Source organism: Stenotrophomonas sp. YJH_SMC_10 (assembly GCF_059371555.1).
Genome location: NZ_JCAFUS010000005.1, coordinates 55,515 through 111,486, shown reverse-complemented (window position 1 = coordinate 111,486; position 55,972 = coordinate 55,515). Strand labels below are relative to the sequence as shown.

Annotated in this window: 52 protein-coding genes (2 of these 52 only partly in view); 32 read left to right on the top strand and 20 right to left on the bottom strand. The window is 68.4% G+C overall.

The genetic code is table 11. From position 1 onward, the window contains the following. Positions 1-1,892, bottom strand: partial view of an efflux RND transporter permease subunit gene (locus AC5P9C_RS09155; protein WP_049466413.1) — the 5' portion only. 1,342 nt of this gene lie to the left of the window's left edge; 1,892 of the gene's 3,234 nt are visible here — the first part of the coding sequence; the start codon lies at positions 1,890-1,892; the stop codon falls past the left edge of the window. Positions 1,893-1,966: 74 nt separating this feature from the next. After that, positions 1,967-3,211 (bottom strand): efflux RND transporter periplasmic adaptor subunit, encoded by a 1,245-nt coding sequence (locus AC5P9C_RS09150; protein ID WP_049466411.1) that lies wholly within the window; start codon positions 3,209-3,211, stop codon positions 1,967-1,969. Positions 3,212-3,397: 186 nt separating this feature from the next. On the opposite strand from AC5P9C_RS09150, the gene AC5P9C_RS09145 reads away from it, so the two are divergent. From AC5P9C_RS09145 to AC5P9C_RS09095, 11 genes are all read left to right on the top strand, one after another. Then, positions 3,398-4,717, top strand: coding sequence for a M20 family metallopeptidase (locus AC5P9C_RS09145; protein WP_053462592.1), 1,320 nt, complete (start codon positions 3,398-3,400; stop codon positions 4,715-4,717). A 491-nt stretch (positions 4,718-5,208) separates the two neighbouring features. Next, entirely contained in the window at positions 5,209-6,027 is an 819-nt protein-coding gene (gene queF / locus AC5P9C_RS09140) for an NADPH-dependent 7-cyano-7-deazaguanine reductase QueF (RefSeq protein WP_164688974.1), read from the top strand. A gap of 285 nt (positions 6,028-6,312) precedes the next feature. Beyond that, positions 6,313-6,606, top strand: a complete 294-nt coding sequence (locus AC5P9C_RS09135) for a LysM peptidoglycan-binding domain-containing protein (RefSeq protein WP_049410686.1) — start codon at positions 6,313-6,315, stop codon at positions 6,604-6,606. A 45-nt stretch (positions 6,607-6,651) separates the two neighbouring features. Then, positions 6,652-7,164: a hypothetical protein gene (locus tag AC5P9C_RS09130; RefSeq protein WP_049467593.1), complete on the top strand. Its 513-nt coding sequence runs from the start codon at positions 6,652-6,654 to the stop codon at positions 7,162-7,164. Positions 7,165-7,517: 353 nt separating this feature from the next. Continuing rightward, on the top strand, positions 7,518-9,740 hold the full coding sequence (locus AC5P9C_RS09125) for an NADP-dependent isocitrate dehydrogenase (protein ID WP_164688973.1): 2,223 nt from the start codon (positions 7,518-7,520) through the stop codon (positions 9,738-9,740). Positions 9,741-10,047: 307 nt separating this feature from the next. Beyond that, positions 10,048-11,013: a hypothetical protein gene (locus AC5P9C_RS09120; protein ID WP_414615293.1), complete on the top strand. Its 966-nt coding sequence runs from the start codon at positions 10,048-10,050 to the stop codon at positions 11,011-11,013. Then, a complete protein-coding gene (locus AC5P9C_RS09115; RefSeq protein WP_049467598.1) occupies positions 11,006-11,554 on the top strand; it encodes a GTP-binding protein in 549 nt (182 codons plus the stop codon). The genes AC5P9C_RS09120 and AC5P9C_RS09115 overlap by 8 nt, the downstream gene beginning before the upstream one ends. Next, complete coding sequence (locus tag AC5P9C_RS09110; RefSeq protein ID WP_343541462.1) at positions 11,547-11,963, top strand: roadblock/LC7 domain-containing protein; 417 nt, start codon at positions 11,547-11,549, stop codon at positions 11,961-11,963. The genes AC5P9C_RS09115 and AC5P9C_RS09110 overlap by 8 nt, the downstream gene beginning before the upstream one ends. 53 nt (positions 11,964-12,016) lie before the next feature. Further along, positions 12,017-12,376 (top strand): hypothetical protein, encoded by a 360-nt coding sequence (locus tag AC5P9C_RS09105; protein WP_005419760.1) that lies wholly within the window; start codon positions 12,017-12,019, stop codon positions 12,374-12,376. 145 nt (positions 12,377-12,521) lie between these two features. Then, entirely contained in the window at positions 12,522-14,252 is a 1,731-nt protein-coding gene (gene aceK, locus AC5P9C_RS09100) for a bifunctional isocitrate dehydrogenase kinase/phosphatase (protein ID WP_057495077.1), read from the top strand. Positions 14,253-14,346: 94 nt separating this feature from the next. After that, a complete protein-coding gene (locus AC5P9C_RS09095) occupies positions 14,347-15,249 on the top strand; it encodes an energy transducer TonB (RefSeq protein ID WP_414615292.1) in 903 nt (300 codons plus the stop codon). A gap of 40 nt (positions 15,250-15,289) precedes the next feature. On the opposite strand, the gene AC5P9C_RS09090 is transcribed toward AC5P9C_RS09095, so the two are convergent. The 3 genes from AC5P9C_RS09090 to trxA form a co-directional block, all read right to left on the bottom strand. Further along, positions 15,290-16,864 carry a sensor domain-containing diguanylate cyclase gene (locus AC5P9C_RS09090; RefSeq protein WP_103282109.1) on the bottom strand — a complete coding sequence of 525 codons (1,575 nt, stop codon included), beginning with the start codon at positions 16,862-16,864 and terminating at the stop codon, positions 15,290-15,292. 209 nt (positions 16,865-17,073) lie between these two features. After that, positions 17,074-18,825: a transcription termination factor Rho gene (gene rho, locus AC5P9C_RS09085; RefSeq protein WP_057495071.1), complete on the bottom strand. Its 1,752-nt coding sequence runs from the start codon at positions 18,823-18,825 to the stop codon at positions 17,074-17,076. Between the two features lie 228 nt (positions 18,826-19,053). After that, positions 19,054-19,383, bottom strand: a complete 330-nt coding sequence (gene trxA / locus AC5P9C_RS09080) for a thioredoxin (protein ID WP_005411275.1) — start codon at positions 19,381-19,383, stop codon at positions 19,054-19,056. 510 nt (positions 19,384-19,893) lie between these two features. Between trxA and rhlB the strand changes: the two genes are divergently transcribed. The 6 genes from rhlB (at position 19,894) to rpoH (ending at position 26,132) form a co-directional block, all read left to right on the top strand. Next, on the top strand, positions 19,894-21,618 hold the full coding sequence (gene rhlB, locus AC5P9C_RS09075) for an ATP-dependent RNA helicase RhlB (protein WP_049467607.1): 1,725 nt from the start codon (positions 19,894-19,896) through the stop codon (positions 21,616-21,618). A gap of 163 nt (positions 21,619-21,781) precedes the next feature. Next, entirely contained in the window at positions 21,782-22,468 is a 687-nt protein-coding gene (gene ftsE / locus AC5P9C_RS09070) for a cell division ATP-binding protein FtsE (protein WP_049424090.1), read from the top strand. Between the two features lie 2 nt (positions 22,469-22,470). After that, positions 22,471-23,418 carry a permease-like cell division protein FtsX gene (ftsX, locus tag AC5P9C_RS09065; RefSeq protein WP_053461558.1) on the top strand — a complete coding sequence of 316 codons (948 nt, stop codon included), beginning with the start codon at positions 22,471-22,473 and terminating at the stop codon, positions 23,416-23,418. 7 nt (positions 23,419-23,425) lie between these two features. Further along, positions 23,426-24,268, top strand: coding sequence for a response regulator (locus AC5P9C_RS09060; protein ID WP_049424094.1), 843 nt, complete (start codon positions 23,426-23,428; stop codon positions 24,266-24,268). Continuing rightward, the gene (gene ung / locus AC5P9C_RS09055) at positions 24,265-24,978 is read left to right on the top strand and encodes a uracil-DNA glycosylase (protein WP_074726622.1); all 714 of its coding nucleotides are present in this window, start codon (positions 24,265-24,267) and stop codon (positions 24,976-24,978) included. Before AC5P9C_RS09060 ends, ung begins: the two co-directional genes overlap by 4 nt. Before the next feature lie 278 nt (positions 24,979-25,256). Further along, positions 25,257-26,132, top strand: a complete 876-nt coding sequence (rpoH, locus tag AC5P9C_RS09050; protein ID WP_005411269.1) for an RNA polymerase sigma factor RpoH — start codon at positions 25,257-25,259, stop codon at positions 26,130-26,132. 135 nt (positions 26,133-26,267) lie between these two features. On the opposite strand, the gene purD is transcribed toward rpoH, so the two are convergent. Then, complete coding sequence (gene purD, locus AC5P9C_RS09045; RefSeq protein WP_495205152.1) at positions 26,268-27,551, bottom strand: phosphoribosylamine--glycine ligase; 1,284 nt, start codon at positions 27,549-27,551, stop codon at positions 26,268-26,270. A 61-nt stretch (positions 27,552-27,612) separates the two neighbouring features. Beyond that, a complete protein-coding gene (gene purH / locus AC5P9C_RS09040; RefSeq protein WP_057495068.1) occupies positions 27,613-29,196 on the bottom strand; it encodes a bifunctional phosphoribosylaminoimidazolecarboxamide formyltransferase/IMP cyclohydrolase in 1,584 nt (527 codons plus the stop codon). A gap of 209 nt (positions 29,197-29,405) precedes the next feature. On the opposite strand from purH, the gene AC5P9C_RS09035 reads away from it, so the two are divergent. The 6 genes from AC5P9C_RS09035 to AC5P9C_RS09010 are packed head-to-tail and all read left to right on the top strand — an operon-like array spanning position 29,406 to position 35,206. Continuing rightward, complete coding sequence (locus tag AC5P9C_RS09035) at positions 29,406-30,023, top strand: CDP-alcohol phosphatidyltransferase family protein (protein WP_057495067.1); 618 nt, start codon at positions 29,406-29,408, stop codon at positions 30,021-30,023. Positions 30,024-30,057: 34 nt separating this feature from the next. Continuing rightward, the gene (locus AC5P9C_RS09030) at positions 30,058-31,809 is read left to right on the top strand and encodes a bifunctional alpha/beta hydrolase/class I SAM-dependent methyltransferase (protein ID WP_495205151.1); all 1,752 of its coding nucleotides are present in this window, start codon (positions 30,058-30,060) and stop codon (positions 31,807-31,809) included. Then, positions 31,809-33,137 carry a phosphatase PAP2/dual specificity phosphatase family protein gene (locus AC5P9C_RS09025; RefSeq protein WP_495205150.1) on the top strand — a complete coding sequence of 443 codons (1,329 nt, stop codon included), beginning with the start codon at positions 31,809-31,811 and terminating at the stop codon, positions 33,135-33,137. The genes AC5P9C_RS09030 and AC5P9C_RS09025 overlap by 1 nt, the downstream gene beginning before the upstream one ends. Further along, positions 33,134-33,571, top strand: coding sequence for a hypothetical protein (locus AC5P9C_RS09020; RefSeq protein ID WP_150827886.1), 438 nt, complete (start codon positions 33,134-33,136; stop codon positions 33,569-33,571). Before AC5P9C_RS09025 ends, AC5P9C_RS09020 begins: the two co-directional genes overlap by 4 nt. Before the next feature lie 13 nt (positions 33,572-33,584). Beyond that, entirely contained in the window at positions 33,585-34,214 is a 630-nt protein-coding gene (locus tag AC5P9C_RS09015; RefSeq protein ID WP_005411260.1) for a lysophospholipid acyltransferase family protein, read from the top strand. Continuing rightward, on the top strand, positions 34,211-35,206 hold the full coding sequence (locus AC5P9C_RS09010) for a phosphatidate cytidylyltransferase (RefSeq protein WP_053461548.1): 996 nt from the start codon (positions 34,211-34,213) through the stop codon (positions 35,204-35,206). The genes AC5P9C_RS09015 and AC5P9C_RS09010 overlap by 4 nt, the downstream gene beginning before the upstream one ends. Positions 35,207-35,805: 599 nt before the next feature. On the opposite strand, the gene fis is transcribed toward AC5P9C_RS09010, so the two are convergent. From fis to prmA, 3 genes are all read right to left on the bottom strand, one after another. Next, positions 35,806-36,081 (bottom strand): DNA-binding transcriptional regulator Fis, encoded by a 276-nt coding sequence (gene fis, locus AC5P9C_RS09005; RefSeq protein WP_005419706.1) that lies wholly within the window; start codon positions 36,079-36,081, stop codon positions 35,806-35,808. Between the two features lie 115 nt (positions 36,082-36,196). Next, complete coding sequence (locus AC5P9C_RS09000) at positions 36,197-36,961, bottom strand: DUF3426 domain-containing protein (RefSeq protein ID WP_495205149.1); 765 nt, start codon at positions 36,959-36,961, stop codon at positions 36,197-36,199. A gap of 42 nt (positions 36,962-37,003) precedes the next feature. After that, positions 37,004-37,924, bottom strand: coding sequence for a 50S ribosomal protein L11 methyltransferase (prmA, locus tag AC5P9C_RS08995; protein ID WP_495205154.1), 921 nt, complete (start codon positions 37,922-37,924; stop codon positions 37,004-37,006). A gap of 163 nt (positions 37,925-38,087) precedes the next feature. On the opposite strand from prmA, the gene AC5P9C_RS08990 reads away from it, so the two are divergent. Further along, positions 38,088-39,053 (top strand): hypothetical protein, encoded by a 966-nt coding sequence (locus tag AC5P9C_RS08990; RefSeq protein WP_064239371.1) that lies wholly within the window; start codon positions 38,088-38,090, stop codon positions 39,051-39,053. Then, positions 39,050-39,424 (top strand): hypothetical protein, encoded by a 375-nt coding sequence (locus AC5P9C_RS08985; RefSeq protein ID WP_032959077.1) that lies wholly within the window; start codon positions 39,050-39,052, stop codon positions 39,422-39,424. Before AC5P9C_RS08990 ends, AC5P9C_RS08985 begins: the two co-directional genes overlap by 4 nt. 115 nt (positions 39,425-39,539) lie before the next feature. Here AC5P9C_RS08985 and accC read toward each other — a convergent pair whose 3' ends face one another. From accC to AC5P9C_RS08960, 5 genes are all read right to left on the bottom strand, one after another. Then, a complete protein-coding gene (gene accC, locus AC5P9C_RS08980; RefSeq protein WP_014648613.1) occupies positions 39,540-40,907 on the bottom strand; it encodes an acetyl-CoA carboxylase biotin carboxylase subunit in 1,368 nt (455 codons plus the stop codon). Positions 40,908-40,917: 10 nt separating this feature from the next. Then, positions 40,918-41,397: an acetyl-CoA carboxylase biotin carboxyl carrier protein gene (gene accB, locus AC5P9C_RS08975; RefSeq protein WP_005419696.1), complete on the bottom strand. Its 480-nt coding sequence runs from the start codon at positions 41,395-41,397 to the stop codon at positions 40,918-40,920. A 59-nt stretch (positions 41,398-41,456) separates the two neighbouring features. After that, a complete protein-coding gene (aroQ, locus tag AC5P9C_RS08970; RefSeq protein ID WP_053461544.1) occupies positions 41,457-41,900 on the bottom strand; it encodes a type II 3-dehydroquinate dehydratase in 444 nt (147 codons plus the stop codon). Between the two features lie 78 nt (positions 41,901-41,978). Next, the gene (locus tag AC5P9C_RS08965) at positions 41,979-42,218 is read right to left on the bottom strand and encodes a hypothetical protein (RefSeq protein ID WP_414615274.1); all 240 of its coding nucleotides are present in this window, start codon (positions 42,216-42,218) and stop codon (positions 41,979-41,981) included. Between the two features lie 69 nt (positions 42,219-42,287). Next, positions 42,288-43,016 carry a DOPA 4,5-dioxygenase family protein gene (locus AC5P9C_RS08960; protein ID WP_049470897.1) on the bottom strand — a complete coding sequence of 243 codons (729 nt, stop codon included), beginning with the start codon at positions 43,014-43,016 and terminating at the stop codon, positions 42,288-42,290. Positions 43,017-43,179: 163 nt separating this feature from the next. Between AC5P9C_RS08960 and AC5P9C_RS08955 the strand changes: the two genes are divergently transcribed. Continuing rightward, the gene (locus AC5P9C_RS08955) at positions 43,180-44,007 is read left to right on the top strand and encodes an isocitrate lyase/PEP mutase family protein (protein WP_049470899.1); all 828 of its coding nucleotides are present in this window, start codon (positions 43,180-43,182) and stop codon (positions 44,005-44,007) included. 57 nt (positions 44,008-44,064) lie between these two features. On the opposite strand, the gene AC5P9C_RS08950 is transcribed toward AC5P9C_RS08955, so the two are convergent. After that, positions 44,065-44,598 carry a hypothetical protein gene (locus AC5P9C_RS08950; RefSeq protein ID WP_154331266.1) on the bottom strand — a complete coding sequence of 178 codons (534 nt, stop codon included), beginning with the start codon at positions 44,596-44,598 and terminating at the stop codon, positions 44,065-44,067. 124 nt (positions 44,599-44,722) lie between these two features. On the opposite strand from AC5P9C_RS08950, the gene AC5P9C_RS08945 reads away from it, so the two are divergent. Together AC5P9C_RS08945 and AC5P9C_RS08940 are read left to right on the top strand one after the other, a co-directional pair. Then, positions 44,723-45,319, top strand: a complete 597-nt coding sequence (locus tag AC5P9C_RS08945) for an NAD(P)H-dependent oxidoreductase (protein ID WP_057494889.1) — start codon at positions 44,723-44,725, stop codon at positions 45,317-45,319. A gap of 16 nt (positions 45,320-45,335) precedes the next feature. Next, entirely contained in the window at positions 45,336-45,929 is a 594-nt protein-coding gene (locus AC5P9C_RS08940; RefSeq protein ID WP_329851740.1) for a TetR/AcrR family transcriptional regulator, read from the top strand. 13 nt (positions 45,930-45,942) lie between these two features. Here the strand turns inward: AC5P9C_RS08940 and AC5P9C_RS08935 are convergent, their stop codons facing one another. Continuing rightward, positions 45,943-46,725: a D-alanyl-D-alanine carboxypeptidase family protein gene (locus AC5P9C_RS08935; protein ID WP_057495257.1), complete on the bottom strand. Its 783-nt coding sequence runs from the start codon at positions 46,723-46,725 to the stop codon at positions 45,943-45,945. A 178-nt stretch (positions 46,726-46,903) separates the two neighbouring features. On the opposite strand from AC5P9C_RS08935, the gene AC5P9C_RS08930 reads away from it, so the two are divergent. Beyond that, positions 46,904-47,470: a GIY-YIG nuclease family protein gene (locus tag AC5P9C_RS08930; protein WP_343542841.1), complete on the top strand. Its 567-nt coding sequence runs from the start codon at positions 46,904-46,906 to the stop codon at positions 47,468-47,470. Positions 47,471-47,722: 252 nt separating this feature from the next. Continuing rightward, a complete protein-coding gene (locus AC5P9C_RS08925; protein WP_049470912.1) occupies positions 47,723-48,622 on the top strand; it encodes a LysR substrate-binding domain-containing protein in 900 nt (299 codons plus the stop codon). Positions 48,623-48,647: 25 nt separating this feature from the next. Here the strand turns inward: AC5P9C_RS08925 and AC5P9C_RS08920 are convergent, their stop codons facing one another. Continuing rightward, on the bottom strand, positions 48,648-49,364 hold the full coding sequence (locus AC5P9C_RS08920; protein WP_312580700.1) for a transporter substrate-binding domain-containing protein: 717 nt from the start codon (positions 49,362-49,364) through the stop codon (positions 48,648-48,650). Positions 49,365-49,446: 82 nt separating this feature from the next. Between AC5P9C_RS08920 and AC5P9C_RS08915 the strand changes: the two genes are divergently transcribed. Continuing rightward, the gene (locus tag AC5P9C_RS08915; protein ID WP_495205148.1) at positions 49,447-49,815 is read left to right on the top strand and encodes a VOC family protein; all 369 of its coding nucleotides are present in this window, start codon (positions 49,447-49,449) and stop codon (positions 49,813-49,815) included. Positions 49,816-49,887: 72 nt separating this feature from the next. Here AC5P9C_RS08915 and AC5P9C_RS08910 read toward each other — a convergent pair whose 3' ends face one another. Further along, complete coding sequence (locus tag AC5P9C_RS08910) at positions 49,888-50,727, bottom strand: arylamine N-acetyltransferase family protein (RefSeq protein ID WP_343542846.1); 840 nt, start codon at positions 50,725-50,727, stop codon at positions 49,888-49,890. 201 nt (positions 50,728-50,928) lie between these two features. On the opposite strand from AC5P9C_RS08910, the gene AC5P9C_RS08905 reads away from it, so the two are divergent. After that, complete coding sequence (locus AC5P9C_RS08905; RefSeq protein ID WP_414615273.1) at positions 50,929-53,466, top strand: methyl-accepting chemotaxis protein; 2,538 nt, start codon at positions 50,929-50,931, stop codon at positions 53,464-53,466. A gap of 43 nt (positions 53,467-53,509) precedes the next feature. On the opposite strand, the gene AC5P9C_RS08900 is transcribed toward AC5P9C_RS08905, so the two are convergent. Beyond that, positions 53,510-55,972: the 3' portion of a PepSY domain-containing protein gene (locus tag AC5P9C_RS08900; RefSeq protein WP_343542254.1), read on the bottom strand. 60 nt of this gene lie beyond the right edge of the window; only the last 2,463 of its 2,523 coding nucleotides appear in the window; its start codon lies beyond the right edge, outside the window; it ends in the stop codon at positions 53,510-53,512.

Sequence of the window (55,972 nt, the reverse complement as noted above, 5' to 3'; positions counted from 1 at the left end):
TCCAGGCCGTCGCGCTGGCTGCGCTCCTTCAGCACGATCGACAGCTGGCCCTGGTTGAGCGTGGGGTTCATGCTGCCGGCACCGATGAACGCCGACACGCCGGTCACGTCCGGATCCTGGCGCAGCGCTTCGGCGACCTGCCGGGTGCGCTGTTCCATCTGCGGGAAGGCGATGTTCTGGTCGGCCTGCACCACGCCGGTGATCAGGCCGGTGTCCTGTTCGGGCAGCAGGCCCTTGGGAATCAGCACATACAGCAGCACGGTCAGCACCAGCGCGCCGCCGGCCACGGCCAGGGTCAGGCGCTGGTGGCCCAGCACCCAGTCCAGGCTGTGCTCGTACAGGCCGACGGTGCGCGTCCACAGGTTCTGCTTGCCGGCCGCCGCTGCACGCTCATGCGCGTCCTCGCCTTCGGGCAGGGCGTCGGGCTTGAGCAGGTAGGCGCACATCATCGGGGTGAGCGTCAGCGAGATCAGCATCGACAGCACCACCGCGATGCTCAGCACCCAGGCGAACTCATGGAACAGGCGGCCGGTGACGCCGGGCATCAGCAGCAGCGGCAGGAACACGGCGACCAGCGAGACGGTCAGCGACAGCACGGTGAAGCCGATCTGGCGCGCACCGATCTCGGCCGCTTCCTTGCCGCTCTTGCCCTGCTCGATGTAGCGCACGATGTTCTCGATCATCACGATCGCATCGTCGACCACGAAGCCGGTGGCCACCACCAGCGCCATCAGCGAGAGGTTGTCCAGCGACATGCCGGCGAACGCCATCACCGCAAAGGTGCCGGCCAGCGACAGCGGCACCGCCACCGAGGGGATGATGGTGGCCCACAGCCGGCGCAGGAACACGAAGATCACCGCCACCACCAGGCCGATGGTGAGGATCAGGGTGAACTGCACTTCATGCACCGAGGCGCGGATGGTCTCGGTACGGTCGTTGAATATCTCCAGGTGCACGTCTGCCGGCAGCACGCCCTGCAATTGCGGCAGGATCGCGCGGATGCGCTCGACGGTCTGCACGATGTTGGCACCGGGCTGGCGACGCACTTCCAGCAGCACCGCCGGCTTGCCATCGGCCCAGGCGGCGAGCTGGTCGTTCTCCACGCCATCCACCACCTCGGCCACGTCCGACAGCCGTACCGGGCGGCCGTTCTTGTAGCTGATGATGGTGTCGCGGTATTCGGCGGCGCTGGCCAGCTGGTCGTTGGTGCCGATGCTGTAGGACTGGGTCTTGCCGTTCAACGAACCCTTCGGCGCATTGACGTTGGCCTGGGTCAGCGCACTGCGCAGCTGCTCCAGGGTCAGGCCCATGTTCGACAGCTGCGCCGGGTTGACCTGGATGCGCACGGCCGGGCGCACGTTGCCGGCAATCGACACCAGGCCCACACCCTGCACCTGCGACAGGCGCTGGGCCAGGATGGAGTCGGCGTAATTGTTGACGTCGCGCAGCGGGCGCGTGTCAGAGGTCAGTTTCAGGGTGACGATGGCCGCGTCGGCCGGGTTCACCCGGTTGTAGACCGGCTGGTAGGGCAGCGACGAGGGCAGGGTGGCCTGGCGGATCGCCGCCTGCACGTCCTGCGCGGCGATGTCGATGTCGCGGTCCATCGAGAACTGCAGGATGATCGTGGACAAGCCGGCCGACGAGTCGGAGGTCATCAGCTCCAGCCCGGAGATCTGCCCGAACTGGCGCTCCAGCGGGGTGGTGACCAGCGAAGCCATGGTGGTGGCATTGGCACCGGGGTACTGGGTGGTGACCACCAGGCTGGGTGCATCGATTTCCGGCAGCGCCGACACCGGCAGCTTGCGGTAACCCAGGATGCCCAGCAGCAACAGGCCCGCCATCAACAGCGAGGTGGCGATCGGGCGGCGGATGAAGATCGTCGAAAAGCCCACGGACTGATCCTTGCTGGCACTTCAATGTCGGCGCCGGCGGGTCTGCCGGCGCGAGGGAGATCAGTGGCCTGCGCTCAGCGCGGGCCACCACCGCGACGGCCACCGCCGCCCGCGTTCTTCTGTTCGGCCGCCTTCAGTTCGGCCTCGGTCGGTGCGGCCGGGGTCTCGCCCGGCTTCAGCGCGGTGACCTTGCTGCCCGGCTTCAGGCGGAACTGGCCCTCACTGACCACGCGCTCGCCGCCCTTCAGGCCTTCGGCGATCTGCACCTGGCTGTCGCCCACTTCCACGCCGCTGCGCACGGTCTGCATCTTCACCGTGTTGTCGCCCTGCACGACATAGACGTACTCGCCGTCCGGACCCCGCAGTACCGCCTGGGTGGGAATGACCACGCCGCTGGCGATCGTGCGCAGCTGCATGCGCACGTTGACGAACTGCCCCGGCCACAGGCCGTTGTCGGCATTGTCGAACACGGCACGCGCCTTGAACGTGCCGCTGTCCGCGCTGATCAGGTTGTCGACCACATCGAGCTTGCCGTCGCCGGACAGCACGTGCGAATCGGCGCGGTCCAGTGCGGCCACTGGCACCGTGCCGGCGGCCTGTGCCTGGCGCACGTCGCCGAGTTGGCGTTCGGGCAGGTTGAACAGCACGTGGATCGGGTGGATCTGGGTCAGCGTGACCAGTGCGGTGCCGGCGTTGACCACGTTGCCGGCATCGACCGCGCGGATGCCGGCGATGCCGGAGATCGGTGCGGTGACCTTGGTGTACTGCAGCTGCACCTGCGCCGAGCGCATGCTGGCCTCGTTGGCCGCCACCGCGCTTTCGTACTGTGCCACTTGGTTTCGTTGTGTATCCAGATCGGTCTTGGCGACGTACTGGCGATATTCCGGTGCGTTCGAGCGCTGGTAGTTGGAGCGCGCGGTGGCCAGCAGCGCCTCGTTCTGGCGCTTGGCCGCAGCGGCCTGGTCGTAGCTGGCCTGGGCGGTGCGCGGGTCGATCACCGCCAGCACGTCGCCCTGCTTCACTTCCTGGCCTTCGCGGAAATTCAGGCTCATCAGCTGGCCGCCGACCTGCGGGCTGACGGTCACGGTGTTCATCGCAGTCACCGTGCCCAGCGCGCTGGCGTACACCGGCACGTCCTGGCGCGTGGCATCCACCACGGTGACCGGCACCGGGCCGGCATCCGGGTCTTCGCCGCCCTGGCGCGCGCCCGCAGCGGGTTTTCCAGCCTTGTCCTTGCCGCCGCCGATGACGCGCAGGCCGACCACGGCCAGCACCAGCACTGCCACGACCAGCAGCACGATCTTCCAAACACGTGACATTACGAGGACTCCAAGAGGGCTGGACCGGGCGGAGCCCGGCGGGCAATGCGCAAAGCATACCTGTGCCACATCACGTTTCCTGCATGACGGATGGGACGGGCGCTAAGACCGGATCCGGCCGCGGAGGTTCCCGTGGCGGCGGTGTTGCCCTACATTCAGCTGGAACCCCCTGCCGTGGAGATTGTGATGCGCCGTTCGCTGCTGCTGTCCGCCCTGCTGCTGGCCCTGCCGGCCCTTGCCCACGCCCAGGACGGGCAGCGCCCGGAAGTGACCGCTGCCGCGCAGCGGCTGCAGGCCAAGGTGGTCGAATGGCGCCGCGATTTCCACCAGCATCCGGAGTTGTCCAACCGCGAGGCGCGCACCTCGGCCGAGGTAGCCAAGCGCCTGCGTGCGATGGGCCTGAAGCCGAAGACCGGCATTGCCCACCACGGCGTGGTGGCGATCATCGAAGGCGGCAAGCCCGGCCCGAAGATCGCGTTGCGCGCGGACATGGACGCCTTGCCGGTGACCGAGCAGACCGGCCTGCCGTTCGCCTCCAAGGCGACCGACCAGTACCGCGGGCAGACCGTGGGCGTGATGCATGCCTGCGGCCATGATGCGCATACCGCCACCCTGCTCGGCGTGGCCGAAGCGCTGGTGTCGATGAAGAAGGACCTGCCGGGCCAGGTGATGCTGATCTTCCAGCCGGCCGAAGAGGGGGCCCCGCCGCCGGAAGAGGGTGGCGCCGCACTCATGCTGAAGGAAGGCCTGTTTGCCGATTTCAGGCCGGAGGCGGTGTTCGGCCTGCACGTGTTCTCCAGCGTGCAGGCGGGGCAGATCGCCGTGCGCGGCGGCCCGTTGATGGCGGCCTCGGACCGTTTCGGCATCAAGGTGATCGGCCGCCAGACGCACGGCTCGGCGCCGTGGAACGGTGTTGATCCGATCGTCGCCACCGCCGACCTGGTGGGGACCGCGCAGACCATCGTCAGCCGCCGCGCCAACCTGTCCAAGCAGCCGGCCGTGCTGACCTTCGGCGCGATCAACGGCGGCATCCGCTACAACATCATTCCCGATGAAGTGGAGATGGTCGGCACCATCCGCACCTTCGACGAAGGCATGCGCCAGCAGATCTTCGCCGACCTGCGCAACGTGGCCGAACACACGGCGGCCGCGCATGGCGCCAAGGCGGTGACCGACATCTACGAATCGGAGGGCAACCCGGCCACGGTGAACGACCCGGCGCTGACCGCGAAGATGCTGCCGAGCCTGCAGGCGGTGGTGGGCAAGGACAATGTGTACGAGCCGCCGCTGCAGATGGGCGCGGAGGATTTCTCGCTGTACGCGAAGGAAGTGCCGGGGATGTTCTTCTTCGTCGGGTCCACCAGCGTGGGTATCGATCCGGCGACGGCGCCGGCCAACCATTCGCCGAAATTCCTGCTGGATGAGAAGGCGCTGGACGTCGGGTTGAGGGCGCTGCTGCAGGTGAGCCTGGATTACCTGCACGGTGCCGGCACCCCGGCGGGGTGAGGGTTTCCGGCAGGGCTGCGCCCTGGGTACGCGACATCGCATGCGCGCTGTCGCTCCCACGGTTCGCTGCGCGAACCGTGGGCCCCCCTTACCAGCTTCCAGACCCCTGCCGCTTCGCGGCCGCCCCCTGACTCAGGGGGCTTTCCTCCAGACCCGATCCCGTGGCTTGCCGGTAGATCCACGCCATGCGTGGATGGCAGACATCGCAAATGTCCGAAGGATCGGATTTTGATTCTCTGATCTTTCCCGTGGTGGTGGCCGCGCGCAGGGAACTGTCACGGGGCGGGTGGGTAGGCGGGGCGGGGGTGTCCGCGGCATGGATGCCGCGGCCAAGCCCCCAGGGATGGGTTTACGGCGTCCCCCGGCCCGCCTGCCCACCCGGCCAAGCCGATAGACCGCCTTTCGCGACCATCCAACACAACCACCACGGAGGGGCTCCGCCGTTGGCTGGCCCGGCCGAAGGCCCACCCTCGCGCGATACAATGGCGCCCATGAACACCCCCCAGGATTCCAGCCTCGGTCGCGAGGTCAGTTACCCGTCGCAGTACGACCCCGGCCTGCTGTTTCCCATCCCGCGCAGCGGCGCCCGTGCCGAGATCGGCCTCGATGATGCCGCGCTGCCGTTCGTCGGCCACGACCGCTGGCATGCATTCGAACTGAGCTGGCTCGACCCGCGCGGCAAGCCGCAGGTGGCCGTGGCCACCGTCCAGGTGCCCTGCACCTCGCCGCGGTTGATCGAGTCGAAGTCGTTCAAGCTGTACCTGAACTCCCTCAACAGCACCCGCATCGACAGCGCCGAGGCGCTGCGCTCGCGCATCGCGGCGGATCTGTCGGCCTGTGCCGGTGCGCCGGTCCAGGTCGAGTTCGGCCTGCCGGGCCTGCGGGAGACGCCGCTCGGTGAATCCATCGACGGGCTGGACGTGGAGATCGACTGCTACGGCCCGCCGCGGGCCGACTTCCTTGCCGCCGATGTGGGCGAGGTGGTGGAGGAGACCCTGGTTTCGGCGCTGCTGAAGTCCAACTGCCCGGTCACCGGCCAGCCGGACTGGGCCACGGTCAGCCTGCGTTACCGTGGGCCGAAGATCGACCGCGCCGGCCTGCTGCGCTATCTGGTCAGCTATCGCGAGCACGCCGAGTTCCACGAGCAGTGCGTCGAGCGGATCTTCAGCGAGGTGTCCGCGCGCTGCCAGCCGCACTGGCTGGAAGTGGAGGCCCGCTACACCCGCCGCGGTGGCCTGGACATCAATCCCTGGCGTGCCAGCCCGGGCATCACCGCCCCGGCCGCGACCTACCGCGAGCTGCGGCAGTAGCCGCCGCAGGCGGCTGCTCGTTGCGCCGGGCCAGGCCCGGCGAGCACCGGCCAGCGGCCGGCACTACCATCGTTCGCAGGCGGTTACGGGTGGTGCCGGCCGCGGGCCGGCAATCGGCCAGGGCCCGATTCCCCTGGCACAGCCGGCCAGCGGCCGGCACTACCGGGCGTCCATTCCCCCGATTGTTCAGCCGCCCCCGGGGGCGGCTTCACATCTGCACCATCCCCATTTAACAACCGCCATGGCACCGTGCGAGCCACGTAGTCATGCAGACGGGAGTTGTGGATGAGTACCGAGAAGAAGGCCGATTTCTCCGGCGTCAGCAGCAGCGTCGACAGTACCGCCGAACAGGCACCGAAGGCGGACTTTTCCGGCGTCAGCGCCTCGGTGGACAGTACCGCCGACGTTGTCAGCGGCGGCACCTACACCGTGCAGAAGGGGGACTCGCTGTCGAAGATCGCCAAGCAGCATCTGGGCGACGCCAATGCCTGGAAGAAGATCTTCGAAGCCAACCGCGATGTGCTTGATGACCCGGACAAGATCTTCCCGGGCCAGACCCTGAAACTGCCGCCGAAGTAAGCCGGCGATCGACCGCCGTCCGACAATCCCTGGGAGGAACCCCGAATGATCAAGACCACCCCGCTCCAGACCGCCCTGATCGCCGCACTGCTGGGCAGCGTTGCCCTGGTCGGCTGCAAGAAGAAGGAAGAGTCGACCGACAGCACCGCCGCCCCGGCGGCCACTGCTCCGGCCGAGCCGGCAGCGCCGGCCCCGATGACCGGCGCGCCGCCGCCGATGGCCGAAGCCGCTGCGGTCAGCGTATCGGCCGTCACTGTCGGCAAGACCGCAGCCGCAGACAAGTCGGTTGCACCGGCGGCCCTGTTCTCGCCGAAGGACGACATAATCGTCTCGGTCAAGACCGACGGCGCCGCCAACAACGTCAACGTCGGTGCCAAGCTGACGTTCCAGGATGGCCAGGTGGCCGGCGAGCAGAACGCGGCGCTGAACACCAGCGGCGCTGAAACCACCAACGTCACGTTCAAGAATGCAAAGGGCTGGCCGGTCGGCAAGTACCGCGCCGAGGTCATGGTCGATGGCAAGGCGGCCGGAACGCCGCAGGAGTTCGAGGTCAAGTAAGTCCTGCCGACTCTCTCCCGGCAGGGCTCACGATGGACGCAGCCGCGAGGCTGCGTCCTTTTTTATTGCGCCGAGCCCAGGCCTCACCCGCGCATGGCGTGGATCTACCAGGAATGTCATGCGGCGGCGCAAGCCCGAGCCGATGAATCACTGCGTTGCAGTACCGCCGCGTATGGCGCGGCTTTGCCCCGCGCGGCTGAAAACGCGACAATGCAGGGGTTTCCCCGCCGCGCGCCCACCCTGACGGCGACGGGGGAAAGCGTGGGGCCCGGCCCCGCGCGCGACACGGTTGCACGTGGCCCGGCGCTGGCGCCGGCCTTCCCCTGAGCACTGCTACAGAGTCCAAGTCCCCCATGTCCAAGATTCTCTACACGCTGACCGACGAAGCCCCGTTCCTGGCCACCCAGTCGCTGCTGCCGATCGTTGACGCCTACACCGCCACTGCCGGCATCGTGGTGGAAACCCGTGACATCTCGCTGTCCGGGCGCATCCTGTCGCAGTTCCCGGAACTGCTGGCCGACGCGCAGAAGGTCAGTGACGACCTGGCCGAGCTGGGCCAGCTGGCGACCACCCCGGACGCCAACATCATCAAGCTGCCGAACATCTCCGCCTCGGTGCCGCAGCTGAAGGCGGCCATCAAGGAACTGCAGGACCAGGGCTATCCGCTGCCGGACTACCCGGAAACCCCGGCCGACGACCAGCAGCGCGACTACAAGGCGCGCTACGACAAGGTCAAGGGCAGCGCGGTGAACCCGGTGCTGCGCGAAGGCAACTCCGACCGCCGCGCACCGCTGTCGGTGAAGAACTACGCGCGCAAGCACCCGCACCGCATGGGCGCCTGGTCGGCCGATTCGAAGTCGCACGTCGCGCACATGGCCGCCGGTGATTTCTACGGCAGCGAGAAGTCGGCCACCCTGGCCAACGCCGGTTCGCTGAAGATCACCTTCCACGGCAACGACGGCAGCACCGTCGTGCTGAAGGAAAAGACGGCGGTCAAGGCCGGCGAGATCGTCGACGCCGCCGTGATGAGCCGCAAGGCACTGGCCGCGTTCATCGGCGAGCAGATTGCCGATGCCAAGGCCCAGGGCGTGCTGTTCTCGCTGCACCTGAAGGCGACCATGATGAAGGTCTCCGACCCGATCATGTTCGGCGTGGTCGTCGAAGAGTTCTACAAGGATGTGCTGGCCAAGCACGCCGACGCCATCAAGCAGGCCGGCTTCGATGCCAACAACGGCATCGGTGACCTGGTCGCACGCCTGCCTTCGCTGCCGGAGGCTACCCGCGCCGCCATCGAAGCCGATCTGAAGGCCGAGTACGCGCAGCGCCCGGCGCTGGCCATGGTCAACTCGGACAAGGGCATCACCAACCTGCACGTGCCGAGCGACGTCATCGTCGACGCCTCGATGCCGGCGATGATCCGCGACTCCGGCAAGATGTGGAATGCCGAAGGCAAGCTGCAGGACACCAAGGCCGTCATTCCGGACCGCTGCTACGCCGGCGTGTACCAGGCCGTCATCGACGACTGCAAGGCGCACGGTGCCTTCGATCCGGCCACCATGGGTTCGGTGCCGAACGTCGGCCTGATGGCGCAGAAGGCCGAAGAGTACGGCTCGCACGACAAGACCTTCCAGATCACCGCCGACGGCGTGGTCAAGGTCACCGACGATGCCGGCACCGTGGTGTTCGAGCATGTCGTCGAAGCCGGTGACATCTGGCGCATGTGCCAGACCAAGGACGCGCCGATCCAGGACTGGGTGAAGCTGGCCGTCGAGCGCGCCCGCCTGAGCAGCACCCCGGCCGTGTTCTGGCTGGATGCCGCCCGTGCCCACGACGCGCAGGTCATCGCCAAGGTCGAGCAGTACCTCAAGGACCACGACACTGCCGGTCTGGACATCCGCATCCTGCCGCCGGTGGAAGCCACCGCGTTCTCGCTGGACCGCATCCGCAAGGGCGAGGACACCATCTCGGTGACCGGCAACGTACTGCGTGACTACCTGACCGACCTGTTCCCGATCATGGAGCTGGGCACCAGCGCCAAGATGCTGTCGATCGTGCCGCTGATGGCCGGTGGCGGCCTGTTCGAGACCGGCGCCGGTGGTTCGGCCCCGAAGCACGTGCAGCAGTTCGTCGAGGAAGACTACCTGCGCTGGGATTCGCTGGGTGAATTCCTGGCCCTGGCCGCGTCGCTGGAACACCTGGGCAACCGCTACGACAACGCCGCTGCCCGTGTGCTGGCCAAGGCGCTGGACGAAGCCAACGGCCAGTTCCTGGACAACGACAAGTCGCCGTCGCGCAAGCTCGGTGGCATCGACAACCGTGGCAGCCACTTCTACATCGCGCTGTACTGGGCCCAGGCCCTGGCCGCGCAGGACGAAGACGCCGCCCTGAAGGCGCGCTTCGCCCCGCTGGCCAAGGCGCTGACCGACAACGAGCAGAAGATCGTCGAAGAGCTGATCGCGGTGCAGGGCAAGGCCGTGGACATCGGGGGCTACTACCGTCCGGACGTGGCCAAGGCCAGCAAGGCGATGCGCCCGAGCGCGACCTTCAATGCCGCGCTGGAGCAGTTGCGCGGCTGATCCATCGCCGTTCGGTGGTGACACTGGAACCCGCGCTTCGGCGCGGGTTTCTTTTTGGCTCCGGGGTCAGATCCCTTTTGCATGGCAAAAGGGATCTGACCCCAGGCGATGAAACCGTGACATCCGTCGGTCGTCGGAAGGCCGTCAAAGGGGCATGAAACTTGCCCGCGATGGCCGTCGCAGAACCGATCAGCACGCCGCTGCGACCCCGCTCAATCTGAGCAGTCGATCACGACGGCCTTCGTTGGCAATGGCCTAGCCTTGGCGACGCGAGACCACCGGGGAGGTGGTCACTCGGGGAACACGGATGGCACGCGTGCTGGTAGTGGGAACCGACATCCAGGGCGAGCAGGCGCTGCTGCAACGGCTGCGCGTGGCCTCGGCACTGCCGGATGGCCAGATCCGCCGCAGCCAGGACCTGGACGACTGCGACCTGCTGGTCATCCGCGATACCCCGGCGTTGCGCAACGCGGCGCAGCGCATGCGCCAGCAGCGGCCGCGCCTGCAGTGCTGGATCGAGGACATCGGCGGCCAGCTGCGTGACGGCGACGGACAGCAGGACGTACTCGACGATGGTGCCATCGGCCGCGCGCTGCGCCGCATGGAGTTGGCACCCGAGCCCTTGGCCATGCACGCACCTGCACCGATCCGTCTGGCCGATGGTGCGCACGCCATCACCCGCCTGCTGCGCGAGCGGCTGCCTTTGAGGCAAGGGCAGGCACTGTTGAGCGATGCGGGCGAGCCCTTGCTGCTGATGGATCTGGAGCACGACCAGGCGGTGCTGTTGCAGGAACCGGCGAGTGCGCTGGTGGAGCGCCTGGCCGATGCGTTCGAGCGCCTGCAGCTGGATGCGCTGACCCCTGCGCGCCTGCAGGCGCTGGCCGGTGACCGGCCCCGCCAGCCGCTGCGGCCGCTGTTGTGGCAATGGGCGCAGCGCAGCCGCCATTGGCAGGCACTGGATGAACGCCTGCGCGGTGCCTCGGTGAAGCTGCTGCGCTGGCCGGATTTCCGCGTGCTGGGACACGACCACGATGGTTTCCGCCTGTGCTCGCTGCTGCTCAAGCGTGCGTGCACGGTTGAAGAGTGCGCGATGCTGCTGGAACTGCCGGCGGCGGCAGTGCGCGACTTCATCCATGCCGCCTATCTGTGCGGCTACGCGCAGCTGCAGGCCGCCCCGGCGACGCCGATGATGGCGACCGACGGCAGCCGCGCCGACAGTGGATTGCTTGCCCGCCTGTGGCGGCACCTGCGCGGGAGCGAGCGCAATGCGTGAGCACAAGGTGGTCGTGCTGGGTGGCATGGGCAGCGGCAAGTCGACCCTGGTGCGCAGCATCGCTGCGGGCGCAGTGATCGATACCGACGTGGCCAACAGTGACCGCCTCGGTGCCGACAAGGCCTCCACCACCGTCGCGCTGGACTACGCAGACATCGACCTTCCCAATGGCGAGCGCCTGCGGCTGTACGGAACGCCCGGCCAGCAGCGCTTCGACTTCCTGTGGCCGATCCTGCTGCAGGGTGCGCGCGGCGCGGTGCTGCTGCTGGACGCGCGCCGCGCAGGCCTGGCCAGCGAGCTGGAGGACTACCTGCAGGTGCTGCAGCCGTTTGCATCGTCCCTGGCACTGGTGGTGGCGGTCACCCACCTGGACCAGGCGCCGCAGGCGGCACTGGATGACTGGGCCAGCCGAGCCTGCCTGGACGACCAGCCACTGCCGCTGCTGGCCATCGATGCCCGTGACCGGGAACAGGGACTGCTGCTGATGGACGTACTGATGAGCGAAATGGAAGCGCACGCACTGGTGGCTGCGCATGGCTGACGGGCAGATGGCGGTATTGCCCGACGCCGGCCAGCGTGAGCGCCTGCAACCCCTGCTGCAGGACCTGCAGCAGCGGGTCGAAGGGGTACGAACCGTGGTCCTGGCCAGCGTTGATGGCTTCGCCCTGGTCAGCGCCGGGGCCGACGGGCGCGGTGAACGGCTGGCCGCGATGACCAGCGCGATGCTGGCGCTGGCCGCGGCGGTCGGGCGCGAACTGGTGCTGGGTGATCTGCAGACGCTGATGCTGGAAGCCCTGGGCGGCAAGGTGCTGATGCTGGCGATCCAGGCTGATAGGCGCGCGCCGTTGCTGCTGATGGCGGCCTGCGACCAGCGCAGCGTGATCGGACAGGTGCTGTGGCAGAGCAGGGAATGTGGCCAGGCGATCCTGGCCGAACTCGGCGGATCGTGAGCCCGGCCGCAGGGGAACGAGGGGCTCGAACCAACTTCGACAAGGGGTGCGACGTGGCTGGATTGAATGAATCGTTGAACGCACTGATGGGTATCGACGGCGCGCAGGCCGTGGCGCTGGTCGACTACGAAAGCGGCATGCTGCTGGGCGAGGCCGGTGCCGGCATGGACATGGAAGTGGCTGCCGCCGGCAACACCGAAGTGATCCGCGCCAAGATGAAGACCGCCGCGTCGCTGAACCTCAACGACAGTATCGAAGACATCCTGATCTCGCTGGGCAAGGCGTACCACATCATGCGCCCGGTGGCGAAGAAGAAGGGCCTGTTCTTCTACATCGTCCTGGACCGTACCAAGTCCAACCTGGCATTGGCCCGGCGCAAGGTGCAGGACGTGGAGGCCGAACTGGCGATCTGAGCCGGTAGTGCCGGCCGCTGGCCGGCGTCTGCATCGATCCATCGACGTCCAGGTGCTGCCGGCCAGCGGCCGGCACTACCTCCGCACTCGACGCCATTGCACACGCCCGCGTATGGTGAAGCCGGTCCTTCCGGGTGAGCCCTGCATGTCCGAGCCTGACATCGCTGCCGAGCTGGCGCCGCGCATCGCCGGCGCCATCCGCGATGGTTTCGAGCAGTACCATGCCCGCTTCGCGGCGATCACCGCCCGTGCACGGCAGCGCTTCGAGCAGCGCGACTGGGCGGGCGCGCGCCAGGATGCGGTCGAGCGCATCGCGTTGTATGACCTGTGCATCGCCGAGCAGATGGATGCACTGCGCCGCCTCGCCGGCGACGTGATCGGCGAGCGCGCGCTGTGGCTGCAGGTGCATGCGCAGTACAGCGCACTGCTGCGGGGACTGATCGACGCCGAACTGTACAAGACCTTCTACAACACGTTGTCGCGGCGCCTGTTTTCCATCCGTGGCGTGGATCCGGCGCTGGAGTTCATCGCCTTCGATGTCGAGCCATCCGACGCGATCACCCATCCGGTCGCCCGGCATACCTATGCCGTCTCGCCGACGCGGCCGGTGGAGGCCCTGCAGCGCGTGCTGGCCGACTACCGTTTCGACATTCCGTATGCGCACCAGCTGCGCTGCGCGGCGGCCATCGCCGTGCGCCTGCAGGACGATCTGGCGCACTGGGGCGATACGCCGGTGCGCAGCATCGAGCTGCTCGACACCGTGTTCTACCGGGAGCGCCGCGCCTACCTGGTCGGCCGGGTGTTCGGCGAGCACCGCTTCTCGCCGTGCGTGATCGCACTGGTCAACGATGAGCGTGGCCTGCGTGCCGATGCAGTGCTGACCCGGCGTCGCGACGTTGCCCACCTGTTCGGCGTCTCGCGCAGCTACTTCCAGGCCAACCTAGCAACGGTCGGCGATGCGGTGGTATTCCTGCGCAGCCTGCTGCCGGGCAAGCCGATCGATGAACTCTACACGGTGCTGGGCCGTGCCAAGCAGGGCAAGACCGAGCGTTACCGCACCTTCTTCCGCCACTTCAACGAGCACCGGCAGGAGCGGCTGGTGCATGCCGAGGGCACGCCGGGCATGGTCATGGCGGTGTTCACCCTGCCCAGCTATCCGCTGGTGTTCAAGCTGATCCGCGACCGCTTCGCCTGGCCCAAGGCGATGTCGCGGCAGCAGGTGGAAGAGAAGTACGCGCTGGTGTTCAACCTCGACCGCGTCGGCCGCCTGCTCGATGCGCAGCCGTATCGCCACCTGCGCTTCCCGCGTGACCGTTTCGCACCGGCCTTGCTGGAAGAGCTGCTGCAGCAGTGCGCGCAGAGCGTGCGCGTGGATGGCGACGAGGTGGAAGTGGCCCTGTGCTACGTACAGCGCCGCTTCCGGCCATTGAACCTGTACCTGCGCGAGCAGGGCGGCGAGGCCGTGCGCGCGGCGGTACTGGACTATGCGCAGGCGATCACCGACATGGCGCGCAACAACATCTTCCCCGGCGACATGCTGCCGAAGAACTTCGGCGTATCCCGGCATGGCCGGGCCGTGTTCTACGACTATGACGAGTTGTGCCTGGTCAGCGACTGCGTGTTCCGCGCCTGGCCGCAGCCACGTACGCCGGAGGACGCCATGGCCGACGAGCCCTGGTTCCATGTCGGTCCACGCGATGTGTTCCCGGAGCGCTTCGGCCCGTTCATGGGCCTGCCTGCCAGCGAACTGGCGGCCGTGCGGGAGCACTACCGGCACCTGTTCGACCCCGCTTGGTGGCAGGGCCTGCAGGCGCGCTTCGCCGACGGTGACTATCCGGATACGCCGCCCTACGCGGCGGCCCATCGCCTGGCCTGAACGGCGTGGCGTGGACCGCCCGCGGTGGACCGCCTGCCGGTCCCGCTCGGACTGCGGTACGCTCAGGGTTCACTTCATCACCATGGATCCGGCAATGATGCGCTCCCCCTTGTTCCTTGCCCTGGCCCTGGCGTTCGCCGCCGGTGCTCCCCTGCTGCCCGCCGACGCCGTGGCCCAGAACGCGCGCGCGGTGCGCGCCACTGCCGAGATGAGCATGGTGCTGTCGGGCAGCATCGAGGTAGCGGCCGATGGTTCGGTCCGCACGCTGGTCCTGGACCAGCGGGCCATGCTTGCACCAGGCATCGTGTCGTTCGTGGAAGGTGCCATCCGCGGCTGGCAGTTCGAGCCGACGCTGCAGGACGGCAAGCCGGTGGCCGCCCACGCCCCGTTGCGGGTGCGCCTGCGGGGCAAGGAGCAGGAGGACGGCAATTACCAGATCAGCATGACCAGTGTCGACTTCAGTGAATATGATCCGAAGGCTACCGATTCGGTGACCCGGAAGAGCCTGCCGCCACCGCGCTACCCTGAGGATGTCTACCGCATTGGCGGGCAGGGCGACGTGCTGCTGCTGGTCAAGGTGGCCCGCGACGGGACCGTGGCCGACGTCATTGCCGAACAGGTGAACATGACCATGGTCGCGCCGGAGCGGATCATGGCCAAGATGCGCGACCAGCTCGCCAAGGCCAGCATCAGCAGCGCACGCAAGTGGACCTTCGTCCCGCCGACCACCGGCGAGGACAGTACGCGGGACTTCTGGACCGTGCGCGTGCCGGTGAACTTCGCCCTGAACGGCAACACCGGCAGCAACGGCAACGCCCAGCCGGAACGCTACGGCCGCTGGCGTGTCTTCATTCCCGGCCCGCGCCAGGACGCACCGTGGCGCAAGCCGGATGCCGCCGAGCAGGCGGGCAGTGATCTGTTGCCGGCCGGCGGCGTGTACATGGTCGATGGCACCCAGCGCGGCCTGCGCCTGCTGACGCCGCCGGCCCAGCGCTGAGCCCGGCGTGCGTGAAGCGGTCGGCCAGGCCGGCCGCGTCTCAGTCTGCGTACGGGTAGACCACTACCCGGTTGCGGCCCTGTTCCTTGGCCATGTAAAGCGCCTTGTCAGCCAGCCGCAGCGCTTGTTCGGCATCGACATGGAAGCTTGGGAAGTGGGCCACGCCCAGTGACACGGTGATGGTCCCGACCGGTTCGAACCGATGATCGGCGATGTGCTGGCGCAGGCGCTCGCCGGCCTGGCGCGCCGAGTCCGTACTGATGCCCGGCAACAGCAGCAGGAATTCCTCGCCACCGGCGCGGCAGAGGAAGTCGCTGTCGCGCGAGTAGCGGCGCATCTGGTCGGCAATATGGACGATGGCCGCGTCGCCGACGTCGTGGCCATGGCTGTCGTTGATCGATTTGAAGCGATCGATGTCCAGCGCCAGGATCGCGAACGGAATGCCCTGCACCTGCAACGCCTCCAGCGCCTGCTGCAGGCCGCGCCGATTGAGCAGGCCGGTCAGCGGATCGGTGCGGCTGGCGCGGTTGAGCGTGCCGATGCGGTCCTGCAGCGCATTGAAACTGTGCAGCACCGCCTGCTTGAGCTGGGCGACCTCGAAGTACCACGCACGGATGCCGCTGACATGGTTGATCGCATTGCCGGTGTCCTCGCCGCCCTGCACGTTGCGCGCCAGCTGCCACAGCGGCATCGAAATGCGGCGCGCGAACCACCAGGTCACCAGCAGCGACAGCAGGCCGAGCGGAATCGCGTTCCAGATCACCGCGGTCATCAACCGCGACAACGGCTGCAACGTGGCCTCGGTCGGGCGCTGGGCGATGATGCCCCAGCCGGTGGCCGGCACCGGCGCATAGCCGGCCAGCATCGACACGCCCAGGTTGTTGCGCACCTGCTGGGCGCCGCGTTCTCCGCGCACCACCGCCTTCACCGCCGGGTTGCCGACCACGTAGTCGCCGACCCGCTTGCCGTCGGCGTGATACAGCAGGCGGCCATGGCGATCGACCACGTACAGGTAGGAGCCATCGCGGTAATAGTGCTTGCCCAGCAGCGTATGCAGCGCGCTGCGCTGGCGCAGGTACAGGGTGCCGCTGACGTAGCCGCGGTAGCGACCCTGGCGGTCGAAGATCGGGTGCGACAGTGACACCAGCAGCTTGCCGGTGGTCGACTGGTACGGGTCGCTGATCATCGGCTGGCGTGCCGCCAGCGCGGCGTTGTTGCCGACACTGTGCAGCACCTCGCCCTGCAGCTGCAGGGTCTGCGGCGAGGTGGCGATCACCAGCCCATCCGCATCCACGACCAGCGAGGAATTGAAGCTGTTGGTCTGCAGCTGCAGTCGGCTGGCTTCATCCTGCGCCTGTGCCGGGTCCAGATCGCCCTGGCCCAGCCGGGTGGCGGCGTAGGCCAGCTCCTGCTGCGCGGCCAACAGGAAGTTCTGGGTGGTCTCGGCCAGCTTGGTGGCATAGACACGGTTGGCTTCCAGGGTATTGCCGACCAGCTGGTCGCGCTGCACCCGGTAGCTGGCCAGCAGGGTGTTGGCCAGCGCGATGATGGCGCTGAGCAGGGCCAGGGCGAGGATCAGCTTGCCCAGGTTGAGGCGGGGGGACAGCGTGCGCATGCGTCGGCGGATCCGGCAGGAGGCTGGACCCGACCGGTTCTCCGGAAGGGGCGACAGCGGGAATCGGTGGCCATGCCCGCAGGGCCGGGCAGGGTAGTGGTCGAATTATCGCCAAAAGTCGGCGCCGGCAAAGTGAAGTGGGTCGCCCTGCAGGCAAAAAAAAACCTGCCGCAGCGAGCGGCAGGTTTCTTCCGACGCAGTGCCGGGACTCAGCGCTTCATCGAACCGAAGAACTCGTCGTTGGACTTGGTGTTCTTCATCTTGTCGAGCAGGAACTCCATCGCGGCCATTTCATCCATCGGATGCAGCAGCTTGCGCAGGATCCAGATCTTCTGCAGCAGTTCCGGTTCGATCAGCAGGTCTTCGCGGCGGGTGCCGGAACGGTTGATGTCGATGGCCGGGAACACGCGCTTTTCAGCGATGCGGCGGCTCAGGTGCACTTCGCTGTTGCCGGTGCCCTTGAACTCTTCGTAGATCACCTCGTCCATCTTCGAGCCGGTATCGACCAGCGCGGTGGCGATGATGGTCAGGCTGCCGCCTTCCTCCACGTTGCGCGCGGCACCGAAGAAGCGCTTCGGGCGATGCAGGGCGTTGGCGTCCACGCCACCGGTCAGCACCTTGCCCGAGCTCGGCACCACGTTGTTGTAGGCGCGGGCCAGGCGGGTGATCGAGTCGAGCAGGATCACCACGTCCTTCTTGTGCTCGACCAGGCGCTTGGCGCGCTCGATGACCATTTCGGCCACCTGCACGTGGCGCGCGGCCGGCTCGTCGAAGGTCGAGCTGATGACCTCGCCGCGCACGGTGCGCTGCATTTCGGTCACTTCTTCCGGGCGCTCGTCGATCAGCAGCACGATCAGGTGCACGTCCGGATGGTTGGTGGTGATGGCGGTGGCGACCTGCTGCATCATCATGGTCTTGCCAGCCTTCGGCTGCGACACGATCAGCGAGCGCTGGCCCTTGCCCTGCGGTGCCATCAGGTCGAGGATGCGGCCGGTGATGTCTTCCGACGAACCATTGCCACGCTCCAGGGTGAAGCGGCGGCGCGGGAACAGCGCGGTCAGGTTCTCGAACAGCACCTTGTTCTTCGACGCTTCGATCGGCTCGCCGTTGATGGTGTCGACGATGTTCAGCGCGAAGTAGCGCTCGCCGTCCTTCGGGAAGCGGATGCGGCCGGAGATGTGGTCGCCGGTGCGCAGGTTGAAGCGGCGGATCTGGCTGGGCGAGATATAGGTGTCGTCCGGGCCGGCCAGGTAGCTGGCCTCGGCCGCGCGCAGGAAGCCGAAGCCGTCCGGCAGGATTTCCAGCACGCCGTCGGCGGCGACGCCGTCGCCGTGGCGGGTCAGCACCTTCAGCAGCGCGAAGATCACGTCCTGCTTGCGGGCACGGGCCACGCCTTCGGAGATCTGCAGCTGCTCGGCGATTTCCAGCAGCTTCTGCGCCGGCATGCGCTTGAGGTCGCTCAGCGAGTAGACCGGGAAGCCCTCGGGCACGTTGGCATGCGGGCGCGGCACGAACGGCTGCTGCTCGCCGCCATCGTTGGGCAGGCCATCGTCGCGGAAGCGGTTGTTGCGGTCACGGTCGCGGCGGTTGCGGAAGCGGTCGCGGCGGTTGCCCTGCCCCTGGCCCTGCTGACCCTGCTGGCCGTTCTGGTTGTACGGGTTCTGGCCCTGGTTCTGGCCGCCCCCCTGGTGGTTCTGCTGGCGCGGCTGGCCGGATTCGCGACCCTCGCTGCCTTCGCCACCGCCACTGCTGGCAGGGGCCTCGGCGGCGGGCGCGCTCGGCGCGGGGGCTGCAGCCGGCGCCGGCGCTTCGGGCGCGGCGGCCAGCGGCAGGGTCGGCTGCGCCGGAGCGGCGCTGGTTTCGGCGGCTGCCGGGGCGGCGGCCTTGCTCACGCGGGGCTTGCGCACGCGCTTTTCGGCGGGCGCATCGGCGCTGCCGGTTTCAGAAGTGTTATCGGACAAGAGCGTTATTCCTCGCTTGAAGGTGCGAGCGCCCGGCTGGGGCGGCGAACGTTGGGAATGGGTCTGGAAGGAACTGCGTCCAGAGGGTGCGGCACGCGAACGCGGCCGGATATGCCGACACTATCATCGGCCCGCGGCGCCATGCAAGGGTCGCCGGGAACAGCATTCATCATGGGCGCGGGGCGCCCGCCGGCAGCCGCGCTCGGCGGCTGCCGGGAACCGGCAGGATCAGGCCAGGGCCTTGTCCAGCAGGCCGGCCAGCTGAGCCTTGCCCACCGCACCGATCTGCTCGCCGACCTTCTCGCCGTCCTTGAACACGACCAGGTACGGAATAGAACGCACGTGGTACTTGGCGGCCAGCGCGCGGTTGTGGTCGACGTTGACCTTGGCGATCTTGGCGCGGCCCTGGTAGGCATCGGCCAGTTCGTCCAGCGCCGGGGCGATCATCTTGCACGGGCCACACCATTCGGCCCAGAAATCGACCAGCACCGGTTCCTTGGAATTCAGCACTGCGCTATCAAAGTCGGCATCGCCGACGTGTACAACCTTGTCGCTCATCTTGGTTTCTCGTCTTGGATTGCACCCGGCGATGCCGGAGGTGGGTGAACTGGGCCATGCCCGGTGGCGCGACCCTCGTCGTTGCCTCGCGGCGGACTGCCGCGGTGCGTTCGGCGGGATGCCTGGACGCTCACGGCCGGCAGTGTACCCCTATCGCAGGGCAGGGACAGGCGCCAGCTGGAACCCAGCGTATCGTGATCGCTTCGATGCCCGGTATGTGTCGGATTTCACTGTCCTCCTGTAGATGGGGCTGGCAGTGAACGACACCAGCGGCCCGGGCCGGGCCGTTCAAGTCCGGTGTGGCTGGGTGAAGGCCGTGCGTCTCCTGGTGTCGTGAGACCGTCCATTCCGGTTTGCCGGCCCGAGTGCGTTAAACTGGGGCATTGTGCGGCGCGCGGACCGGTGGTCCCAGCCTGCCAACCCGCCGCAGGGGCCGCAGTTTGCGACGGTGCCCCTAGACGATGAAGTGCCAGCCGCCCCACGGGCCGGCGGCCATACCAAGACGGACTCATGAGCGACAAACCGCTGACCGATTTGACCTTCTCCTCCTTCGAGCTGCATCCGGCCCTGCAGGCCGGCCTTGAAGGAGCCGGATTCACCCGCTGCACCCCGATCCAGGCGCTGACATTGCCGGTCGCGCTGCCCGGTGGTGATGTCGCCGGCCAGGCGCAGACCGGCACCGGCAAGACCCTGGCCTTCCTGGTCGCTGTCGTGAACCGCCTGCTGACCCGCCCGGCGCTGGCCGATCGCAAGCCGGAAGACCCGCGCGCGCTGATCCTCGCCCCGACCCGCGAACTGGCCATCCAGATCCACAAGGATGCGGTGAAGTTCGGTTCCGACCTGGGCCTGCGTTTCGCGCTGGTCTACGGCGGCGTGGATTACGACAAGCAGCGCGAGCTGCTGCAGCAGGGCGTGGACGTGATCATCGCCACCCCGGGCCGCCTGATCGACTACGTCAAGCAGCACAAGGTGGTGTCGCTGCACGCTTGCGAGATCTGCGTGCTGGACGAAGCCGACCGCATGTTCGATCTGGGCTTCATCAAGGACATCCGCTTCCTGCTGCGCCGCATGCCGGAACGCACCATCCGCCAGACCCTGCTGTTCAGCGCCACCCTCAGCCATCGGGTGCTGGAGCTGGCCTACGAGCACATGAACGAGCCGCAGAAGCTGGTGGTCGAAGCCGAGACCATCACCGCTGCGCGCGTCCGCCAGCGCATCTACTTCCCGGCCGACGACGAGAAGATCCCGTTGCTGCTGGGCCTGCTGTCGCGCAGCGAAGGCGCGCGCACCATGGTGTTCGTCAATACCAAGGTGTTCGTCGAACGCGTCGCCCGTTCGCTGGAAAAGGCCGGCTACCGTGTCGGCGTGCTGTCCGGCGACGTGCCGCAGAAGAAGCGTGAGAGCCTGCTCAACCGCTTCCAGAAGGGCCAGCTGGAAATCCTGGTGGCTACCGACGTGGCTGCGCGCGGCCTGCACATCGACGGCATCAAGTACGTCTACAACTACGACCTGCCGTTCGACGCCGAAGACTACGTGCACCGCATCGGCCGCACCGCGCGCCTGGGCGAAGAGGGTGATGCGATCAGCTTCGCCTGCGAACGCTACGCCATGGGCCTGCCGGACATCGAGGCCTACATCGAGCAGAAGATTCCGTCCGAACCGGTCACCAAGGAACTGATGACGCCGCTGCCGCGCCCGGAACGTCCGGCCCCGGCGGCGGGCGAGGAAGGCGACGACAACGAAAGCGTCGGCCAGATCTTCCGCGAAGCGCGCGAAGCCCGCGCCGCCGAGGAAGAGCGTCGTGGCGGTGGCCGCAACGGCGGTCGTTCCGGCAGTGGCGGGGGTCGCGGTGGTCGCGACGGTGAGCGCAGCGGCGAACGCCGTTCGCGCGGCCCGCGCAAGCCGCGTGTGGAAGGCGAGCAGGGCGCTGCCGCCCCGGTCGCCGGTGCTGAAGGCGCCGCCGCCCCGGCCCCTCGTCCGCCGCGCCCGCCGCGCGCCGAAGGCGCACCGGAAGGCGCCGTGGATGGCGAACACAAGCCGCGCAAGCGCCGTCGCCGTCGCCACGGCCGTCCGGTCGAGGGTGCCGAGGGTGTACAGGCCAACGCCGGCAACGGCGCCAGCCCGGTGACCCCGGTGCAGGTGGTGGCCAAGCCGGTGCGCACGGCCGCCGACACCGGTGACTCGTTCCTGACCCGCATCGGCCGCAAGATCCGCCGGATGCTGTCGGGCAGCTGATCGGCGCTGCCGATCAGCGGGTAGCACCCGACCGCTGGTCGGGTGGCTTTGAACGGTAGTGCCGGCCGCTGGCCGGCAGCCATGTGGGTTGCCGGCCAGCGGCCGGCACTACCGATCGCGCGGCCGTCTCCACGACGTCGCGCCGGTCCTGCATAATCGGGGCATGAGTGTCCTGCGCTTCGACAATGTCAGCAAACAGTACGCCGGTGGCCATGAGGCGCTGACCGATGTCAGCTTCGAGGTTGCGCCAGGCGAGATGCTGTTCGTCACCGGCCATTCCGGTGCGGGCAAGAGCACCCTGCTCAAGTTGATCCATCTCGACGAGCGGCCGAGCCGCGGCGCGGTGGTGTTCGACGAGCGCAACCTGCTGAAGGTGCGCGGTGGCGACGTGCCCCGCCACCGACGCGCGGTCGGGGCGGTCTACCAGGACCACCGGCTGCTGATGGACCGCTCGATCGCCGAGAATGTCGCGCTGCCGCTGATCCTGCGCGGCACCCGCCGTGGTGACATCAGCAAGCGCGTGCGCTCGGTACTCGAACGGATGGGCCTGGGCCATCGCGAGAAGGCGTTGCCGTCCCAGCTGTCGGCCGGCGAACAGCAGCGCGTCGGCATCGCCCGCGCGATCGTCGGCGAGCCCAAGCTGCTGGTGGCCGATGAGCCGACCGGCAACCTCGACCCGACCCTGGCGGCGGAGATCATGGCCCTGTTCGCCGAGCTGCCCTCGCGGGGCACCAGCGTGCTGGTGGTCAGCCACGACCTGCCGCTGCTGCGCCGCATGCGCAAGCGCGTGCTGATCCTCGACCACGGCCGGCTGGTGGATGACATCTCGCCGCAGGACCTGGCGGAGTAACCATGGCGAAGAACGAAAACAGCGAAGCCGCCGCCCCCTCGCGCGTGGGCGTCTGGTTCCAGCACCACGTGCACAGCGTGGTGTTCAGCCTGGGCCGCGCCTGCCGCAAGCCGTGGGCGACCCTGCTCACGGTGATGGTCATGGCGCTGGCGCTGGCCCTGCCGCTGGGCCTGTCGATCGCGCTGGACAACCTCAAGCAGTTCGCCGGCAGCGTGCAGCAGTCGCGCGACATCAATGTATTCCTGAAGGGCGACGTCGATGGACCCGGCGCGCTGCGCCTGGCCGGCCAGTTGCGCGACCGCGACGACGTGGCCGAAGTGAACGTGCGCACGCCCGAGCAGGGTCTGCAGGAACTGCGCGATGCCGGCCTCGGTGAGGCGATCGACGCACTCAACGACAATCCGCTGCCCTCGCTGCTGGTGATCACCCCGGGCCAGGGCAAGGACGACGCACGCCTGGCGCGCGCGCTGGAAAGCCTGCCCGAGGCCGACCTGGTGCAGCACGATGCGCTGTGGCGCCAGCGCCTGGATGCCTGGCTGGCGTTCGGCGCGCGGCTGGTGCAGGTGCTGTCGGTGCTGCTCGGCGTGGGTGCCGCGCTGGTGGTCGGCAACACGGTGCGCCTGGACATCCAGGCCCGTCGCGAGGAGATCGGCGTGCTGCAGCTGCTGGGCGCCAGCGATGGCTTCATCCGTCGTCCCTTCCTGTACCTGGGCGCGTGGTACGGGCTGGGCGCCGGCGCGGTCGCGCTGGGCCTGATCGGGGCGGCCGGTGCCGCGCTGCGCGTGCCGCTGGCCGAACTCTCGCGCAGCTATGGCAGCCCGTTCGTGCTGCACGGCCTGGACCTGCTGCACGGTGGCCTGGTCCTGCTCGGCACGCTGCTGCTGGGCTGGCTGGGCGCCTGGCTGGTCACCGGCCACTTCCTCCGCCAGACCCGCCCGACCGACACCTGAGACCGGCATGCAACCGCAAGCGCTGAAGCACCTTGAAGGGCCCGCGACGCGGGTGATGGTGGTCGATGGTTCGAAGCTGGTCCGCAAGCTGATCGCCGACGTCCTGCAGCGCGACCTGCCGGGCGTGGAGGTGATCGGCTGCGACAGCATCGAGGACGCGCAGCAGGCGCTGGCGCAGGGCCCGGTGGACCTGGTGACGACCTCGCTGACCCTGCGTGATGGCGACGGCCTGGCGCTGGCGCGGATGGTGCGCGAAGCGGCCGGCCAGGCCTACGTGCCGGTGATCGTGGTCTCCGGCGACGCCCAGCAGCACCTGGAGCAGCGCCGTTTCACCGAATACGTCACCGACTACTTCGACAAAGCGCTCGGCCATGAAGCGCTGGCGACCTTCATCCGGGGCTATGTACAGCCGCAGACCATTCCCGGCGCGACCATCCTCTACATCGAGGACAGCCGCGTGGTGGCCGAGGCGACCAAGCGCATGCTGGAACGCCAGCAGTTGAACGTGCTGCACGTGGTCAGCGCCGAGGAGGCATTCACCCTGCTCACTGCCGAGTCGCTGGGCCGCAGCCGCCACCGCATCGACCTGGTGCTGACCGACGTCACCCTGAAGGGCGAGCTGAGCGGCCGCGACGTGGTGCAGCGCGTGCGGGTGGACTTCGGCTACGGCAAGCGCCGCCTGCCCGTGCTGGTGATGACCGGCGACGGCAACCCCCACAACCAGACCGGGCTGCTGCAGTCCGGTGCCAACGACCTGGTGCTGAAGCCGATCGAAGAGCGGCTGCTGGTCACCAAGGTGCTGTTCCAGCTGCGCCTGGCCCGATTGAATGATGGACCCTTGTTGCGATGATCGATGAAGTAACCGACACCCCGACGATCCAGCTGGAACCGAGCTGGAAGCAGCACGTCGGCGAGTACCTGTTGCAGCCGCAGATGCGCGAGCTGTCGGCCTTCCTGCGCCAGCGCAAGGCCAGCGGTGCGGCGGTGTTCCCGCCCGGGCCGCAGATCTTCGCAGCGTTCGACGCCACGCCGTTCGAGCAGGTGAAGGTGGTGATCCTCGGCCAGGACCCGTACCACGGGCGCGGCCAGGCCCATGGCCTGAGTTTCTCGGTACTGCCCGGCGTGCCGGTGCCGCCGTCGCTGCTGAACATCTACAAGGAGATCGAGACCGATCTCGGTATCCCGCGCCCGGACCACGGCTGCCTGATCCCGTGGGCGCAGCGCGGCGTGCTGCTGCTCAATGCCGTGCTGACGGTGGAAGAGGGCAAGGCCGGCGCGCACCAGGGCCGCGGCTGGGAAGGCTTCACCGATCACGTGGTGGATGTGCTCAACCGCGAGCGCGAAGGACTGGTGTTCATGCTCTGGGGTGCCTATGCGCAGCAGAAGGGCAAGGTGATCGACACCCGCCGCCATCGCGTGCTGAAGTCGCCGCATCCGTCGCCGCTGTCGGCCCATCGGGGCTTCCTCGGCTGCCATCATTTCTCGATGGCCAACGAGTACCTGCAGCGCCACGGCCAGGCCCCGATCGACTGGTCGCTGCCGCCGCGCTCGGCACTCTGAGCGTTGGCGGGCCGCTGGGCCTGAACACCGGGCAACGTCCCCGGGACTGAATGGGCCTTCAGAACGGCCCGTTCAGCTCCGCTTGACTGGAATCGGCCGCTTCATGGCAGGTAATTGCTTGAATTCCAAGGGATTGTGAATCCCGAAAAGCGTGCTCGCCACTGTCATCAAATCGCGCTACGGTAGGGCTCTGTTTGGGACCAGTGTTGCATCAATAGGATGCTGGAACTTTTTCCTCCTTTAGCAGTCCAAATCCCGGACTGCTAAGATGGGTGCCTATGAGCCAGAACACCTCTACTGCCCTTGTGGCAAACAATCTCCCGATTCCCAGTGCGCTCGGTTCGCTGGACGCCTACATCGGTGCCGTGCACCAGATCCCGGTGCTGTCGGTCGATGACGAACAGGACCTGGCCCGTCGCTTCCGCGATGGCAACGATCTGGACGCCGCCCGCGAGCTGGTGCATTCGCACCTGCGCTTCGTGGTGCACGTGGCCCGCGGCTACAACGGCTACGGCCTCGCCCTGGGCGACCTGATCCAGGAAGGCAACATCGGCCTGATGAAGGCGGTCAAGCGCTTCGACCCGGACATGGGCGTGCGCCTGGTTTCCTTCGCGGTGCACTGGATCCGTGCCGAGATGCACGAGTTCATCCTGAAGAACTGGCGCATCGTGAAGGTCGCCACCACCAAGGCGCAGCGCAAGCTGTTCTTCAACCTGCGCAAGTCGAAGACGCGCCTGGGCTGGATGAACGCGGCGGAAGTGAGCGCGGTGGCCAAGGACCTGAACGTGTCCGAGCGCGAGGTCATGGAAATGGAGTCGCGCCTGTCCGGCCGCGATATCGGTTTCGATGCGCCGACCGACGAGGACAACGAACACGCACCGCCGTCGCCGGCTGCGTTCCTGGTCGCCGATGACGAAGACCCGTCGATGGCCTACGAGCGCGAGGACAGCGAAGACAACCAGATGCAGCTGCTGCGCGAAGGCCTGGCGGAACTGGATGCGCGTTCGCGTGACATCATCCGCCGACGCTGGCTGGATGCCGACAGCAAGGTGACGCTGCAGGAGCTGGCCGACGAGTACGGCGTGTCGGCCGAGCGCATCCGCCAGGTTGAAGCGAACGCGCTGAAGAAGATGAAGGCGCTGTTCACCGCGTAAGGCGGGATGGCGTTGAAGCAATGAAAAGGCCCGGCATTGCCGGGCCTTTTCTTTTCGGTGGCGTTCTCATCCACGCATGGCGTGGATCTACCCAATGTCAGTAGAGGCACGCCCTACGTGGCTGCGGCGCGGTCGTCACTCTTCGCGTGCGATCGCGCGCCAGCCAATGTCGTTGCGGTGGAACTCGTTGGCCCAGGTCACCTTGGCCACGCCGGCATAGGCATTGGCCTGCGCGTCGCGCACGCTGTCGCCCAGTGCGGCCACGCACAGCACGCGGCCGCCGGCACTGACCACCTGGCCCTGCGCATCCAAAGCCGTACCGGCATGGAACACCTTGGCACTGGCCGGCACGTCGTCCAGGCCGGAAATCACCTCACCGGTGATCGGCGCTTCGGGGTACGGCCTGGCCGCCAGCACCACGCCCAGCGACGGGCGCGCATCCCACTGCGCTTCGACCTGGTCCAGCTGGCCATCGATGGCGGCTTCCACCAGTTCGACCAGGTCCGACTGCAGGCGCAGCATCACCGGCTGGGTTTCCGGGTCGCCGAAGCGCACGTTGAATTCGATCACCTTCGGTGCGCCGCTGGCGTCGATCATCAGGCCGGCATAGAGGAAGCCGGTGAAGGGAATCCCGTCGGCGATCATGCCCTGCACGGTGGGATTCACCACCTCGCGCATCACGCGTGCATGCACCTCCGGCGTCACCACCGGGGCTGGCGAGTAGGCGCCCATGCCGCCGGTATTCGGGCCGGTGTCGCCGTCGCCGACCCGCTTGTGGTCCTGCGAGGTGGCCATCGGCAGCGCATGCACGCCGTCCACCATCGAAATGAAGCTGGCTTCCTCGCCGTCGAGGAATTCCTCGATGACCACGCGTGCGCCGGCATCGCCGAACGCGTTGCCGGAGAGCATGTCACGCACTGCATCTTCGGCTTCGGTCAGGCTCATCGCGACGATCACGCCCTTGCCAGCGGCCAGGCCATCGGCCTTGACCACGATCGGCGCACCCTTCTCGCGGATGTAGGCCAAGGCGTCGTCCACGTCGGTGTGCACGGCGTAGAACGCGGTGGGGATGTTGTGGCGCGCCAGGAAGTCCTTGGCGTAGGCCTTGCTGCCTTCCAGCTGCGCGGCAGCGGCGGTCGGCCCGAAGATGCGCAGGCCGGCGGCGCGGAAACGGTCGACCACGCCGGCCACCAGCGGTACTTCCGGGCCGACCACGGTCAGTGCCACGCCTTCAGCCTGGGCCAGCGCCAGCAGGCCGTCGATATCGGTGACCTTGACCGCCACGTTGCGGCACTTGCCTTCGCTGGCGGTGCCGGCATTGCCGGGCGCCACGATCACTTCAGTGACACGGGAGGACTGGGCCAGCTTCCATGCCAGGGCGTGTTCGCGGCCGCCAGAGCCGATGACGAGGATCTTCATGGGACAGGGTTCTCGGGTACGGAAGAGAAAAGCCGGGCAGAGCCCGGCTTCGTGATGCGGATCAGTGGCGGAAGTGGCGCACGCCGGTGAACACCATGGCCAGGCCATGTTCGTCGGCGGCGGCGATCACTTCGGCATCGCGCATCGAACCGCCCGGCTGGATGACCGCCTTGATGCCGGCGGCAGCGGCGGCATCGATGCCGTCGCGGAACGGGAAGAACGCATCGGAAGCCATCACCGAGCCCTCGACCACCAGGTTCGCATCGGCGGCCTTGATGCCGGCGATGCGGGCCGAATACACGCGGCTCATCTGGCCGGCGCCGACACCGATGGTGCGGTTGTCCTTGGCATAGACGATCGCGTTGGACTTCACGAACTTGGCCACCTTCCAGGCGAACAGCAGGTCGGTGAACTGCCTGTCGGTCGGCGCCAGCTTGCTGACCACCTTCAGTTCGTCGCGGGTCATGCCGCGGTTGTCCGACGACTGCAGCAGCAGGCCCGAGCCGACGCGCTTGCTGTCGAAGTTGTTCAGGCCGTCGCCGTGCGGGATGCGCAGCACGCGCACGTTGGCCTTCTTCTGCGCGTATTCCAGCGCGGCCGGCTCGTAGTCCGGGGCGATCAGCACTTCGACGAACTGGCGGTCGAGGATCACCTTGGCGGTGGCCGCGTCCAGCGGCTTGTTGAAGGCGATGATGCCGCCGAAGGCGCTGGTCGGGTCGGTCGCGTAGGCCAGCTCATAGGCATCGCCGTTGCCGGCACCGACGGCCACGCCGCACGGGTTGGCGTGCTTGACGATGACGCAGGCCGGCGCATCGAACTGGCGCACGCATTCCCACGCCGCATCGGCGTCGGCCAGGTTGTTGTAGCTCAGCTCCTTGCCCTGCAGCTGCTGGAAGGTGGCCAGCGTGCCCGGCACCGGGTACAGGTCGCGGTAGAACGCGCCGCTCTGGTGCGGGTTCTCGCCGTAGCGCAGGTCCATCACCTTCACGAAGGTGGAATTCATCTGCGCCGGGTACTCGGCACGGGCCGGCACGGCCGCGTCGGTGGCGGTGACTGCCGACAGGTAGTTGCTGATCGCGGCATCGTACTGGGCGACGCGGTTGAACGCGGCCACCGAGAATGCGAAGCGGGTGGCGGCCGTCAGCTGGCCGTTGTTGGCCTCCAGCGAGGCCAGCAGCTCGGCGTACTGCGACGGGTCGGTGGCCACTGCCACGCGGGCGAAGTTCTTGGCCGCCGAGCGCAGCATCGCCGGGCCGCCGATGTCGATGTTCTCGACCGCGTCGGCCAGGGTGCAGTCAGCCTTGGCGGTGACCGATTCGAACGGGTACAGGTTCAGCACCAGCAGGTCGATGGCACCGATGCCGTGTTCGGCCATCACTGCGTCATCCAGGCCCGAACGGCCCAGCAGGCCGCCGTGCACCATCGGGTGCAGGGTCTTGACCCGGCCGTCCATCATTTCCGGGAAACCGGTGACCTCGGCCACGTCCTTCACGGCCAGGCCCGCATCGCGGATCGCCTTGGCGGTGCCGCCGGTGGACAGCAGCTCCACGCCGCGTGCCGCCAGCGCGGTGGCCAGCTCGACCAGACCGGTCTTGTCGGAAACGGAGAGGAGGGCCCGGCGGACGGGCAACAGATCAGCAGTCATGGGACAGAATCGGCAGCGGAGCGGGGCCGATATTGTAGGCGGTGGGGGCCGGTGGCGGGCGCTGATGGGGAAAATCGACCTGCACCGATGGCCCTCTGGCCGCTTCAGCACCGCATGGCCGGGGGGCGGTCCGCAAGCAATTCGATGGGGCGCGCTGCCCCAATCGGGTAGGCTGTGCCGGAACTGCCAAGGATCAGCGGGTTCGGATCGTGTCGATCTATGCATTGAAAGGACGTTTTCAGGACCTGTTGCGTCCGGCCGTACGCGGCCTGTACCGCATGGGGATCACCGCCAACGCGGTGACCGTGGCCGCCGCCGTGGTCTCGCTGCTGGTGGCCGCCGCCGTATGGTGCTGCGCGCCGGCCCAGCCCCTGCTGTACCTGCTGCTGCCGCTGTGGATGCTGCTGCGCATGGCGCTCAACGCCGTGGACGGCATGCTGGCCCGCGAGTTCGGCCAGCAGTCGCGGCTGGGCGCCTATCTGAACGAGCTGTGCGATGTGATTGCCGACGCGGCGCTGTACCTGAGCCTGCTCAGCGTGCCGGGCGTGCGCACCGAGGCGCTGTGGCTGCTGGCCTGGGCGGCGGCGCTGAGCGAGTACGCCGGTGTGCTGGGGCTGATGGTCGGTGCCAGCCGTCGCTATGACGGCCCGATGGGCAAGAGCGACCGCGCCTTCGTGATCGGTGTGCTGGGCCTGCTGCTGGCGTTCGAGTGGGTTGGCGCGACGACGGTCACTGGCGTGGCCGCGGCCCTGGCGGTGCTGTGCGTGCTGACGATGATCAACCGCGTCCGTCGCGGACTGCGGGAAGCGGCGGTCTCGCCGAATTAATCAAGCAGATACAAAAAGACAATCAGGAGATTGCATGCGTCAGGCGCAGGAACGGGAATTCCACAGCTTCGACCAGGTACCGCTGTTCTACCGGTACTGGGCGGGCTCCACCGCAACGCCGGCCACCCGGGCCATCGTGCTGCTGCACCGCGGGCATGAGCACTCCGGGCGGGTCACCCACCTGGTCGATGAGCTGGACCTGCCCGACACCGCCTTCTTCGCCTGGGATGCACGCGGCAATGGCCGCTCGCCGGGCGCGCGTGGCGATGCACCGGGCTTCCCGGCGCTGGTGCGCGACCTGGACAGCTTCATCGCGCACATCGGCGCCGAGCACGGTATCGCGGTGGAAGACATCGTGGTGATCGCGCAGAGCGTGGGCGCGGTGGTCGCCGCGACCTGGGTGCACGACTACGCCCCACGCCTGCGCGCGCTGGTGATGGCCTCGCCGGCGTTCAAGGTGAAGCTGTACGTACCGTTCGCGCGCCCGGGCCTGGCCTTGATGCAGAAGCTGCGCGGCAACTTCTTCGTCAACAGCTACGTCAAGCCGCAGTGGCTGACCCATGATCCGGCGCGGGTGGAAAGCTATCGCACCGACCCGCTGATCACCCGGCCGATCTCAGTGCGCGTGCTGCTGGGCCTGTACGAAGCGGCTGACCGCATCGTCGCCGATGCGCAGGCCATCAGCGTGCCGGTGCAGCTGCTGGTGTCCGGTTCCGACTTCGTGGTGCATCGCGGCCCGCAGGACCGCTTCTACGAGCGCCTGTCCAGCCCGATCAAGGAGCGCGTGCACCTGCCGGGCTTCTTCCACGACACGCTGGGTGAACGCGATCGCGCACCGGCACTGGCGCGCATCCGCAGCTTCATCCAGGCGCGTTTCGCCGAACCGTTGCGCGAGCTGTCACGGCGCGATGCGCACCGCCATGGGGCGACCTTCGAAGAGTCCGAGATCCTGGCCTGGCCGCCGGAGCGCAACAGCCTGGCCGACCTGCGCTGGCGCGTGGTGCGCGGTGGCCTGCGCTTCGGTGGCCGGTTGTCCGAAGGCATCGCGCTGGGCCTGCAGACCGGTTTCGATTCGGGTAGCACGCTGGATTACATCTACCGCGACGAAGCACGCGGCAAGGGCCCGTTGGGGCGGATGATCGACCGCAACTACCTGGACGCGATCGGCTGGCGGGGCATTCGCGTGCGTGGCCAGCACCTGCAGGAACTGCTGCGCGACGCTGCACAGCGCCTGCGCGGGCAAGGCACGCCAGTGCGCGTGCTGGATGTCGCCGCCGGCCATGGCCGCTATGTGCTCGAAGCGCTGGGCCAGGGCGAGCAGCGCGCCGACCGCATCGTGCTGCGCGACTTCAGCGATCTGAACGTGGCCCAGGGCCAGGCGTTGATCGAGCGCCTGGGCGCGGCTGATATCGCACGCTTCGAGCAGGGCGATGCGTTCGATCCGGCACAGCTGGCGAGGGTCGATCCGGCGCCGACGCTGGCGGTGGTCTCGGGCCTGTACGAACTGTTCCCCGACAACGACGCCGTGCTGCGCTCGCTGATGGGCATCGCCGCGGCCGTTCCGGTGGGCGGCTACCTGGCCTATACCGGCCAGCCCTGGCACCCGCAGCTGGAATTCATCGCCCGTGCGTTGACCAGCCACCGCGGTGGCGCGGCCTGGGTGATGCGCCGCCGTACCCAGCAGGAGATGGATGAGCTGGTGCGCCTGGCCGGGTTCGAGAAGGTGGCGCAGCGTATCGACGACTTCGGCATCTTCACCGTGTCGCTGGCGCGCCGGACCGCGTGATGGCGACGCTCGCCGCATCCCCACTGGTCGCAGAAGGGCGCCCCTGGCGGCGCGCCCTGTTGTGGCTGGCGCTGCTGGGTCCGTTCTTCTTCGCCAGCTATGGCTTCGCCAACTGGATGGCCGGCCGCCACGCCACCCTGCCGGTCATGGCGTTCGCCTGGGAAACCCACATTCCGTTCGTACCGTGGACGATCGTGCCGTACTGGTCGATCGACCTGTTCTACGCGATCTCGTTCTTCCTGTGCCGGCAGCGCCTGGAGCTGGACCGGCACGCGCTGCGGCTGTTCAGTGCGCAGGTCATCGCGGTGGCCTGCTTCCTGCTGTGGCCGCTGCGCTTCAGCTTCGAACGACCGGAGATCGACGGTGTGTTCGGCTGGCTGTTCGATGTGCTGCTGGGCTTCGACAAGCCGTTCAACCAGGCACCGTCGCTGCACATCGTGCTGTTGATCGTGCTGTGGGTGAAGTTCGCGCAGTACCTGCACGGGGTGTGGCGCTGGGTGCTGCACGTGTGGGCGCTGCTGATCGGCGTCTCGGTGCTGACCACGTTCCAGCATCATTTCATCGATATCCCGACCGGCCTGCTGGCCGGCTGGCTGTGCGTGTGGCTGTGGCCGGAGCAGGGCACGCCACCGTTGCGGGCCTGGCGCACCGTGCGGGATGGCAGACGTTGGCGATGGGCGGTGCTGTACCTGCTGGGCGCCGCCGTGCTGCTGGTGCCTGTGGTCCTGCTGCGCGGCATGGCGTTGTGGCTGCTGTGGCCGGTGGTGTCGCTGCTGCTGGTGGCGCTGGCCTATGCCGGGCTCGGTACGGCGGTGTTCCAGAAGCGCGCCGATGGCCGCCTGAGCATGGCGGCACGCTGGCTGCTGGCGCCGTACCTGGGCGCGGCCTGGATCAATTCGCGGCTGTGGACGCGGCGTGCGCCGCAGCCGGTGCCGGTGACGGACGGCGTGTGGCTGGGGCGTATTCCCTGCGCGGCGTTGCCAGCACCGCTGATGGGCGTGGTCGATGCCTGTGCCGAGCTGTCCTGCCGCGCGCCGGGCGCGGCGTATGCCAGCGTGCCGATGCTGGACCTGGTGGTGCCCACGCCGCACCAGTTGCGCGAGGCGGCCGAGGCCATTGAGCGACTGCGGGTACAGGGGCCGCTGCTGGTGTGCTGCGCATTGGGTTACTCACGCAGTGCCGCCGGAGTTGCCACCTGGCTGCTGCGCAGTGGGCGTGCCGCCGATGCCGAAGGGGCGGTGGCGATCGTGCGCGCTGCACGCCCCGGCATCGTGCTGGGCCCGGCACATCTGCGCGCCATTGCTGCTGCGGCGGGGGCCGGCGCATGAGTGCGGTTCCCGATCTGGCGACCATGCAGTTGTTGCTGCGCCAGGGACGGTGGCCGGCATCGCTGTCGCTGGGGCTGCTGCTGGCAGCGTTGCTGCTGCTGGGCGTCGAACCTGGGCTGGCGATGATCGCCGCCGGCCTGTTGCTGCTCAGCATTGCCGCGGGCATCGCACAGGCTTACCACGCATGGCGGGTCGGGCTGGACGCCGGCCTGCTGCAACTGCTGCGCGATGAAGGCCTGGACGGCGAAGCCGCTGCGCGCCGTACCGACCAGCTGCTGCACGACAGTGGCCTGCGCCGCGCACCGCCCGACGCGCCGCTGCGCGGGTGGGACCTGCGCTGGGCCGGCATGCGTCGCCTTCTATTGCGGCAGTACCTGCTGACGGCCGTGCAGTTTGCACTGCTGGTAATCGCCGTGTTGTGGCCGCAGACGTGAACCGGAGGGGCCGATGTTCGCCGAACTGATTGCACGCGCCTGCAGTGGCGCGATCCATGTAGTGACCGGGGCACGCGCCCTGTGGATCGGCTGTGCGCCGTCCAGCGAGCGCCGCGTGTACTACGGCAACCACGCCAGCCATGGTGATTTCGTGCTGATCTGGTCGTCGATGCCACCGGCGTTGCGGCGCCAGGTGCGCCCGGTGGCTGCTGCCGAGTACTGGCAGCGCGACGGCCTGCGCCGCTACCTGATCGATGCGGTGTTCAACGGCGTGCTGGTCGAGCGCGAGGCCGGCCATCGCCAGCAGGATCCGCTCCAGGCGCTGCGTGACGCGGTGGACGAAGACTGCTCGCTGATCCTGTTTCCGGAGGGCACCCGCAACGTGGGCGATGAGCCGCTGCTGCCGTTCAAGAGCGGCATCTACCACCTGGCGCGGCAACGGCCGGAGCTGGAGTTCGTGCCGGTGTGGATCGACAACCTGAAGCGGGTGATGCCCAAGGGCCGGTTCCTGCCGCTGCCGCTGCTGTGCACGGCCACCTTCGGCACGCCGCTGCGGCTGCAGGCCGACGAGGACAAGGCCGCATTCCTGGCCCGCAGCAGGCAGGCGCTGCTGGACCTGGCGCCGAATGGAGGTCGTGCATGAGTTTCGTGCTGGATGTATCTGGCGATCTGGCAACGCAGAGTGTCGGCCAGCAGACCGGCCTGCTGTTTGCCGGCGTAGGTGCGGTGCTGGTGCTGGCCACGCTGGTCGCCGAAACCCTGCGCTGGCGCCAGCGTGGGCGGCCCAGTGCAGTGATCGCCAACCTGGTCTCGCGCATCCGTGCCTGGTGGGTGATGGCGCTCGTGGTCGGGTTGGCGCTGTTCTTCGGTCGTGCCGGGGTGATCGTACTGTTCGCGGTCATTTCGCTGTTCGCGCTGCGCGAATTCATCACCCTGGCGCCGACGCGCTCGGGTGACTACTACGCGCTGCTGGCCGCGTTCTACATCGTGCTGCCGTGGCAGTACTACCTGGTGTGGATCGACTGGTACGGCATGTACACGCTGCTGATTCCGGTCTATGCGTTCCTGTTCCTGCCGATCCTGTCGACCATCGGCGGCGATACCACGCACTATCTGGAGCGCACGGCGAAGGTGCAGTGGGGGCTGATGATCTGCGTGTTCTGCATCTCGCATGTGCCGCTGCTGCTGAACCTGCACGTGCCCGGCCATGACCCGTCGCGCAACGTGCTGCTGTTCGCCTTCCTGGTGATCGTGGTGCAGTCCTCGGACGTGCTGCAGTACATCTGGGGCAAGCTGCTGGGCCGGCACCTGATCGCGCCGAAGCTGTCGCCGTCGAAGACGGTGGAAGGCTTCGTAGGCGGCGTGCTGAGCGCCAGCGCGCTGGGCGCGGCGTTGTGGTGGATCACCCCGTTCACCCCGCTGCAGGCGTTCGGCCTGTCGCTGCTGATCAACCTGATGGGGTTCTGGGGCGGCCTGGTGATGTCGGCGATCAAGCGCGATCGCGGCATCAAGGACTGGGGGCACATGATCGAGGGCCATGGCGGCATGCTCGACCGGCTGGATTCGGTGTGCTTCGCCGCGCCGGTGTTCTTCCACGTGGTGCGGTATTACTGGAAGGCGGGCGGCGGCGGCTGACGTCGCCGGGCTTTCATCCACGCATGGCGTGGATCTACTGGACGGGCCGCGGGATTGCCGGGGCTGCATCCACGCATGGCGTGGATCTACTGGACGGGCGGCGGGATCGCCGGGGATGCATCCACGCATGGCGTGGATCTACTGGACGGGCCGGGGATCCGTCGGGGGTGCATCCACGCATGGTGTGGATCTACTGGACGGGCCGCGGGATCGCCGGGGGGGCATCCACGCATGACGTGGATCTACTGGACGGGCCGGGGATCCGTCGGGTGTGCATCCACGCATGGCGTGGATCTACTGGACGGGCCGCGGGATCGCCGGGGATGCATCCACGCATGGCGTGGATCTACTGGACGGGCCGGGGATCCGTCGGGGGTGCATCCACGCATGGTGTGGATCTACTGGACGGGCGGCGGGATCGCCGGGGATGCATCCACGCGGGGCGTGGATCTACTGGACGGGCCGGGGGATCGCCGGGGGGGCATCCACGCATGGCGTGGATGTACCGGTAGTGCCGGCCGCTGGCCGGCAACAGCAACAGCAACCTGCCATCGTTCATTGGGTTGCCGGCCAGCGGCCGGCACGGCCCACCCGCGCGCTTACGCGCTGATGCCGTATTCCTTCAGCTTCTTGCGCAGGGTCGCGCGGTGGATGCCCAGCATCGCTGCGGCGCGGCTCTGGTTGCCTTCGCAGTGGTTGAGCACTTCCACGAACAACGGGATTTCCATCTCGCGCAGCACGATCTCGTAGACATCGTCCGCGTCGCAGCCATCGAGGTCACGCAGGTAGCGGCGTACGGACTGGGCGACGTGTTCACGCAGCGGTGGCCGGGGAGCGCCACGACTGTTGTCAGGACGAGAGAGGACAGCGTTCAAGGGGGTTCCCGATCTGGTTGGCCCGTGCGCGCGGAGCGCGCGGCCGGACGAGGTGGTGGCGGCCAGTCTAGCGCGAGCGTGCCCGACCTGCCACGGCTGGTCGCCTCTACCTTGGTCAGAGGAAGTCGAAGGTGAATGCGACGGTGGACGCGGCGGGCTCCTGCACGCGGAACGCGATGCGCGCGCTCTGGCCCGGTTCCAGCACGGTCGTGCCCGGGCTTTCGCCGAGGTACTGCGCGGGCGTGAACACGCCGCTGCCGATCACCCGGCCATCGGCATCGGACAGTGACAGGCGCAGGTCCGGCCAGGCCTGTGCCCAGCGCGCATCGTTGCGGATGCTGGCCTGCACCTGCAGCACGCCGGCCTGCCCGGGCAGGGGGCGGATCTCGCGGCTGGTCATGGTGAACGCGGTCGGCTCGTGCCACGCCGGCAGGCTGCAGCGCAGCGCGCCGCACAGTGCGCCCAGCCAGGCGCGGTTGCCGGCGTCGGCGGCCAGCCGGTCACGATCGGCCAGCACGCTCTGCAGGATCAGCAGCAGTGCCAGCGCGGCGACCAGCCCCCAGTGCCAGCGCGGCACCGGGAGTGCGCGGGGGCGTGACGTGCCCAGGAAGCTTGGCGCATCGCTGGCTACCGCCTGCGGCACCGGGGCCGCCACGACGGGTTCGACCACGACCGCCTCGTCGGCGATGACGGCGTCGTCGAACGGTTGTGTCTCTGCCCTTGGCGGCACGGGCGCATCGACCGGGTCGCGGGGCGGCGCCGCAACGTCATGCATTGCCGGTTCGGGCGTGCGCGCGTCGGTCTCAGGTGCGGCCTCGCCTTCCGGCGCGGGGCGCAGGAAGGTGGCCAGGGGACGGCGCGGCGGGGTCGGCTCGGACATGCTCAGGGTGCGGGCTCGGATCCAGCGGTCATTCAATCATGATCAGGCCCGGCGCACGCCGGTGATACGCATCCAGTCGCCATCCTGGGTGGCCTGCAGGTCGTCGAACCATGCGGCATAGCGCTGCAGCAGTTCGCCTTCCTGGCCCTGCAGGATGCCCGACAGGGCGATGCGGCCCCCGACGGCAACGCGCGCGGCCAGCAGGTCGGCCAGCGCGTCCAGTGCCGAGGCGAGGATGTTGGCAACCACGATGGGGTAGGTGGCGACCGGTTCGTCCTGCGGCAGGTACACGTGCATGCGGGCCTGCTCGCCGTTGCGCTCGGCATTGTCGGCGGTGGCGACCAGCGCCTGCGGATCGTTGTCCACGCCGATCGCTTCGGCGGCACCCAGCTTCAACGCGGCCAGCGCGAGGATGCCCGAGCCACAGCCGAAGTCGAGCACGCGCTGTCCCTGCAGCAGGCCATCGACGGCCAGCTGGTCCAGCCAGCGCAGGCACAGGGCGGTGGTCGGATGGGTGCCCGAGCCGAAGGCCAGGCCCGGGTCCAGCCGCACCACGGCAGCATCGGCGGCCTGCGCGGCGTCCGGCAGTTCATGGTTCCACGGCACGATCCAGGTCCGGCTGCCGAAATCCATCGGCTGGAACTGGTCAAGCCAGGCCCGTTCCCAGTCCTCATCCTCGACGGCGCGGAAGCTGCCGTTGCTCCAGTCCAGTTCCGGATCGAACGATTCCAGCGCGGCCAGCAGCAACAGCGCATTGCTGTCGGCGGGGAACAGTGCGCTCAGCACCAGGGTGTCCCACAGCGGCGTTTCACCCACGCCGGGTTCGAGGATGGCCTGTTCGTTGCTGGTGTCGGCTTCGGCATCGAGCAGGGTCACGGCCAGGGCGCCGACGTCCTCCAGCGCATTCTCATAGCGGGGCTGGGTGGCTTCGGTGCAGCGCAGGGTCAGTTCCAGGAACGGCATGGCGGTGGGGACAGTCGCGGGAAAGGGGGCCATGCTAGACCATCGGGGCGTCTCCGTATTGCCTGAGATGCCGCCTCGATATGAACGGGGGCAGTTCAGACAGCCCTGCCGGGCCTTGCTAAACTCGGCGCTTTCCTGCGTGCCGTGAACGCTCACCTCGCCGATGGCTCTGGCTCCGACCCTGAAAACCTGGTTGCTCGTGCTGCCGGCGGTGGCCGTGCTGGGCGTGGCCGGGTACCGGGCCAGCGGCCATGCGGCGGCGGTGGCATCGCCATCGCCGGAGCTGCCGACCGCAGTGGCCAGCGCTGACAGCGCCGCATCGCTGCCGGTGGTCCCCGAGGCGCTGGCGCGGCGGCTGGCGGCCTTCGAGCGCGGCAACATGCTGCCGTCGGGCCTGCCGCTGGACCTTCGCGCCGACATCGAAGACGCCAGCGACCTGTACGCCTACGCGCAGCGCCTGCGCGTGCAGGCCGACACCGGCAACCACGAAGCGCGCTGGATGCTCAGCCGCGTCTATGACTATTGCGCCCAGTACGCGCTCGACCCGGGCGGTTACCGCCTGGACAACAACGTGCTGAGCGGGCTGGGGCTGACGGCGGCGCCGGCGATGATCGAGGCGCGCGAGCGCGTGGCGCAGCGGTGCGGCGGTTTCGTCCCGGGCGACAAGCTGGGCGCGGCACTGGTGCTGGCCGAGCGCCGCAAGGCGGCCGCGCAGGGCAACCTGGCTGCGGAAGCATCGCTGTTCGCCGAGGGCGAGCCGTTGCATGACAGCGCCGAGTACCGCCGTGACCTGGTCGAGCGCGTGCGCACCTCGCGCGATCCGGAGGCCTACATGGCCATCGCGCCGGCCATGGGCGTGCGTGCGGCGGGTGACCGCGCGCTGGATGGCCTGGTGGCGGGCGAGCAGCTCAGCGAGCTTGCATGGCGGCTTGCGGCCTGCGAACTCGGTCTGCCGTGTGGGGCCGACAGCGTGCTGGTCAACAGTTTTTGCGCGAACGGAGGGATCTGTTCGCAGGATGGGGCGCAGGATTTCCGGGATTTCGTGTATGACGCTGCGGTATCGCGGCAAGGTGCTGGGAAAATGAAGGAATGGATCAAGCGACTGGTTGGAAAGAGGGACGGGCGATGAATTACCGTCGATTCCTGCATGGGGCCAAGTTCTGGTTCTGGGTGGCGCTGTTCGTGGCGTACTCGGCCGGTGCGGTCGGCCTGCTGATGATCGATACCTACGAGGATCGCTACCGGCACCTGTCGAAGGTGGAGCTGACCACGGTGAAGGCGCAGGAAGACGTGCGCCGCGCCGGCGCCAGCCAGGTGGCTGCGGTCTATCGCGCGCAGAGCGGCATGCCGTTCGCTTCATTGCCGGCCGGCAGCACCTTCCAGGTGGTGTGGCCGGATGGTTCCACCGAAACCATGGTGATCGTCGATCCGACCTCGCCCAATGGCGTGCGGCCGCTGGCCCATTCGCAGATTCCGGCCGACGTGGCCGACAAGCGCTGACGCGCCCGCTGCAGGGCCCAGCCCCTGCCCGGCCGTGCTTTGCGGCATCGGCTCCACAGCAACAGAAAAGGGCGGGGATATCCCCGCCCTTTCCGTGTCCAGTCCCTGCTGCCGATCAGGTCAGTGCGATCGGCTTGTTCTTGCGCTCGGCCAGGCGCTTTTCCAGGTAGTGGATGTTCTGGCCACCGGCCTGGAAGCCCTTGTCGCGCATGATCCGCTGCTGCAGTGCGATGTTGGTCTTGATGCCGTCGACCACCATCTCGCTCAGCGCCACCCGCATGCGGGCGATGGCGGTTTCGCGGTCCGGGCCGTGCACGATCAGCTTGCCGATCATCGAGTCGTAGTTCGACGGCACGCGGTAGCCACTGTAGATGTGGGTGTCCACGCGCACGCCGGGGCCGCCCGGCGGATGGAAGCCGGTGATGGTGCCCGGGCTCGGCACGAAGGTTTCAGCATCTTCGGCGTTGATGCGGCACTCGATGGCATGGCCGGTCAGCACCACGTCGCTCTGCTTGATCGACAGCTTCTGGCCGGCGGCGATCTTCAGCTGCTCGGCCACCAGGTCGATGCCGGTGACCATTTCGGTGACCGGATGTTCCACCTGGATGCGGGTGTTCATCTCGATGAAGTAGAAGCGGCCGTCCTCGTACAGGAACTCGAACGTGCCCGCGCCGCGGTAGCCGATGCGGATGCAGGCTTCCACGCAGACCTTGCCGATCTGCTCGCGCTGCTCGGCGGTGATGCCCGGCGCCGGTGCCTCTTCCACCACCTTCTGGTGGCGGCGCTGCATCGAGCAGTCGCGCTCACCGAGGTGGATGGCATTGCCCTGTCCGTCGGCCAGCACCTGGATTTCCACGTGGCGCGGATTCTCCAGGAACTTCTCCATGTAGACCTCGCCATTGCCGAACGCGGCCTTGGCCTCGCTCTTGGTGGTTTCGATCGAGGTCTTCAGCGAGGCTTCGGCGTGCACCACGCGCATGCCGCGACCACCGCCACCGCCGGCCGCCTTGATGATGACCGGGTAACCGATCTCGCGGGCGATCTTGGTGTTGGCGACGATGTCCTCGCCGAGCGGGCCGCCCGAGCCGGGCACGCACGGTACGCCCGCGGCCTTCATCGCGCGGATGGCTTCGACCTTGTCACCCATCATGCGGATGGTGTCGGCCTTGGGGCCGATGAAGATGAAGCCGGATTCTTCCACGCGTTCGGCGAAGTCGGCGTTCTCCGACAGGAAGCCGTAGCCCGGGTGGATGGCCTGGGCATCGGTGACTTCCGCTGCCGCGATCAGAGCCGGGATGTTGAGGTAGCTCTGCGGCGACGGCGCCGGGCCGATGCAGACCGACTCGTCGGCCATGGCCACGTGCTTGAGGTTGCGGTCGACCGTGGAGTGCACGGCCACCGTGCGGATGCCGAGGGTATGGCACGCGCGCAGGATGCGCAGCGCGATCTCCCCTCGGTTGGCGATGACGACTTTGTCGAGCATGGCGCGCCCCTCAGCCGATCACGAACAGCGGCTGGTCGAATTCCACCGGCTGGCCGTTCTCGCCGAGGATGGCAACGATGGTGCCGGACGTGTCGGCTTCGATCGGGTTGAACATCTTCATCGCTTCGATGATGGCCAGGGTTTCGCCTTCCTTGACCTGCTGGCCCACGGTGACGAAGGCCGGCTTGTCCGGGGCGGACGAGGCGTAGAAGGTGCCGACCATCGGCGAGCGCAGCACGTGGCCTTCCGGCAGTGCCGGGCCCGGCTTGGCGCTGCCGCCGGTGGAGGCTTCGGTCGGCGACTGCATCGGCATCGCCTGCGGCGCCGGGGCGGCCGGAGCGGCATACACCGGCGCGGCGACCGGGGCGGCATAGCCGGCCACCGGGGCGCGCGACAGGCGCACCGACTCTTCGCCTTCCTTGATTTCGATTTCAGCCAGGTTCGACTCTTCCAGCAGGTCGATCAGCTTCTTGATTTTGCGCAGATCCATGAGGGCCTCTTTGGTTTCTATCTAGGTGAGGAGAGCGCCGAGGGCGCCCGGGTCGACAATCAGGTGGCGGATACGCGCAGCAACGCCGCGTCCATCGCGTAGCGGTAGCTGTCGGCACCGAAGCCGCATACCACGCCCACCGCCTTGTCACTGAAGTAGCTGTGCTGGCGGAACGGTTCGCGGGCATGCGGGTTGGACAGGTGGATCTCGATGAACGGCACCGCCACCGCCGCCAGCGCATCGCGCAGGGCCACCGAGGTGTGGGTGAAGGCGGCGGGGTTGATCAGGATGAACGCGGTTCCGTCGTTGCGCGCGGCCTGCACTCGGTCCACCAGGACATGCTCGGCGTTGGACTGCAGGCTTTCCACCGCGTGCCCGGCGGAGGCAGCCTGGGTCGCCAGGGCCTGGTCGATGTCGGCCAGCGTGGTGTGGCCGTAGACCTCCGGCTCGCGGGTACCGAGCAGGTTGAGGTTGGGGCCGTGCAGGACCAGCAGCTTCGCCATGGGATCCGGTAGACGGGAAAGGGCGGCAGTCTGGCGGAACCGGCGGATGCTGTCCAGTTCGGCGAAGTTTGCAGCGTTTCAATCGATCGTTTGAAATTCGCCGAAGGGCTTGCGGCCGTATGCCGAGCGCCGGATCAAGGCGCGCTGAACGCCGGGCAGGTGGCCGATGCATGCACGTAGGCCGACGATGGCGGCAGGCGGGGAGAAGACTGATGTCGCCATGGGCCGCGATGCGGTAGATCCACGCCATGCGTGGATGAGACCACCGATCAGTAGATCCACGCCATGCGTGGATGAAGGAAGTTCGGTGCGCAGCACGCTACGCACCCACCGAGGGGCAGCCCAAGGTGCGCTGCACACCACCCACCGCCGCCGTCACGCACCCGCTCACGTCTCCAGCGGCACGGTCGGCACCACGTTCGGGAAGACTTCCTCCAGCGGCTCGCGTTCGCCGGGTCTGGGCACCGGCCAGTTGTAGGCGTTCACCGGCTGCGCGCGGTTCACCCACAACGCGTAGTACAGATGATCGGCGCGGCCATCGCCGGTGTTGGGGTGGATCAGGATGGTCAGGCCCAGGCTGTTGAGCTGCAGCCACGGCACCAGCACCGGCAGCAGGTCGTTGGTGAAGCCGAAATAGAACGACGGGGTGACGTGCGGGCCGCGCGGCTCCAGGTTCCAGTTGCCCAGTTCCACCGGGAAGCGTTCGGCGGCCCAGCGCCGCAGCAGTGCGGCCTTCTCGAAGCTGTCTTCGTCGAAGTAGATATGCGCGTGGTAGCTCTTGATGTCGGTGTAGGCGCGCGGGGCCGTGGGCAGCGTGGCCTCGCCAGGGCGCACGCTGGCCGGGCGCGGGGTCGGTTCGCTGGCCGTGGCCAGCCCCCAGGGACTGCGGCCCTTCGCCGGCGGCGGGACGATGGCGCGGAATCCGGGGCGCCCCGGTTCGGTGGTGTTCGCGGCGCTGTCACTGCGCGGGGCCGCGCTGGCGGCCGACGCGCTGGCCAGGCCGCCAGCGGCCAGCCCGGCCGACGCGATCAGGCGACGGCGCGCTGGCGAGAGCAGGTCGGCCCAGCGGGCGTCATCGTCGCTGGCGTCGATCAGGGGCTGCGGGTCCGGGTGCATCGGGGCTCCGTGGGGCACTGTAGGGCAGGCAAGCACGCTCGGGCAGTGCACCCGGCGGCGTCCAATAAGCAGGCGGCATCACCTCATGCAGGTTGGCCCACGCCGTGATTGAGTGCCGCCGCGGGGCGGGCTAGGGTGCAGGACTGCCGCCCAGGAGCCCGCCATGACCCCGCTCGATGCCGACACCCAGCGCAAGCGCGCGAGTTTCCGCCAGCTGCATGCGCGCGGTTGTTTCGTGCTGCCCAATCCGTGGGACGTGGGCAGCGCCCGCTACCTGCAGCGGCAAGGCTTCCAGGCGCTGGCGACGACCAGCGCCGGCTGTGCCTGGAGCGAAGGGCGGCCGGATGGCGCGGTTTCGCTGCAGGCCACGCTGGCCCATCTGCGCCTGATGGCGGCGGCGACGTCGCTGCCGTTGAATGCCGACTTCGGCGATGGTTTCGGCGCAACGCCGCAGGCAGTGGAAGAGGCGGTGGCGGCGGCCATCGACACCGGTATCGCGGCGCTGTCGATCGAGGATGCCAGCGGCGTGGCCGATGCACCGCTGCGTCCGATCGACCAGGCAGTGGAGCGACTGCGCGCCGCCCGTGCGGCCATCGACCGTGCCGGGGCCGACGTGCTGCTGGTCGGGCGCGCCGAGAATTTCTTCGTTGGCGTGCCCGACCTGGAGGACACCCTGCGGCGCCTGCGCGCCTATGCCGAGGCCGGCGCCGATGTGCTGTACGCCCCGGGTATCAGCACGCGCGAGCAGATCCGTGCCGTGGTCGCCGCTGCGGGCTCGACGCCGGTGAACCTGCTGGTGGGGGGACCGACACCGCTGCGCCTGCAGGAGATGGCCGACCTCGGCGTGCGCCGGATCAGCCTGGGCGGTGCGCTGGCGCGCGCGGCATGGGGTGGGCTGATGCAGGCCGTCGAGCCGATCATGCAGGACGGCCGCTTCGATGGCCTGCAGCAGGCGGCTTCGGGCGCGGCGTTGAACGCGCTGTTCCGCTGACGCACGCCCAGGCTTGCAACGGAGCCACCCCGTGCGTGGAGGGACGCGCGCATACGACTACAGCGCTTCCATCCCACCGCTGGGCAGCGGCACGCCCGGCTCCAGCGCCGGCAGCAGCTGCCGCAGCAGTGCCGGGTTGTCCAGCATCGCCGCGCCGTCCAGGTAGCGCCATTGCGTTGTACCGGTGCGGCGCACGGCGACCAGGAACGAGGTGCTGCGCATCGGTGCTTCGCGCACGCGCAGCAGTGACCGGCGCGGCACGAAGCAGACTTCTTCGTCGCCGGCCGCGTAGGTGCGGCCCGGTACACCGGCTTCATCGCTGATGACGCTGACCCCGGCCCTGCGCAGCGCCTTGACCGTGTCGCGGGCCATCTGTGCATAGGCCTCGTTGCCTCCGGCCAGCTGCTTCAGGCTGGGATGGGTGCGCGCGATGATGAGGTCGGTGTCGCCGCGCGCGAATGCCGCCATCATCGCCTGCGCATCCTGGCGCAGGGCGGCCGATTCGGCCGGGCCCAGTTCACCGGCCAGGGCCGGCCATGCGGGCACGGCCCACAGCAGGGCCAGCAACAGCGCAGACAGGCGTGCGTGCATCCTCGAACCTCCTCCGGGCAATCGACGCACTATACGGCGGACACGAAAACAGCATCCCACGCATGACGCTGGTATCCCGCGATCCGCTACCTACTATTGGTAGGTATTGATTGCGGAGCACCTCATGCACAGCCTGATTGTCATTGCCCACCCGGAACCCGGTTCACTCACCCACGCGATCGCGCATCGCATCGGCGACGCCATCTGCGGCGCCGACAGCCGTAACACCGTGGCCTACGCCGACCTGATCGCCGAAGGCTTCGATCCGCGCTTCAACCGCCACGACCAGGCATTGTTCCGCGGCACCGGCGCGGTGCCTGCCGATGTCGCGGCCGAGCACGCTCGGCTGGATGCCAGTGATGCGCTGGTGCTGGTCTATCCGCTGTACTGGTGGTCGTTGCCGGCAGTGCTGAAGGGATGGATCGACCGCGTCTTCACCCAGGGCTGGGCCTACCAGGATGGCGCCGACGGCAAAGTGCAGAAGAAGCTGCAGCGGCTGCGCGTGCACCTGGTGGCCCTCGGCGGCGCCGGCGCGGAGATGGTCGAACGCCGTGGCTACGCTGCGGCGATGAAGACCCAGATCGACAGGGGCATCTTCGATTACTGCGGTGCGCCGGTGCTGTCGTCCGATCTGCTGCTGGACGCCGATACCGGTGCGGCTGACGCGCATCTGCAGACCGCGTTGGCGATCGGCCGTAAAATCGGGGCTCCGACGCACTGATCGCCGTGTTCCGCCGATGCCCGCCCACGCCGCCCCCACGCGCCGCCGATTGACCCGCGAGCAACGCGCCCGCCAGTTGCTGGACGTGGCCTGGTCGCTGATCGGCGAAGAAGGCACCGACGCATTGACGCTGGGGCGGCTGGCCGAGGCGGCCGGTGTGACCAAGCCGGTGGCCTACGATCACTTCGTGACCCGCAATGGACTGCTGGCGGCGCTCTACGATGACTATGACGGGCGGCAGACCGTGGTCTTCCACGAGCGTATCGGCCGTGCCAGGGCACAACTGGCCGATCGTGCGGCGGCCATCGCCTCCGGCTACATCGACTGCGTCCTCAGCCAGGGCAGTGAAGTGCAGGGCATCCTCGCTGCGCTGGTGGGCGCGCCGGAACTCCATGAGGTACGTCGGCGCTACCAGCAGGACTTCATCGACAACTGCCAGGTCTGGCTGGGGCCGTTCGCCGCCGACGGCACCGTGCCGCTGGCGGGGCGCTGGGCCATCCTCGGCGCCGCCGAGACCCTGTCGGAGGGCGTGATGGCAGGCGCGCTGGACAAGGCCAACGCCGAAGCCGAGCTGCAGCGGCTGATCGTGGCCACGGTCAAGCGGCGCTGAGGCGCACCGCCGCTCAGGCGGTGGCCAGTGCAGCGAATCCTGCGGCCAGGCGGTCGCGCACCAGCGCGTCGCGCGCGTCGCGGCTTCCGGAGCCCAGCACCACGGTGACCAGGCGCACTGGCTGCTCCCGCCCAGGTACTGGCCGGCAGGCGGTCGCCGCCAGGCAGAAGCCTGCGGCCCGGGTATAGCCGGTCTTCAGTCCATCCACGCCGTCCTCGCCAAGCAGGGCGTTCTGGTTGCTGCGGTTGACGCTGCGATGCGCGAACGCGCGCTGCGCGGTGATCGCCAGTATCTGCGGATGATCGTTCAGCAGGCAGGCGGCCAGCACCGCCATGTCGCGCGCGCTGGAGGCGTGATGCGGCGTGGTGATGCCAGAGACGCTGGCGAACCAGGTGCTGCGCAGGCCGAGCTGGTGCGCGTGGTGGTTCATGCGCTGCAGGAATGCGGCCTGCGATCCGTCCAGGTGGCGCGCGATCGCCAGCGCGGCATCATTGCCGGAGACGACCATCAGCCCTTCCAGCAGGCGCGCCAGCGTGATCGTTTCGCCCGGGACCAGGCCCATGCGTGTTTCATCATCGGCTACGGCATGCACATCCTCGGCGGCGATGGTGACGGCGTCGTCCCAGCAGCGCCCGCGCCCTTCAACGCACGCATAGGTGGCGTAGGCCGTCATCAGCTTGGTCAGCGATGCCGGCTGGCGCGCGGTGTCGGCATGGTGCTGGTGGATCACCGCCAAGGAGCCGGCCTCGAGCGTGATCGATGAGACCGGCAGGTGTGCAGGCGCAGGAGACGGCATGGCAATGGCCGATGACAGGGGCGATCGGCAAGGATAGTCCGCTGCGGCTGCATGAAGCTGCACCATCGAAGCGCGGCCTGCGGCCGTTGCGGACCTGACGGCCGCGGTGCAGGAAGGCCTGCCGCGCCCACGGTAACGCCCGGTTGCGTCCGGGCTGCAGCACAGGCAGCCTGCGCACATGCACGCGGATATCCGTACCGACGGCCGGGTCTTTGCCTATGTCTTCCCCTGCGCATGGGAGGATTACGCGAAGATCGGCTTCTCCCGTGATCCGCTGGGGCGCATCACTGCACTGCACCGGCGCTGGTTCGAGTTCTTCGATCTCGATGCGGGCCTGTTGGTGGAGGCCGAGAACGAGCGCGAGGCCCGCGACCTGGAGCTCCGGTTGCGCACGCCGCTGAAGGCACACCGCGCGCCGGCGCCGATGACGGTGCACGACAAGGCCGGCGGGCACACAGAGTGGGTGCGCGGTGCCAACCAGGCACTGTTGATCGCCGTCGAGGCGTTGAACGACCAGGGCTACCGCTGCTACCCGCTGCGGGCATGGTTGCGGGCCGCATGGGAACTGCGCCTGGACCGGCTGCACGACTGGGCGGCGGTGCAGCTGCCGGAAGACGAAGGCCTGCGCATGCCCGGCGGGCCGGGCGAGCGCGCCCTGCGCGACACGCTGGACGGAGTGCGGGCGCTGGACATCGATCCGATGCCGTGGCTGCCCGAACACGTTCAGCGCTGGTATGTCCGCTGAGCGAACGGCCTCAGCGGGAGCGCGGGCGTGGCGCTGGCACGGACGGCTGCGGTGCATGCCGCGGCGGGGCCGGAGACGGGCTGGCCAGCTGCCGCGCCAGTTCAGCGTTGGTCACATGGCCGTGCAGGAACAACAGGCTGCCGAAGATGTTCATGAGCGTGCCTCCACTTGAGTGGACTGCACGATACGGGCAGCATGGGGGCCGAAAAAGCGACATTTCCGCAAGCTAGCCTTGAGAGGAATTCAAGCCGGATGTCCCGTCCCCCGCTTCACGCCCTGCAGGGCTTCGTGGCCGCCGCACGGTTGGGCAACCTGTCGCGCGCGGCGGCGGCGATGAACCTGACCGTCAGCGCCCTCAGCCACCAGATGCGCCAGCTGGAAGAGCGCCTGGGGCACCCGCTGCTGGTCCGCCAGCCGCGTGGCGTCACCCTCACCCTGGAGGGCCAGCGCCTGCTGGAACAGGTGGGCCCGCATCTGGATGCGATCAACGAAGCCTTCCAACCCTATGCCGCGCGCGCCGAACACGTGCTGACGATCAGTGCGGTGCCGTCGATGGCCTCGGCGTGGCTGGTGCCGCGCCTGGGACACTTCGTGGCAGCACACCCCCAGATCGAGATCAATCTGCAGTCCAGCGAACGCCTGGTCGATTTCGAGCGGCAGCGCCAGTTCGACGCGGCCCTGCGGCTGGGCAGCGGGCAATGGCCGGGCCTGGTGGTGGAACCGCTGTTCGATGAGTGGCTGTTGCCGATGGCCAGCCCGGCGCTGATCGAACGCATGGGAGGGACCGACCGGGTGCCGCTGAACCAATGGCCGCTGCTGGGAGACCCCGATGGTGCGTGGGGCGCATGGTTTGCACTGAGCGGTCAGCGCCCTCCGTCGCGTTTTGTGGCGGTTCTGGATGATTCGGAGGCGCACCATCGCGCGGCACTGGACGGGGTAGGCGTGGCGCTGGGGCGGGTGACGCGCGCGCGCCTGCTGCTGGACTCCGGCCAGCTGGTGGCACTGTCCAGCCAGCGCCTGAAAACGGCTTGGCCCCATTGGCTGGTCTATCCGCAGCGGTCTGCCCGTCATCGCGGCTTCCTTGCCTTCCGCGACTGGCTGCACGCACAGGCCGACGAGCACGTGCGGCACATGGAAAACGCGCGCTTGTAACGTCGAGCATGGCTCGACGCTACCGTCATCGGACCAGCGTCACCGCTTGCCCGGCACGGCCGAACGCGGCTTCCAGCAACGGGCCGGCCTTGATCGCCTCCACCTCGTCGAACAGGGCCTGCAACGCTTCGGCCGGGCGCGAAGCCGGCGCCGCCACGGCCTGCTGGATCGCGGTGAAGCGGTCGGCCAGGACGCGATGGCCCGGGTGTGCCTGCGCCCAGGCGGCAAGCGGCTGGCGCACGCCGGCGGCGGCATCCAGGCGCTGCTGCGCGAACAGGCGGATCGCCGCTGCCGACGTCTCGGCCCGCTCGATCGTGGCGTGGCGCAGTTCGCGGCTGAGGAACAGGTCGTAGGCCGCCCCGCGCCCGACCGCGATGCGCAGGCCCTCGCGGTCAAGGTCGTCAACCTGCCGTGCAGGGCTGTCCTCACGCACCAGGTAGGTGCCTTCGATCTCGACGTAGGGCGCACTGAAGGCGATGCGGTCGGCGCGCGCCGGATCGATGGCCAGGAAGGCCAGGTCCCAGCCATCCTCGCTGGCTGCAGCGACCACCGAGGCTGCGGCGTCGTGACAGCGGAAGCGTGCCTGCACGCCGATGCGTTGCGCCAGTGCGGTGGCCAGTTCCAGTGACGGCCCGCGGGGTGAACGCGCATCGCCCTGCGCCAGGACCGGATTGCCCAGGTTGATGGCCACGCGCAGAAAGCCCAGCGGTGCCAGCGCACTTCGGTGTTCGGCCAGGGACATGCAGGACTCCGCAGGGAAGGGGCCGTCCAGCATGCCAGCGCTGCCCTGCAAGGGAGTGTCAGTATCCGGCTAAGCTGCGCGCATGAATCCGCTTCTGCACGTCGAGATACCGGTCCGTGACCTGGCCCGGGCCATCACGTTCTACCAGCACTGGCTGCAGGTGGTGGACGCCCCAATCCTGCTGCATGACTGCAGGATGGCCTACCTGCCGTTTGCCGACGAGGCCGCCGGCGCCAGCATGGCGCTGGTGCAGGGAGCCGACTACCAGTCGTCCGAGCACGGGGCGCGCATCTACATCGGGGTTGCTGACCTGGACGCCAGCCTCGGCCGCGCGCTGACGGCGGGCGCGGGGCTGCGCTTCGGCCCGGCCGATGCCGGCCACTGGCGCGTGGCCGAGATAGTGGACAGCGAAGGCAACCGGATTGCGCTGCAGGCGCGCAGGATGCCGTAGCGCCGAGCCCATGCCCGGCGGCTGTTGATGACGCCGCCCGCCAGGCATGGCACGACGCTGCGCGTGCATCCGCTACATCGTCGCGGCGCGCGAACGCTGCAGCCAGTCGTTGATCGCCGGATCCAGCCGTGGATCGTCCGGCAACCGCAGGCCGAAGCGCTGCTGCAATACCTCGCGCACGTCGCCAACATCATGCAGCGGGCGCTTGTCCGGTGCCTGCCCGGGGCGGTATTCGGTGTAGTTGCCGCTGCCGATGGTGCGTCGCCAGTCCGGCCCGGTCAGTGACGCGCGCAGCTGGCCGGGGAAACTGGAATCGGGATGCGTGCACACGTACCAGTTGCCCACCACGTTGTCGATCGGTGCCGGTGCCTGCAGGTCGAAGCGGTACATCGCCCGCCAGCCATCGCTGGATTCGGCCGACAGCACGAAATCACCGTCACCGGGCAGTCGCCGCAGCCGATAGCGCTCGTGCGGCGTGGCCTGCGGCTTTGGATCATGCAGGCGCAGCGGCACGGTCGGCGTGAGGCTGCCGAAACAGGCATCCACCAGCCAGTCATCGCCGTCCACCTCAACGCGCAGCAGCAGATGGGTGCGCGCGGTCAGTTCGCCGTCCTGGGCGGCCAGCAGTACGCGCGCGCTCAACGGCTGCGCATCGAATCCCAACGCCTGCAGCAGCGCCAGCAGGCCGCCATTGAGTTCGAAGCAGTAACCGCCACGGCGGTCGTCGAGCAGCTTGCGCTGCACGCTGTCCAGGTCGATCGGCACCGCATCGCGCAACAGGCAGCTGAGGGTCTCGAACGGCAGCAGCGCATTGTGGCGCTGCTGCAGCAGGGTGAGGCCCGCCAGCGTCAGCGGTGGCGGCGCATCCAGCTCCAGGCGTTGCAGGTAGCGGGGGACATCGAGCGTCGTCATGCAGTCACCGGGGGGGAGGGGAGGTCCACTGTGCTCCCGCAACCGGGGTTGAGGTCAAGCGCGGCGGCGGTGTCATGCCGCCGTCGCCTGTGCCCGGTACAAAGAGCGCGTCCCCCGCCGCCGGTGGCGCTGGGAGGAAAATGCCCTAAAGTCGCTCAGGTTCAGGCCGATACAGGTGCGTCTTTCCGCCTGGAGTCTGTCATGTCGGCCGTTGTCCCCCACCTCCGGTCCGTGCGCACGCGCCTTGCCGCGTTGCGCTCGGCATCCCCCGGCCTGCTGCTGTGGCTGCAACCGCACCGGCTCAGCGTGGCCAACAAGCTCAAGGCCACGCTGTGGGTGTGCGGCCTGGGCCTGGTTGCGATCGCCGCCGTCTACGCCTGGACCGGCCATGCCAGCGCACAGGCGGCGCGCAGCCAGGCCAGCTACCAGCGCGGCAGCGACCTGGCCGCGAGCCTGGCTACGCGGGTGGCCGAGGCGCGCCGTCTGCAGACCCAGTATGCGCGCAGTTTCGACGATGCCGACCGCGCGCAGCTGCTGGCTACGCAGAAAGCGCTGCAGCTCGATCTGCAGGCGCTGCGCGCGATGCCGATGGATGCCGGGCGGCGCAAGGCGCTGCAGGCGTTGACCGAGGCCGCCGGCGCGTTTTCGCAGGGTGTGGCTGCCCTGTTCGAACGGGTCGATGAGATGGGGCGTGGTGATGCGGGCCTCGCCGCGCAACTGCAGCAGGCGGCCGACACCCTGCAGGCACAGGTGGATGCGCTGCAACGGCCGTCGCTGGCGTTGTCCCTGCAGAAGATGCGTCGCCAGGAAGCGCTGCTGCTGCTCGACGGGGATTCCACCCACGCCGACCGCGCCAGCGAGGAAAAGCTGCCGTTCGACCTCGCGCTGGCGGGCCTGCCCACCGATGCGCAGGACACCCTGCGCAGCGGGATGGAGGCGTATCAGGCCGCCGTGCTGGCATACACCGCTGCCCGCGTTGGCCTGGACGTGGAGGCGCAGTCGCTGTTGGATACCGCTGCCACCGTGGCCCCGGCGCTGGCCGCGTTCCAGCAGGCGCAGGTCGCCGCGCTGGCCCATGCACAGGCGCGCCAGCAGGCCGGGGCCCGCGCCATGAGCGTACTGTTCGCGCTGACCCTGCTGCTGGTTGCCGGTGTGCTGATCACCAGCCTGGTGCTGGTGCGGCGGGCGGTGCGCCAGCCGATCCAGGACACCCTGCGCTTCGCCAGCGACATCGCCGACGACCGCCTGGACACCACGCTGCGTGTGTACAACGCCAACGATGAGATCGGCCAGCTGGCCCAGCGCCTGGTGGAGATGCAGCAGCGCCTGCGCGCACGCATCGAGACCGAGCGTGCCGTGGCGCGCGGCAACACCCGCGTGCGCCAGGCACTGGACAGTGCGCAGGCCGGCCTGATGGTGATCGATGCCGAAGGCCGGGTGGCCTATGCCAATCCGGCGCTGCTGCAGCAGCTGGAACGCCCGGCCGAAGCGCTGCTTGGCGGCGAAGCCGTGCGCCTGCATCCGGCGCTGGCCAGCCTGGCCGGCATGCGCCAGCGCGAGGAGCGCGAGATCAGCCATGCCGGCGTCCGCTACCAGTTGATCGCCAATGCCATCATCGACGAAGGACAATTCCTCGGCGTGGCAGTGGAGTGGCGCAGCCGTGCGCTGGAAACCCTGCTGGAGACCGAAGTGGCAGCGCTGGTCGATGCCGCCGCACAGGGCGACCTGCACGGCCGCATCGGGCTGGACGGCAAGCAGGGCTTCGTGCGCACGCTGTCCACCAGCATCAATCGCCTGCTGGCCACCTTCGAAAGCAATCTCGGCGACCTGCAGGTGCTGCTGGCCGCACTGGCCCGTGGCGATCTGAGCGTGCGCATGGAAGGAGAACTGCAGGGGGTGTTCGCGCGCATGCGCGACGATGCCAACGCCACCGTCGCGCAGCTGGGCCACATCGTCACCCGCATCCAGCAGGCAGCCTCCAGCCTCGATGCCGGTGTCGGCGAGATCGTTGCCGGTCACCATGACCTGTCGCAGCGCACTGAACAGCAGGCCGCCAATCTGGAGGAGACCGCCGCCTCGATGCATGAGCTGACCGATACCGTGGGCCGCACTGCCGACGCCGCCGGTCGCGCCGATGCCCTGGTCCAGGGCGCGGCGGCAGTGGCCCGGCGTGGTGGTGAGGCGGTTGGGCAGGTGGTTGCGACCATGCACGGCATCAGCGAGGCCTCGCGGCGGATCGGCGACATCACCCAGCTGATCGATGGCATTGCCTTCCAGACCAACATCCTTGCCCTGAACGCGGCGGTGGAAGCGGCGCGCGCCGGCGAGCAGGGCCGAAGCTTCGCCGTGGTGGCTGCAGAAGTGCGCCTGCTGGCGCAGCGCAGTGCCGAGGCGGCCAAGCAGATCAAGGGGCTGATCGAAGATTCAGTGGCGCGTGCCGGCCAAGGCAACCTTCAGGCCGGGCAGGCCGGCGCGACCATGGGGGAGATCGTCGGCAGCGTGCAGCAGCTGGCCGATCTGCTTGCCGGCATCCGTCGTGCGTCGCAGGACCAGCATGCAGGTATTGCGCAGGTGAAGCAGACCATCGTGCAGATGGAAGCCAGCACCCAGCGCAATGCCAGCCTGGTGGAAGAGGCCGGTGCCTCGACGGCGCAGATGCAGGCGCAGGTGCATGCCCTGGCCGAAGCAGTGGGCGCATTCCGCCTGCAGTCGATGCCACAGGCGCGCGCGGCGGCCTGACTCTGCCGGTGGTGCCGGCCGCTGGCCGGCACCACCGAATCGTTCAGTACACGTCGCGGCGGTAGCGTCCGCTTTCCAGCAGCGTTTCCACTGCGTCCTCGCCCAGCGCGCCACGCAGTACCTGGTCCACACCTTCGGCCATGCCCTGCAGCGAGCCGCAGACATGGATCACCGCGCCGCGCTGCAGCCAGTCGCGCAGCGTATCGCTGGCCGCCTGCAGGCGGTCCTGCACATAACCACCGTCGCCATCGCGCGAGAACGCCAGGTCCACCCGCGCCAGATGGCCCTGCGCCTGCCAGGCCTCGATCTCGTCGGCGAACAGGAAGTCGTGTGCCCGCTGGCGCTCGCCGAACAACAGCCAGTGCCCGTGCTCGCCGGCATGGGCGGCTTCGCGCAACAGGCTGCGCAGGCCGGCAATACCGGTGCCGTTGCCGACCAGCACCATCGGCGCATCGCCCCGGCGATGGAAACCGGGATTGCGATGCACCCGGGCGACGATGCTGGCGCCGATCGGCGCATGCAGCGTCAGCCATCCCGATCCGAGCCCGGCACGGCCGGACGTGTCATGCACCAGCCGCACCACCAGCTCCACCACGCCATCGTCGGCCGCGGATGCGATCGAATACTCGCGCCCTGGCAGCAGCGGCAATCCGGACAGCCACAGGCCAGGGTCCTGCACCGCCAGTGCGGCGTCGGCGCCGGGCAGTTCGCGTTCACTGGCCAGTGCCAGCAGCGTGCGCGGCTGGCCGTCCTCCAGCAGGGGCAGCAGCGGATCCAGCCCATGTGCCTCCAGCACGGCACTGGCATGCTGCGCGTTGTGGCGGGGCGCGATATGCAGGATATCGCCGGCCTGCCACTGCACCGTGCCTGGCGCCGCAAGGCGCACACGCCAGATGGCCCCGCCGAGGCTGCCCGGGTTGAGGCGTTCGCGCCCGAGCAGTCGCCACTCATGCATCTGCGTGGCAGCGGGCAGCACGCTGTCATCGGTGACGATGCCGGTCAGCGCGCCCAGTTGTTGCTGCCATCGGCGCAGGGCCGGAACGGCCGCAGCATCGACATCGATGCGTTCGAACAGGGGGCGCGCGCCGTTGTCGAGCAACCAGCCATCGACCTGGCGGCCGAAGCCGCAGTAACGCGGATACTGGCGGTCCCCCAGCGCGAGCAGGCCGAACCGCAGGCCCGACAGGTCCGGTGTCTGCGCCATCAGCTGGCGTGCCGCGCGCCGCGCTGCATCCGGTGGCTCGCCATCGCCAAACGTACTCAGCACAAGCAGCGCCTGCGATGCCTGCTGCAGCTGGGCGGCGTCGATCCGAGCCAGCGGCAGCACCTGTACCGGCTGGCCAGCGGCCTGCAGCTGCGCGGCCGCACGCCACGCCAGCTGTTCGCCCAGTCCACTCTGGCTGGCATGCAGCACCAGCCACGGGGTGCCCTCACCGTCGGCGACCGGCGGTGTCAGCGACTGGCGCAACCCTCGCGCGAGGCGCTGGCTGCGACGGCGATCCAGGTACAGCAGCCAGCCAGTGATGAAGAACACGCTCATGGCTGCGCTGCTGAGCATCACCACGACACGCCCGGGCAGCCCGAAGTAACTGCCCGAGTGCAGCGCGAACACGCTCGTGGCCAGCTGGCCGCCCGCGCCCTGGCGTGCATACGGGCGCGCCTCAAGCACCGCACCCGTGGCCGGGTCAAGCTGCAGCACGTCGTGTGCGCGGTCATGCTGTCCACCGCGCTGCGATGGATCACCGGCCATCACCCGCACGTTCAGTGCCTGCCCCGGCTTCTCCGGCAGGCGCAGGTCGATGTAGCCGGTGCGCACGCCGGGCAGGGCGTACAGCGTGGTTTCAATGCGCTCCAGGTCCAGGGCGGCATCGGGATCGACCTTGTGCCTGGCGGCCGGCGCGACGCCCAGCAGGGAATTGGCAGCGCTGCGGTACCCGTCGAACGACCACCACAGGCCGGTCAGCGCACTCATCAGGTAGATCAGCAGCACCCAGGTGCCAAGCACCGAGTGCAGGCTCCACAGGAAGCCGCGGCCGCTGCGTTTCCACTCGATCGCCAGCCAGCTGCGCCAGTGCCACCAGCGCCGTGGCCAGCGCAGGTAAAGCCCGGACAAGGTGAAGAACAGCAGGGCGATGGCGCAGCCGCCGGTCACCCATTTGCCGCGGTCGCCAGCGGCAAGGTGGCGATGCAGATCCTCGACGAAGTCGAAGAACGCCTGTCCGCGCAGCGTGCTGAAGCGCTCACCGCTGTACGGATCGAAGTACACCCAGTGTTCCTTCCCGCCGGCAAAGCGTGCGACCGACGGCCGCTGGCCGGTGGCGTCCACGCGCAGGCGTTGCAGCGGGCGTTCACTGCCGACCTGCAGCAGCGGCACCAGCTCGCTGAGGGCAAGCGGTTGCTGGCCGTCGGCATGGTGCGCGGCGATCTCGGCAAAGCCGGGATTGGCGGCGCGCAGCAGCTCGTCCTCGAAGGACAGCGTCGCGCCGCTCAGGCCCATCACGGCCAG

Excerpts from the sequence above, each read along its gene's own strand:
- AC5P9C_RS08990 (WP_064239371.1), top strand. The coding sequence starts at position 38,088 with ATGGCTCTGGCTCCGACCCTGAAAACCTGGTTGCTCGTGCTGCCGGCG.
- AC5P9C_RS08910 (WP_343542846.1), bottom strand. The coding sequence starts at position 50,727 with ATGACGACGCTCGATGTCCCCCGCTACCTGCAACGCCTGGAGCTGGAT.
- AC5P9C_RS09145 (WP_053462592.1), top strand. The coding sequence starts at position 3,398 with ATGCGCCGTTCGCTGCTGCTGTCCGCCCTGCTGCTGGCCCTGCCGGCC.
- AC5P9C_RS08950 (WP_154331266.1), bottom strand. The coding sequence starts at position 44,598 with ATGCACGCACGCCTGTCTGCGCTGTTGCTGGCCCTGCTGTGGGCCGTG.
- AC5P9C_RS08925 (WP_049470912.1), top strand. The coding sequence starts at position 47,723 with ATGTCCCGTCCCCCGCTTCACGCCCTGCAGGGCTTCGTGGCCGCCGCA.
- AC5P9C_RS08905 (WP_414615273.1), top strand. The coding sequence starts at position 50,929 with ATGTCGGCCGTTGTCCCCCACCTCCGGTCCGTGCGCACGCGCCTTGCC.
- AC5P9C_RS08985 (WP_032959077.1), top strand. The coding sequence starts at position 39,050 with ATGAATTACCGTCGATTCCTGCATGGGGCCAAGTTCTGGTTCTGGGTG.
- AC5P9C_RS08955 (WP_049470899.1), top strand. The coding sequence starts at position 43,180 with ATGACCCCGCTCGATGCCGACACCCAGCGCAAGCGCGCGAGTTTCCGC.
- ftsE (WP_049424090.1), top strand. The coding sequence starts at position 21,782 with ATGAGTGTCCTGCGCTTCGACAATGTCAGCAAACAGTACGCCGGTGGC.
- AC5P9C_RS09020 (WP_150827886.1), top strand. The coding sequence starts at position 33,134 with ATGAGTGCGGTTCCCGATCTGGCGACCATGCAGTTGTTGCTGCGCCAG.
- AC5P9C_RS09115 (WP_049467598.1), top strand. The coding sequence starts at position 11,006 with ATGCGTGAGCACAAGGTGGTCGTGCTGGGTGGCATGGGCAGCGGCAAG.
- AC5P9C_RS09015 (WP_005411260.1), top strand. The coding sequence starts at position 33,585 with ATGTTCGCCGAACTGATTGCACGCGCCTGCAGTGGCGCGATCCATGTA.
- aceK (WP_057495077.1), top strand. The coding sequence starts at position 12,522 with ATGTCCGAGCCTGACATCGCTGCCGAGCTGGCGCCGCGCATCGCCGGC.
- queF (WP_164688974.1), top strand. The coding sequence starts at position 5,209 with ATGAACACCCCCCAGGATTCCAGCCTCGGTCGCGAGGTCAGTTACCCG.
- AC5P9C_RS09060 (WP_049424094.1), top strand. The coding sequence starts at position 23,426 with ATGCAACCGCAAGCGCTGAAGCACCTTGAAGGGCCCGCGACGCGGGTG.
- AC5P9C_RS09095 (WP_414615292.1), top strand. The coding sequence starts at position 14,347 with ATGATGCGCTCCCCCTTGTTCCTTGCCCTGGCCCTGGCGTTCGCCGCC.
- prmA (WP_495205154.1), bottom strand. The coding sequence starts at position 37,924 with ATGCCGTTCCTGGAACTGACCCTGCGCTGCACCGAAGCCACCCAGCCC.
- AC5P9C_RS09000 (WP_495205149.1), bottom strand. The coding sequence starts at position 36,961 with ATGTCCGAGCCGACCCCGCCGCGCCGTCCCCTGGCCACCTTCCTGCGC.
- AC5P9C_RS09110 (WP_343541462.1), top strand. The coding sequence starts at position 11,547 with ATGGCTGACGGGCAGATGGCGGTATTGCCCGACGCCGGCCAGCGTGAG.
- purD (WP_495205152.1), bottom strand. The coding sequence starts at position 27,551 with ATGAAGATCCTCGTCATCGGCTCTGGCGGCCGCGAACACGCCCTGGCA.
- rhlB (WP_049467607.1), top strand. The coding sequence starts at position 19,894 with ATGAGCGACAAACCGCTGACCGATTTGACCTTCTCCTCCTTCGAGCTG.
- AC5P9C_RS08960 (WP_049470897.1), bottom strand. The coding sequence starts at position 43,016 with ATGCACCCGGACCCGCAGCCCCTGATCGACGCCAGCGACGATGACGCC.
- AC5P9C_RS08945 (WP_057494889.1), top strand. The coding sequence starts at position 44,723 with ATGCACAGCCTGATTGTCATTGCCCACCCGGAACCCGGTTCACTCACC.
- rpoH (WP_005411269.1), top strand. The coding sequence starts at position 25,257 with ATGAGCCAGAACACCTCTACTGCCCTTGTGGCAAACAATCTCCCGATT.
- AC5P9C_RS09030 (WP_495205151.1), top strand. The coding sequence starts at position 30,058 with ATGCGTCAGGCGCAGGAACGGGAATTCCACAGCTTCGACCAGGTACCG.
- AC5P9C_RS08935 (WP_057495257.1), bottom strand. The coding sequence starts at position 46,725 with ATGCCGTCTCCTGCGCCTGCACACCTGCCGGTCTCATCGATCACGCTC.
- accC (WP_014648613.1), bottom strand. The coding sequence starts at position 40,907 with ATGCTCGACAAAGTCGTCATCGCCAACCGAGGGGAGATCGCGCTGCGC.
- accB (WP_005419696.1), bottom strand. The coding sequence starts at position 41,397 with ATGGATCTGCGCAAAATCAAGAAGCTGATCGACCTGCTGGAAGAGTCG.
- AC5P9C_RS09120 (WP_414615293.1), top strand. The coding sequence starts at position 10,048 with ATGGCACGCGTGCTGGTAGTGGGAACCGACATCCAGGGCGAGCAGGCG.
- trxA (WP_005411275.1), bottom strand. The coding sequence starts at position 19,383 with ATGAGCGACAAGGTTGTACACGTCGGCGATGCCGACTTTGATAGCGCA.
- AC5P9C_RS08915 (WP_495205148.1), top strand. The coding sequence starts at position 49,447 with ATGAATCCGCTTCTGCACGTCGAGATACCGGTCCGTGACCTGGCCCGG.
- aroQ (WP_053461544.1), bottom strand. The coding sequence starts at position 41,900 with ATGGCGAAGCTGCTGGTCCTGCACGGCCCCAACCTCAACCTGCTCGGT.
- AC5P9C_RS09125 (WP_164688973.1), top strand. The coding sequence starts at position 7,518 with ATGTCCAAGATTCTCTACACGCTGACCGACGAAGCCCCGTTCCTGGCC.
- AC5P9C_RS09135 (WP_049410686.1), top strand. The coding sequence starts at position 6,313 with ATGAGTACCGAGAAGAAGGCCGATTTCTCCGGCGTCAGCAGCAGCGTC.
- AC5P9C_RS09150 (WP_049466411.1), bottom strand. The coding sequence starts at position 3,211 with ATGTCACGTGTTTGGAAGATCGTGCTGCTGGTCGTGGCAGTGCTGGTG.
- AC5P9C_RS08920 (WP_312580700.1), bottom strand. The coding sequence starts at position 49,364 with ATGTCCCTGGCCGAACACCGAAGTGCGCTGGCACCGCTGGGCTTTCTG.
- AC5P9C_RS09025 (WP_495205150.1), top strand. The coding sequence starts at position 31,809 with ATGGCGACGCTCGCCGCATCCCCACTGGTCGCAGAAGGGCGCCCCTGG.
- ftsX (WP_053461558.1), top strand. The coding sequence starts at position 22,471 with ATGGCGAAGAACGAAAACAGCGAAGCCGCCGCCCCCTCGCGCGTGGGC.
- AC5P9C_RS09010 (WP_053461548.1), top strand. The coding sequence starts at position 34,211 with ATGAGTTTCGTGCTGGATGTATCTGGCGATCTGGCAACGCAGAGTGTC.
- AC5P9C_RS08930 (WP_343542841.1), top strand. The coding sequence starts at position 46,904 with ATGCACGCGGATATCCGTACCGACGGCCGGGTCTTTGCCTATGTCTTC.
- ung (WP_074726622.1), top strand. The coding sequence starts at position 24,265 with ATGATCGATGAAGTAACCGACACCCCGACGATCCAGCTGGAACCGAGC.
- AC5P9C_RS08940 (WP_329851740.1), top strand. The coding sequence starts at position 45,336 with ATGCCCGCCCACGCCGCCCCCACGCGCCGCCGATTGACCCGCGAGCAA.
- AC5P9C_RS09090 (WP_103282109.1), bottom strand. The coding sequence starts at position 16,864 with ATGCGCACGCTGTCCCCCCGCCTCAACCTGGGCAAGCTGATCCTCGCC.
- purH (WP_057495068.1), bottom strand. The coding sequence starts at position 29,196 with ATGACTGCTGATCTGTTGCCCGTCCGCCGGGCCCTCCTCTCCGTTTCC.
- AC5P9C_RS09130 (WP_049467593.1), top strand. The coding sequence starts at position 6,652 with ATGATCAAGACCACCCCGCTCCAGACCGCCCTGATCGCCGCACTGCTG.